A 57,671-nucleotide genomic window follows, 5' to 3' on the forward strand; every position below is an offset into this window, starting at 1 on the left:
GTCTGATTCGCACTGCCACTCCCATTGGCCACGGTTATATTACTCAGCGTCGGCGAGGTACCGTTCGGCGAATTTCCCCCGCCACTGGCAACACTCACCACCACTGTGCCCGAAGCCGGATTCCCCTCGCTGTCAACCGCACCGGTCACCGACAACGCAAATGGCACACCCGCCACCTGGCTCAACCCCGCACTCAGGCTAAAGTTGGCTATTGCCCCCGCATTCACCTGAATCGCCCCAGACTGCTGCGATACCCCCGCCGCCGCATCCGTCACCGTCACCGTCTGCGCCCCCGCAGTCCGCAGCACAAAGCCCGTCCCCGCAAAACTGTGTACGCCCGCATCCCCCAGCGTGAAAGTGTAGCGACTGCTCGGCGTGTACGGAAGTATGGCATTGGCATCAGTCGAGGTGAAATAAACCTGGCCAGTGTAATTCGTCTTCAAATTGCCGTAAAGATCATAGGCCGCCACCGTCACGTTGTTGGCACCAAAACTACTCCCGGCAGTCACCGCCGACGGGTACCCCGTGAGCGTGAATGAACCCAGCGCCCCCGGCAACACCGTGATCGTCCCCGTGCTGCGAACGACCATGCCTACTGCCCCCTGAAGCTCTGTCCCCACCGCCCTCACCAGGGTCTGATTCGCACTGCCGCTCCCATTGGCCACCGTTATATTACTCAACGTCGGCAAGGTACCGTTCGGCGAACTCCCCCCACCACTGGCAACACTCACCACCACCGTGCCCGAAGCCGGATTCCCCTCGCTGTCAACCGCACCGGTCACCGACAACGCAAATGGCACGCCCGCCACCTGGCTCAACCCCGCACTCAAGGTAAAGCTGGCGATGGGCCCCGCATTCACCTGGATCGCCCCAGATTGCTGCGACACCCCCGCCGTCACATCCGTCACCGTCACCGTCTGCGCACCGGCTGTGCGAAGTACAAAGTCGGAGCCGCTGAAAGTTTTCTGGCCACCGGTAAACCCTCCCCCGCCAGCGGGCAACCCCGCGCGGGGATCACTGCTCGACCAGGTGACTGTGCCGGCATAGTTCGTGACCGTGTTGTTGAATGCATCCTTCGCCGTAACGGTCACGGAACTAGGGAAGGAGGAACCGGCGGTGACGGCCGAAGGGACCCCAGAAACAACGAAATGATGCAACGCTCCTGAGATCACCTGGAAGGGTGAAGAGGTACTGGGACCATCAATTGTAATGCCGGAGCCATCCCTGGTCTCCAGGGTCAAAGTGTAGCTTCCCGGGGTCGTGGCGTTCGTCACCAGCGCCACACTGATCCGGGCGCTTGCATAGCCCATTATGACTGAACCGGTGCCGTCGCGCGTTACGGTGACGGTACGCGTAGCCGGTACTGTGGTCACCTGGAACCCGCCGTCAACAGACCCATTTGGTGAAGCCGCCATGACGACCCCGGCAACGGAAAAGCCTGCCGGGAAGGTGATCACAATCCGTCCGTCTTTTGGTAACGTCCCCGGAAACCCAAAGTCCAGCTGGCAAATGGTGGCGGTGCCCGCGGAGGAATCCATCAATGTTACTTTGAGAGGAGAAATGGTGCCCGCCACTCCGACCGGGGCAAACCCGACGAAGATCCCACCGAGCAAGAGTAAAACAAGGATTTTTGCTCTCTGGGTTGTCATAATTGTCGCACTCTGTCCGTCCTCAGCGTATCACCCTGGTGGTATCGTTCGTCACAGGCACGAGCACAAGGTGGGACGCGTGTTTCCCGCGCGGAAAGATGCGCACCGTGGCCATGGCTCCGGCTGGCATCGCCTTCGGGGCGCCCACCGCCGCTACCTTGAGGTCAACTGCAACGCCCGGTTCAACCGTAGGTCCCCGCCCTGAACGAACGATACGCACGGTGTCCGTTGAGACATGCACCGCGAACCCGCCCTTGATGACGTCCGAAGAAGCAAGTTGCACCCTCGAGACGTCGAACGGGCGTGGCAGGACCAGCTCAAGCGCCGCCTCAGGCAGCAAGGTGTCTGGCGTCACAAAGCGCAGTTCATATACGCACATGCCCCCTGGACGCCCTGAGACAAGCGCGAGGCTCTCTCGACTCTGCGCTTGAACTGCGCCAAACCCACAAATCAGGAGCACTCCGCAATAGAGCAGGGACTTCCAGCGCATTCTATGGTCCTCGATAGTGAAAATGTCTCAATTCGGCACAGAAAAAGAGCCTGTACACCTCTAACCAGTGGCTCCTGCAACGTCTTTTTTTCAGTGCAAAGAGCATACCACAAACCCCTGGTCTTTCAGCGGGCGGTAAAGGTTTGTGGCCGTCTTGCCAATGCTCCTGCGCCGCCGAGGCTCTTGTCCGGACCTGGACCGCGCTGCAGGAGTAACTGATGGCCAGTTTTCGGCTACGCGACCCAGCGGAAATCAGACAGCGATTACTTAAGGAGCGTGCGCAAGAGGATGAGAAGTCCGCGCCCGTCGTTTTCCACCAGGCGCAGATTCCGCTTGGCGGTCTGAAAGCGTGGGTTGATGCGCAGTGCCTTCTTGAACTCCGCCGCGGCGCGCAGCAACAGATTGCGCCCTTGAATCAGATAGGCCACTCCCAAGCTGTTGTGAAGATCTGCGTATCCTTCGTGCTGCGCAGTGAGGCGTTCAAGCTCACCTACCAATTCGTCAACTGCAGCTACCTCCTCGCCGCTACTTTCCGTGATCAACCTCAGCAGGAGCTCCTGTTCTCTGACCGTGGGCGAATCGACTGTCCTGCCCATACCTGCCAGACGCATGAACTCCAGGGCCTGCGGGAATGCGCCTCGCTGCAAGGCGTGGAGAGCTTCGGTGAGCCGTTCTGAATCGCCGCCGTGATAGCGCAAAGCCTGGCGCAGGTGACCGGCCACCTCGTCGAGCTTGGCCGGGGAGGGCACCTCCTTCCGTTTGATCATCTTCTGCAACAGAGCAAGCGCGAGCTCGAGATGCGCCCGGCCAAACTTGTTGTTGAGAACAATCGCTTGGCGCAAGTGAGCGAGAGCATCCTCCACTCTCCCCAGCTCCAGATAGGCCCGGCCCAGGGCCGTGTGTACATCGGCGTAATGCGGGCCCAACGCCAGACTTGCGCGGTAGCACTCCACCGCCTTGGAGTAACGGCGCTGCGCAAGGTAGACGTCCCCCAGATTCTTGTGGTAATCAGGCTCGTTCTGCTCCAGCGCGATGGCCTGCTCGAACTGCTGGCGCGCCTCTTCGTAGAACCCCCGTCGCAGCAATGCCAACCCCAGGCGATTATGGGACGGCGCATGGCCAAGCTTGTGCAGGCGCTCGTGCAGGAGGAAGAGCTGCTGGATGCGCTCGCTGGCCTCCTGGTGCAGGCCTGCGACCTCCGCCTGCAGTTCTTCGAGCGTCAGGGTGGTCGCTTTCCGGCGAACCAGGCGCTCTACCAATCGCCCGTCTTCGAACACAGAGGCCGTCAACTCCCCCGTGTCCGGCTGGAAATTGGTCTGCACGTGAAAGCGGCGGCCATTGGCGACCACGTCGCTGTTTAGGCCCACGGATTGCACTGGCCCTCCCGCCAGTCTCATGCCCCTCTCGATGGATGGGTGCGAGTGCGGGGAGAAAATCACGTGAGAGGTGTCAGGTACTCCTCAGACAGCATGCGTGGGTCAGGACATTAGGCTGATGATGCACACCACGTCCACGATGTCGTCGACGCTACAGCCACGCGACAGATCGTTCGCTGGCTTTGCCAGGCCCTGGATCACTGGGCCTACTGCGCGCGCCTTCCCCAGTCGCTCGACCAGCTTGTAGGCGATGTTGCCGGCATTGAGGTCCGGGAAGATCAGCACGTTTGCCTTTCCTGCCACCGGGCTGTCGGGCGCTTTTCGCTTGCCGATCGCCTCCACCAAGGCTGCATCCGCCTGGAGCTCTCCGTCGAGCTGGAGATTGGGCGCCTTGCTCCGCGCGATCGCCACTGCCTGGCGCACTTTGTCTACCATCTCGTGCTGGGCGCTCCCCTTGGTGGAAAATGAAAGCATGGCCACTATCGGCTCTTCGCCGGTCAGGGCGCGGTGCGTGGCAGCAGAGGCAATGGCGATGTCGGCCAGCTGCTCGGGTGTAGGCGCCGGCACCACCGCGCAGTCCGCAAAGGTCAGCACACGCCCGTCTGGAGGGATGACCATTTCAAAGCAGCTCGAGACAATAGAGATCCCAGGGGCGGTGCCAATGCAATGAAGGGCTGCCCGCAGCACGTCTCCCGTGGTGTTCACCGAGCCAGCCACGCTGCCATCGGCCAACCCTTCCCGCACCATCATTGCGCCAAAAAACAGGGGGTTCTTCACGATCTCCAAGGCTTGCTCTGCCGTCACCCCCTTGTGTTTGCGGAGCTCAAAATAGGTTTGGGCAAACGCTTGCAAACGCTCGCTGCGCGACGGATCGATAACCTGGACGCCGTCCAGGTTCACCTGCAGCTCCTTTGCCTTGGCCAGAATGCGCTCTTGGTTGCCCAACAGAATCGCCTTGGCCAACTGATCGCGATGCAGAATCTGCGCCGCCTGAATGACGCGCGGCTCCTCCCCTTCAGGGAGTACAATGGTCCGAATCCGCCGGTGTGCCTTTGCTCTGATCTCTGCAATCAGGTCCATGGGTCCTAAACCGCTCCTGTAGTTTGGTGTTCACAAATCCAGGCACGAATGCGGAGACGTCACCTCCGCACCGAGCCACCTCTTTGACGATCGAAGAGTTAAGATAGGTGTACTTCTCATTGGGCATCAGAAACACGGTGACAATCTCGCGCGCCAGGCGGCGGTTCATCAGGGCCATCTGGAACTCGTACTCAAAATCTGACACTGCCCGGAGCCCACGGATGATGGCCTGTGCTCCTCTGCGCCGCGCATACTCCACCAGCAGCCCGCCAAAACTGTCCACCTCCACATTTGCCAAGTGTTGCGTAGCGGTCACGATCATTTGCCTTCTCTCTTCCACAGAAAAGAGGGGCGTCTTCTGCATATTGTGCGCGATTGCCACGATGACGTGGTCGAAGAGCCCGGCGGCGCGTTCGATTATGTCCACATGGCCGTTGGTAATGGGGTCAAACGTCCCTGGATAGATCACCGTCTTCATGGTCCTCCCTGGGCAGCGTGAACCAGGAAACTGACGTAGTCCCAAACGTCTTGCTCTTCGTCAACCGTAGTTGACCTATGCGGGACGGCAGCACAGTGCCAGTTCGGTACTCCAATACTACCAGTCCCGCGGGGGCGAGGACCCTGTTGTGGGCGACGAGCGCCAACAGCGCCTGGTACCCCACGAAGTCGTAGGGGGGATCGGCAAAGATGATGTCGAACGGCTCTGGGCCTTGCCATCTGCGCAGATAGCTCAGGGCTTCGGCGCACAAAGCCTCGGCGTCCTGCTGGGTGAGGCCTAGTGCCCGCAGGTTCTGTTCCAGGGCCATGAGGACCCGCCGGGAGCGTTCGACAAAGACGGCCTTGGAAGCACCTCTGCTGAGGGCTTCGATTCCCAAGGCACCGGTCCCGGCAAACAAGTCCAGCACTCGCGCCCCCTGCACGGTGGGGCCGAGCACATCAAAGATGGTGGTTCTGACCCGGCCAGAGGTGGGGCGCACACCCTGTCCGCGCACCGTCCGCAGGAGGCGACCCCGAAAACGACCTGCTACCACACGCACGAGGGCTCTCGCATGCCAAAAAAAGGTGCCCTGCCTTCCTCGCGAGCCGGCTGGCGACCACGAAGCCGCACGGGCACCGTCACAGTAGGCGGAATGGCGCCGAGTGCTGCCTGCCCCCGCGCACCCGCCTGCTCTTGGCTACGACGACTCCAAAAGGTCAAAATGCACCACCATGCGCACGGCTTTTTCCTTTTGTCCGGGCGCGAGTGGCGTGATCACCAACTTGGTCACCTGCAGGGCCACACCTGCATCGTTCAATTGATGCAAGAACTCCTGAGCTGCAGCCAGGCGTCCCTCCAGCATTAGCTGGAAAGGCGTGTGATACGTTTCATCAAGTTTAGTGCGTTGCTCCTGAGCGAGTCGAATCAAGCGCAGACCCACGGAGTCCGCCGTGGCACGAACCAATTGGCCAAGGGCTTCGGAGGAGAGGGGCTTAAGCCCAAACAGTTGTCCCGACCCCTCCGGCGCTTCAATACTCCCCACTACCAGGGCACGGGCGCCCCGTTGCCGGACCGTGGTTCTCTCTGCCACGGTGCCCTTCAGCCCGTCCGCGAAACCTTGCACCTCCGCCGGCGCCCCCCCCTCCAGTTCAAGATAGAACATACCGCTCGTATAGGAGAAAGACCTAAATGTCGCCTCTTGAGGCAGGCTCGTCAGAAGGTTCTCGATGCGCTGTGGCAAGGTGACCGCGGCAAGCTCGGATGATGGGCGCGCGAGGGTGGTATCAGGCACCTCGGCAGGGGGGGGCACCGGCGCCGGGCGACGGCCAAAGGGTCGCCAGACCAGGAAGATCACGGCTGCCGTCACCGCCACAATAAGGAACAGAAGGACCCAGGGCGCCCGGGGACGACGTTTCTCGATCTCCTCGAACTCGTGCTGGCCCTCGGATGTTTCTGTCCACTGGGGCGAGCTCCCCGCTGTGTCGCCGCCGGGTTCCTCGAAACGATAGGGTTCGTAATCACCGCCCGAGCGACCCGACTCTGGGGCTTCCTCTTCCCCCAAAAGGTTGATGTCGACCATGGTCGATTCCTCCCTTTAACCGCGTGACCGCGGCACACTCCGGAGCGCTGCCCCAATGGCCGCGACAAGACTAGCTCCGGAAAAGGGTGCTTCGGTACCACCGAGAGCTGGTGCTAGCTGCAAACGTTTAATAGGATCGATGACATTCACAGGCACCGCACACTGCGGCCGCAGCTTGGCAACAAACGCCACTGGCACAGGCGCCCCATACACCAACAACCGATCGATTTGGCCATTTCCGCTGCGCCTGCGCAGCTCCTCCCACAGCTCACGCGCACGGGTGTCATCCCAGGTGCCCGGGTCGGACTCACCGCCACTGGGCAGCGGGGCCTCGCACATGTCGTACAGTTCTCCTCGGCGCAGCACCATCAGTGTAGCCCCAAAGGGGGAGAGCCGAAGAAGACCGGTGGCGTTGGCTTGGACTAACTGGTGGTTGTAGACGGCCGCCCGCAGGCCAGCAAAAAGATCCAAATCGACTGCGGCCAAACGGACCCCTGCTTCCTGTGCCACTTGCTTTAGAAGCTCAATAATGGGCTTGCGAATGGCCACCAGAACTAACCTATCATGTGCCTCGTCGACCACGGGGACGCAAGAGGAATCCACTACATACTCATTCCCTCTGGCGACGAGCAGCTGCTCGACTTCCCATCGTACGTGTTCAGCAAGCTCGTCTTTTCCCAAGCCTCGGTCAACGGGCAGGCATTTGATAAATGCCAGGCGGTCATTGATAGCCACCGCTGCCCGGGTCGGTTTTCCCTCCGAACGGAGCACCGCTTGGAGCGCCGCCACCAGAGCATCCTTGGCGCCTCCATCACGCAGTGTGGACAGCTCTATCGATGAGGCCAGGGATACCCTGTCCATTGCCGTGATCAGGGGCGGCTCCTCCTGGGGCCGCATTTCTACTGTAGTGAGCTCACTGCCGGCAATGGATATCCCCACGAAGACGTCGTCTGGTGCGTTCAACTTTCTCCCCAGCGCATGAGTGAGCCGCTTACCTCTTGGAGGCCCAATTCCGTTCCCCGCCCTCGATACGCCCGTGGTTCTCGATGCGTAATCCGCCGATACGGAAGCGCAAAAAGTCCTTTTTGACCTTTTCGATGTATTGCGAGTCGATAGGACAGCTAATGTTCACCGACTTGACCACTGCGGTATCGATCACAGCAACGCGGATAGATTCCAGACTGGTGGGACAGAGTGCGAAGGTTGCCAAAGTGGCCGAGGCCACCGAGTCGCTTATGGCCAAGAGGCGCGGGCTGTGCTCCAGGACCTGTAGTACCCAGCGTTGCGGCTGTTCCAGGTCCAAATGTTCTGTGGCCACAAACCACAGGATGTTAACGATGTCGCGGTTATTCACCAGCGGAGCGCCCTTGCTCACCACCTCTGCCACCGCGATCGGCACGCGCAAAGTGTCCACCAATGCGCTGTCGGGCACCACGTACCACTTGCCGATCATAGCCTCTAACGGCAGCTTGGAATATCGCTGCTGGAGGCGCTCCAGCGAGAGAAAGTCCACCAGCTCTCGATCCTGTGGCAGTTTGGCCACTGCGGCCTTTACGGCGCTGACTAACTCTTCCTTCGGGCCCAGATCGCGAATGGCGTTAATAGCATCGACCGCCAGCAGGGAGTCGATAGTTTTGTACTCCTGCAAGCGCCCACCGGTGGGATCGCCCTTGACAAACTCAATGAGCTTGGGGATGCTATCGGTGTAGGTGTTGAAGGCGCTTATGTACAACAACTCCGCCCGGAGTAGATGTTCCATCCGCTGGCGACAGAGCGCGGTATTCTGCTCCTCCTCCTTCCAGAGCTTTTTCGGGTAGAGAAGAGTGCCCACCAGCCCTGCGATCAGGACGACGATGAGCAGTTGGTACAGTATAGAGCCTCTCGCCTTTTCCTCGGCCATTGTTCCTCCGCCAATAATTGGGTACGTTACCACTCTAGTCGATTGTCAGATAAGGTCGAATTCTCGCCAGGGTCTTTTCCCCAATGCCCTTTACTTTCCTTAGGTCTTCCACGCGCTTGAACGGTCCGTGCTGCTCTCTGTACGCCACAATCCTGCCCGCGAGGACTGGCCCCACGTGGGGGAGGCGCTGCAACTCCGTCGCCGTCGCGAGGTTAATGTTTACCCGTCCCGGCCGCGGCCGGGTAATGACGTCTGTTGGCGCCCGATGCGTGTCGGGATGGAAAGGAGCCTGGACGCCATAGTCATGCAGCTCGCTCGCCCGCGCGACAAACTCGCGACGCAACGAGTCTTTATAAGCCAACGCCTCCGAGGCATCCCAGCGTTCTCCGTGCTGGCGCTTGTAAAGGTCCACCCCCGCGCCCACGGCAAGAGCGACAAGCAGAAAGAGCAGCATTCGCCGCTCCTGCTTGGAGAGGACAATCGACCCCATGTCATCGAAACGCCTTCTTCACCTTCTCCCGGAACTCGGGCGAATCCACAGGTGGCCTTAGGTTCTCCGATTCCTTCAATGCAGCCAGGAGCTCTCGCTCGCGTGTGTTGAGCTTTGTGGGCGTCCAGACGACGATGCGCACCAGCTGGTCCCCGCGGCCATGACCGTGAAGATGTGGGATACCCTTTCCCCGCATCCGCAGAATCTTGCCTGACTGAGTCCCCGGGTCGATCTGCAGCTGGACCCTGCCGTTGAGCGTGGGCACTTCCACTTCGTCCCCCAAGGCGGCCTGCACAAAGCTGATGGGCAAGTGATAAAGGATGTCGTCGCCGTGGCGCTCGAAATAGCGATGTTCGTTCTCCTCGATGATCACGATGAGATCCCCTGGAGGACCGCCCAAGGGACCGGCGTTTCCCTCGTGGCGCAACGTGAGGTAGTTGCCCGTGGCCACGCCTGCGGGCACCTGGACCTCGATCGTCTGCTCCGCCTGCACCCTGCCGCTCCCGTTGCACTCAGGACAGGGACGGGTAATGACCTCCCCCCGGCCTTCGCACCGGGAACACGTGGTGATATTGAGGAAAGACCCAAAGATGGAGCGAGTCGCCTGGCGCACCTGCCCTGTGCCGTGACACAGCGGGCACGTGGTAGGCGGTGAGTCAGGGTGCGCCCCGCTGCCACCACAGCCTTTACATCGCACCAGCCGCTTGAGCTTCAGCTTCTTCGTCACCCCAGTGGCGATTTCCTCCAGATCGAGCCGCAACCTGATCTGGAGGTCGGATCCGCGCTCCGGCCCGCGTTGCCTTCCCTCACCCATGCCGAAGAGGTCCGCAAACCCGCCGAACCCCGCCGACATGAATACACGGAGGGCATCACTCAAATCGAAGCCAAAGCCGCCAAACCCTTCGTACCCAGCCTTGACCCCCTCGTGGCCATAAAGGTCATAGCGTCGCCTCTTCTCGGGGTCGCGCAGAACCTCGTACGCCTCTGCCGCCTCTTTGAAGCGCTCCTCCGCCTCCTTATCTCCTGGGTTCCGATCGGGGTGATACTTCATCGCCATGCGGCGATACGCCTTCTTGATTTCCTCCTCAGTGGCGTCCCGAGGAACTTCCAGGATTTCATAATAGTCGCGTTTCTCCATCTGCCGCACTGCCGTTTCCGGCGGTCGTTGTGGCGCTCAGGCCTCGATAAGGTGCTACTTGCTCACTACCACCTTGGCAGGGCGCAAGATGCGCCCCTGGAACTCGTATCCGCGCTGGTGTTCCACCACCACCGTATTGGCAGGCGCGCCCTCGCTTTCTGTTTGCATCAACGCCTCATGGCGCTCCGGGTCAAACGGTTGGCCCAGGGCCTGAATGGCGACCAACCCTCGTTCTTCGAGTACGCGAAGCATCTTTCCCCAAATCAGGCGCACCCCTTCCCGGAATTGCTCAAAGGAAGCCGCGGCAGGCTCTTGCTGCACGGCACGCTCCAGGTCATCGAGGATGGGAAGCAACGCCCGGACCAACTCTGCATTGGCATTGACCACCACCTCCGCCAACTCCCGTTGCACCCTCTTCTTGTAGTTGTCAAGCTCGGCGGCTTTGCGGAGAAACCGGTCATTGCACTCGGCCAGCTGCTGCTTCAGACTTTCTACCTCCGCCCGCAGCGCCTTCACCGAAGCCCGCGCCACGCGCCGCGGCGCTGCCTCAGCTTGCTTTTCCTGAGCTATCCCACTCCCGCCTTCGGTAAGACGCGTCTCCTCTGCCATCTTTTGAATCTATCGCTGAACCACGGTTCGCCGCAATCAGATCACCTGGCGCTCGCGAATTAGCTCGCGCAAGACCTGCGCCATATAGTCCACCAATGCGATCACCTTGGCATACTGCATCCGCGTCGGGCCAATGACGCCCAACGTCCCGGTCACGTCCCCGAGGTTGTAGGTGGCCGTAATCAGGCTGCAGGTGCGCATGAGCTCTTCGCGGTTTTCCTCCCCGATGATAATCGACACACCTTCTTTCTTGCCCTGCTCGTTTAGCACCTGGATGAGCACATGCTTCTGGTCAAGCAGCTGCAAAATCTTGCTCATCTGCTCATGATTGATAAACTCGGGCTGAGAAAGGATGTTGCCCGTGCCGCTCACATAGAAGTGAGCCCCTCCTTCCACATCAAAGACCGACTCGGCCGAGCCTACTATCAGACGCACTAACTCCGGGGAGCCTGACGAGATATCGCTCATCCGCTTGTCAATGGACCGCTTGATCTCTAGCAGACTCAGCCCATGGAGGCGCTCGTTCAGGACACGCGCCGTCTCCTCGAGCCGCTCCCTGGAGAGGTTACTGCTGATCTCCATGAGGATGGTCTTGACTAACCCGGACTTGACCCGGATTATGACCAGGATGCGCTTGTCTGCAATCTCCACTAGGTCGAGCCGGTCAAAAATCCCCTGGTAAAAGCGGGGGGCCAGCACCACGCCCAACAATTTGGAAATGTGGCCGAGAACGCGCGAAGAGCTCTCCAGAATCTGCTCCACGTCCGCCGAGGGTGTGGACAGCTTCCTCAGAATGTCCTCCCGCTCCTGAGGCGTGAGGTCATCCACTTGCATCAGGGTATCGACGTAGTAGCGATAGCCCCTATCCGTGGGCACGCGCCCGGCCGACGTGTGCGGATGAGTGATCAGGCCCTTCTCCTCGAGGTCCGCCATGACGTTGCGAATAGTGGCCGCGCTCACATCCATGCCGCACTGCTTGGCCACATAGCGGGACCCCACGGGCCTGGCGTTCTGGATGAAGCTCCGCACCACGTAGCGAAACACCTGTTCTTCTCGCGGTGTCAATTCAGTCATGGCAAACCAGTTCGAATAATAAAACCCCACTTCAACCTCTGCTTGTCATTGTAATATATGAATCTCCTGTCCCATTGTCAAGCAAAAAGAGGAAGCGTCAATACTTCACCAGTCGTCGCACCGCCACCAAGCTCCCCAACCACCCTAAGGCCATCCCTGCACACCACAGAGCAAGGTAGAAGACGTGCGGCAGAACTATAAGGCGCGGGGCCTCCAGTGCGACCACTCGAGCCAGCAGCCAGACTGCGAGCGCAGCCAGGGCGCCGCCTGCCCCACCCTGCAGGATTCCTTCCACCAAGAAGGGCCTACGGATAAAACTTGGCGTCGCCCCCACCAGTTTCATGATCTCAATGTTTTGCTCTTTTGCGTGGATAATCAGCCTGATGGTGTTGAAAATAACAAGGATCGCGCCACATGCCAACCCCACACCCACTACCACGTCGATGGTCATTGCCAGCTTAAGGTAGCGGTCCAGGAGCTGGAATAGCTCGGCGCGATAGACCACTTCGCTCACCCCCTTCAGCCCTCGCAGCTGCGCAGCCACCGCCTCTGCCAACGCGGTGCCCCGACCCTGCGGGGCCAGTGCAACTCGGAATGAGGCTGGAAGCGGGTTTTCGCCCAGCATCTCCAACACTTCAGGGCCGAATTCGTCCTGGATAGCCTTGACAGCTGCCTCTTTGGACACGTACTCCACCAGACCAACACCAGGGATAGCCTTGATCTGCTGCTCCAGGGCTGCAGTGGCCGAGGGGGAGAGCGTCTCATCCAAAAAAACCTCGAAGGTCATACGCCGCTGGATCTGGGCCGCCAAACGACTCAGATTGAGGCTGACGGCCATGAAAACTCCCAACAGTGTCAGTGCCAGGGCCACCGTCGACACCGAAAGGAGACTGGATAGCGGGGCGCGCCGAAACCCTTCGATCCCCTCACGAATGCTGTAGAGGAGCCCCCTCACAATGTCCTCCCTCCTTCGATACGCACAACGCGCTTGCCTGCTCTCTCCACCAAGGCGTAGTTGTGGGTGGCCATGAGCACCGCCGTGCCCTTCAGATTGATCTTCTCCAGAAGCCAGAGCACTTCTTGCGCGGTGTCTGGGTCCAGATTGCCGGTTGGCTCATCGGCGAGGATGGCCAGGGGCTCGTTGACCAGGGCGCGGGCGATCGCCACGCGCTGCTGCTCACCCCCGGAAAGCTCGTGAGGCATGCGGTTGCGTTTGTGGCTCAACCCCACCTCGGCCAGCGCACGCAGCACGCGGCGCTTGATTTCTTTTCTCCCTGCCCCTGTGACTCGGAGGGCAAAGGCAACGTTGTCAAAGACATTGCGATCCGGCAGGAGGCGAAAATCCTGAAACACAATGCCGAGCAAGCGCCGCAGATAAGGGAGGTCCCGGCGCCGCATATGCAGAGAATCGAACTTGTCCACCATCACCACCCCCTCTTGCGGTCGCTCCTCCATGTAAATGAGCTTCAACACCGTGCTCTTGCCGGCGCCACTAGGCCCCACCAAGAAGACAAACTCCCCATTGTGCACGTCCAGGTTCACGCACTCTACGCCTCCCCCCTCCGGATAAACCATACGCACGTTTCGCAGATGGATCATCCCCGTTCCTCTCTAAGTGACTAGGCAGACCCGCGCCGGCGCAGCACAAAGTGCACTCGTTCGCACTGCTCACTGCCCGGTTTGAGAGAAAAGTCGCAGTGGCTCGCCTCCACAAAGAAAGGGCTCGCCTCCACCATGGCCTCCACTTCCCGCAGCGAGTAGATGCGCTGCCTATGAGTCTCCCTGAACACCACACCAGGGGCGCTGGCAAGTTCGATGTCGAACTGGTTGATCTGCAATTGAATAGCATCCACGTAACGGCTTTTTCGCGTGTAAGTAAAGCCGGGGCCACTCTCCCGCTCACGGTAGTGGCGAAAGTTGCGCCGCGAGTTGAGCGCGGTGCATACATCAAACACCAGCACGCCGGATTCCTCCAGGCAGTCGGCGGTGCCCTGCAACATGAGTGCCCAGTCTTCGGGGCAGAGAAGGTAGTTCATGCTGTCGTACACGCACACTGCCGCGGGGAAGCGCCGGAGCGTCGCAATGTGGCACATGTCGGCGACCCACATGGGCACCGATACGCCACGTTGGCGAAACTTGGCCGCAGCCTGACGCAACATCTGAGGGCTCAGATCGCAAAGCACTGGCGCCCAACCCAACCGCCGCAAGTGCCAACTCAAGGAACCACTCCCTGCCGCCATCTCCAGCAGGGGACCGCGGGGAATACGGGCTCGGGTGAGGAGCAGATCGATGTGCTCGGCCCATAGGTGATAGTCCACGTGACGCATCACGTAGTCGTATATTTCGGCCAGGCGCGCGTATGGCACTGTCTCACGCCTTGGCACCGACCAGGGCAGCTGCAACCTCTACAGCCTCCTTCATTACCCCGCGTAGCCCCCTTTCGCTGGGCCGTTCCTCCACTCCGATCAGCAGCAAAGCGCCTGGGACGGGCTCCGCAACGCTCAGGTAGGTACATCCCGGCACAGGTGAGAGGGCCACTGCCGAATCCAGCCGCAGCCATTCGGCGAGGAGAGAGGCAAGGTGTGTGTAGCTAAACCCTGCGGCGCGAACGGCGTCCATATCCACAGGCGCTACCACCACTCCGTCGGCCCATCGATAGAGCAACATTTGCAGCGCGGCGTCGAGGTCCTCCACAATACGCTCTCCAGCTCGACTAGCCTTGCCAGCGGCCCGCGGCAAGAGGGGGTGCTTCAGACGATCGATCACCTCCACCGAACCAGGCACATCCTCTCCGGGTTCGTCCAGCGCTATGCGCCGAAGCTGAACCCGTATGCCCGCCTGTCGCGCCGCCGCCGTGAGCGCACCAAAATCGCCTGCAAGGAGCACGCGGCACACCCTTGCGACGTCGCGGTCTGCAGCCACCTGCAAGGCGGCTAGTCCATTGCCACCACGCGGGTCACCAACTGCCACCACTATTCGGGGGCGATTCTTCTCAGCTGCCACTGTCGCGCCCCCTCCTACAGTGCCTCTTTCCGGCAAAGTGGTTCCACCCCGCCACCGGGAGAGCCTGGAGGTGGCCGTCCGCAAGGTATAACTTGACGCCCTGATGCGCCGGCAGGATTTCTCCTACCGCGGTCAGAGCAAGCCCGAATCGTTCCTCAAACCTTGGGAGTATCCGTTCAACTTCTTCCTTCCGCGCGGTGAAAAGGAGCTCAAAGTCCTCTCCTCCACCCAGCGCATAGTCGCGTGCGTCATGTCCCATTGCCGCCGCTACCCTGCGTGCCTCGGGGGACACGGGGATTGCTTCCTCCACTATCACGGCCCCCACGCCACCGAGACGAGAAAGGTGCCGCACCTCCGACGCCAATCCGTCGCTGACATCGATCATGCTGCTCAGGTTCACGTGCTCGCGCAGGAAGATTGCTTCCTCCACTCGCGGCATCGGCTGGAGGTGCCTTTGCACCACTGAGGGGAACTCCTGCTTCGCAAAACGTGTAGGGGTGGAAAGCACCATCAGTCCCGCGTGTGACTGGCCAAGGTAGCCGGTCACAAAGAGCGCATCCCCCACGCGCGCGCCCGCCCGCCTGACCAGCCTGTTCGCCGGCGCCTTCCCAATCACGGTGATGCTTAAGAACATCCCGCGGGGCGAAGTGGTGGTGTCGCCCCCGACGATTCCCACCCCATAACGCCCTGCGAGGTCGACCATCCCCCGATACATATCCTCTACGGCCTCGACGCTCATCGATGGTGGCAACGCGACGGAGACGACGGCAAATTGTGGCTCGGCAGCCATGGCGGCCATGTCGCTGAGATTTGCGGCCATGCTCCGCCAGCCGAGCTGGTATGGCGAGAAGTAGTCCCAGAGAAAATGCACGCCCTCCACCAGCGCATCAGTGGTGACCACCTCCAACTCCCCCTCAGGGGCGCGGAAAGCAGCCGCATCGTCGTCGATGCCCACCACCACGTCGGCGCGGGGCTCACCGCAAATGGCCTTGAGGCGCGCAATGAGGCCAAATTCGCCTATTTCGCTGATGCGCACGCCCCGCCTCAACCTGCTAGGATTCTCACCCACACCTGCCTGGTCCGCGGGCCATCAAACTCGCAGAAAAAAAGCGACTGCCAGGTGCCCAGAGCCAGGCGCCCTCCCTGCACCATGACGGTAACCGATGAGCCCACCAAGGTCGCCTTGATGTGCGCCGCGGCGTTGCCCTCCAAGTGATGGTAATTGTCCGCCAGCGGGATTACTTTGTCCAGCTCCGCCACAATATCGCGGCGCACATCAGGGTCCGCGTTCTCATTGATGGTGACCCCTGCCGTGGTGTGCGGCACAAACACCACGCAAATACCGTCGCGCACCCCACTTGCCGTCACCGCCCCCTGAACCTGAGCGTCAATGTTCACGAGCTCGCAGCGCGTGCTCGTGCGCAAAGAGAACCGGTGCATCTCCGCCATCAGGTCTTCCTCTTCCGTTGCTTTGCTGCAGGAAACAGAATGTTATTGAGAATCAGCCTGTAGCCAGGTGAATTCTTGTGGAGAGCCAATTGTGTGGGAGGGTCGCCCACCAGATGCTGGTAGTCCTCCGGATCGTGCCCCCCAAGAAACGTAAAGGTGCCCCGGCCCACGTTGCCGTGGATGTATTTCACCTGCTCCGTCCCTTCGGCCTCGGCCAGGATGGTCACCGACTTCTTGACCAGGCTCCTCTTGAAGCCCGTGGTCTGCCCCATGAAGCCCTTGACGATGGAGACGTGGTTTTGCGTGAGCATGCAAGGAACGGGGTCATACTTGGCGGAAAAGTCAAACAGGGTGAAGTAGTCACTCTCCGCGCTGCGCAACAGCGGGGCATAGCTGGGCGGAATGTCGATATCTGAGTACTCGTAGATGAGAGGATTGGGTTCCACGCGAAACCCCTCAAACGCCACGCACTGCGTGTAATCGAGGCGCTCTTGACAATCCTGCGCGGGCGGATCCCCGTCAAACACGGCGTCGACGATGTCCGTGTATTGGGCGGCTAAGGCAATGTCATATGTGTCCGTGGCCGAGCACATGGCGAACACGAACCCCCCGCGCAGCATGTAGTCCTTTATGGCCAGAGCCACTGCCCGCTTCAGCTCGGAGACTTTGGCAAAACCCAGCTTCTGCGCCATCTCGCGGTTGAGCGCCACCTCTTCCTGATACCAGGGTGCATTGCGATAATTGGCATAGAACTTTCCGAACTGGCCGGTGAAGTCTTCGTGGTGCAAGTGCAGCCAGTCATACTTCTCCAAATCCCCGCGCAAGATCTCGGCGTCCCAGACTACCGTGAAAGGCACCTCGGCGTATTCCAGGGCCAGCATCACCGCGTCGTCCCACATCGTCTCTTTGGGAGGAGCGTAAATGGCAATGGCAGGGGCCTTTTCCAGCAGCACCACCTCCATGTTCTCCTGCTCGATGGTGCTATAGACTGCGCTCACTGCAGCCGCGTCCAGATGCACGAAGCTGACCCCCCGTACCCGCAGCTCTCGTTCGATGAGGGGCTCTTCTGCCATGAGGAACGAACCGCCCCTGTAGTTGAGCAGCCACTCCACGTCGATTCCCTGTTCGAGCGTCCAGTAGGCCACGCCGTACGCCTTGAGGTGGTCAGTCTGCGTGAGGTCCATAGGGACGAGAATCCGCTGCGCCAGAGCGTCTGAGACCAGACCGCCCGCAAGGAGAATCGCCGCGCACAAAGCCACGATACCGAGTGCGGCCCCTCCGAACACGGGATGGGGCTGGGTCTCCCCTCCCGGAAAGAGACCTGAATTAGCGTGGGGTGTAGCTCTCATCATGTTGACCGATACAATGCGCCTCGCTCGCGAGGATGTCACCGCGGCGGCTTTTCTAGGTCGATGCCCTTGAGAAAGTCCTCGATCTCCTGAAGGGCGCGCGCCTCCATCTCCGCAGCGTTACCTCCGGCCTCATACTTGACGCGGAATGAGATGGCATTGAGCTTCTTGTCCACGTCCACGCCCCAGTTGATGTTGTAATCCAAAACGCCCAATGCGTGCACCCTCTCTAAGGCTTCCTCCGCTTTGATGTGCTTGAGGTAAAAGGTCCTTACCATACGCCCACCTTTCTCATTTATCCCTTGTTGCCCTGCGCTGAGCGTCCAGCGCACGAAGTCGTTTTCGCACCTCTTCCAAATAGACGCTAGAGGGAAATTTCACCAGCAGCTCCTCATAGACCTTGGCTGCGGACTGCGCGTCGGCCAAATGAGATTCGAGAAGTTCCCCCTTCCGTTTCAAAGCAAGCTCGCGCAGTCGACTTTCCGGAAAGCTCTCGTACAGTCGCTGATATACCTGAGCTGCCTCCTGGTAGCGGCCCTCCGCGACATAGACGCTGGCCATCTGCAGTAGCGCCTGATCCGCAATGGCGGGCGGGGGTTGCCGGTTCACAAGCTCCTTCAGCACCTCCAACGCGCGGTGGGTCTGCCACTGGCGCTGGAGCAGAGTTGCCTGAGCCAAAACGGCCAGTTCATCAGGGTGGTCCCCATGCTCGTTGATCAGGAGGAGAAGCTCCAAGGCATCGTTCACCATCTTGCCAGGGGCATCGCCCGAACCCCTCGGCGATGAACAGAGCCTGCCTAAGACCGCAACTGCGCTGTCCAGCTTACCGCTGAGGAAGGAAAGCTCGCCTATTTTGAACAGCGCTGCTTCGGTAGACGCGTCGCCTCGCGCCTGAGCATGGCGGTAGGCCTCATCGGCGCCAGCCAGATCGCCCGCAGCCACTTTCGCATCGCCCATAAGGAGCAATGCACGGGCCTGATCGCTGCCCGAACCACACTCGCTGAGCACCCGGTTGACCGTCTGCACGCACCCCTTGGGATCGTGGAACACATTGAGGTAGATGGCCCCCACCTCCAGAAGCGCTGCACACCCCTCCCGTGAACGTCGAAAACGCTCTGCCAGGGACAAGAAGCCACCAATTGCCTCGTGATACCGCCCCTGCTCTTTGAGCAATATCGCACGCTGGAACTCGGCCCGAAGCGCCAAAGGGGTGCCCGGATACCGGGTAAGGATAAGAGAATAGCCCTGCTCGGCCGCCTCATACGCCCCTTCCTGGCGAGCCGTTTCGGCAAAGCCAAACAGCTCGCCACCCAGCGTGCCACGGTTACGTTCTGCCTCCGCTACCAACCGGTCGATTTCCGCATAGTTCTGGAACGCCAGGGTCCATTGTCTGCTTGCCACGTACAGAGAGCCCAGAATGCGCCGCAGCGCAAGTTTGTAAGGAGAGGTGGTCAGCTCCCGCTCAATCGCCCCAGCAATCTCACCGGCGGATTCAGGGCTTAGGTACGAGCCCACCCGTGCCTGCACCACACTCCACTGCTGGGGGTTATCCTGCAGGAAAAGAAGGTTCTCCCTGGTCGCCTCCCGGAAGTTAAGGCGGGCTGCATAAAGGTCGGCAAGTTGCAGGGCAAAGAGGGTGGGTCTGCCCATTTCCTTCCGCGCCTGCTGGTACACAGCAACCGCCTCCTCCAGCAACCCGTTCTCCCTGAGGCTTGTGGCCACCATTTCGTAAACGTTCAGGTTGCGAGGGTTCGTCTGTAGAAGGCGATGCCACTGAGCGAATGCCTCTCGCTCCTGCCCCTTGCGATAGAGGAGGTCAGCCCAATCCACCTGCGCCTGGAGGTCCCCGGTGGTCATGCGGCGCTTGATCACCGCCTCCAATTCATCCAGCTTCCCAATGCGGATCAGGTTTCGGCGCAGCCCTTGATACAGCACAATGTGCTGGGGAGACCTGGCGTACATCGAGGCAAACACTTGCGCCGCCCGCTCGAACTGTCCAATGGCCTCATAGTCATAGGCCAGGCGCAGGCTATCTGGTAGCTGCGACGCAGCGCAGGTCAAGGCGCAGACGGCGAGCAATCCTAGTGTGCATGCGCCGCGAACACTCATGGCTTCTCCTGCCGGGCCAATGCCTCGAAGTAAAGGCGGATGAGCTCAAGATAGTCTGGGGTGTAGCCTTCTTTCTTGGCGCGGAGAAGGTCCTCGGCCAGACTCCTCTGGGGGGCGCCCAGGTCGGGCGGCAAAGGCCCGGGACTGGGGCGCACCACGTTTTTCCCGGCTTGGGCCTGGCGCTTGGGGCTCAGGTCCCGTTCCCGGACCGAGCGCTGGCTATCGAGCAATCGGGACAAGATGCGTCGTTGGCGGTCCAGGGTGCGCTGGTCGATGCGATGAGAGGATAGGTCTTTGGCTACTTCCTCCATGTCTTTCGCCACCTGGTCGAGGCGGCCCAAGATCTCAGAGCGCCCGCCCATTTCGCGTTGCAGCTGCTCCAGCGATTTGCGCAGGGCTTCTTGCTGCGCGGCCAATCGCGCCATAGCTGCCTGCTGCTCCAAGCTGTACTGGCCACCAAGGCCAAGTTCCATGGTTTGCTGATTGATCCCCTCCTGGGCGCCAGCCATGTTCTGAAGGCGTTGCAGAAAGGTGTCGAATCCCAGGGCCGAGCTTGCCGAGCGCACATCCTCCATACTGCGCATGACTTCTCGGACGGCCTGGTTGAGAGCACTCATCGCCGCGGCCTGTGCGCTGGTGGCGCTGCCCAGGTTTCGTTGTTCCAAAGCGGCTACGGCACGCACCATGTTATCGTGGGCCCGGCCCACCGCCGCACCCATTTGTGGGGAGACGTAGAAAGTTCGCTTTGCCAGGCTGTAGAGCTGCGCCGCAACTCGCTCCAACGCGGTGCGCATGTCGTTCTGTGCCTCCGCCATTTCTGGAACGCGCGGACTGTCGGACCGGCTTTGTTCGGAAGCGTCAAGCAGCTGCTCTTGGCGGTGGGAAAGCTGCACAAGGTCGTGCGAAGTCTTCTGCAACGCTTTCAACACCTCTTGACGCTGGCTATCGGTCAGGGCCTTCTGGGCTGTTTGCAGCGTTGATGCCACCTGCTGCAACACGGTAGCGGCGTTGCGCGCGCCCGCCTGTGCACCAGACATCTTTTGCTGCTGGAGCATAGTGCTGAGCGCCTCCATCTGCGACGCTACACCGGCCGAGTCCATGATGGCGGCCGCGCGGTCCACCTCCGCATGCGGCATGTCAGCAAATTCGCGCATCGCACCCGATAGGTCGCGCACGTGCTGGCTCAGGGCCTCGGCCTCTTGAGCCAGACGCCGCTCCTGTTCGGCCAGCTGCGCTCCCTGTGCCCCGGGCTCCGACGCCTTCTCTGCCACCTCCATCTGCCGCTGCGCCAGCTCCTGTGCCCGGCGCACTGCCTCGTCCAGCTTTTGCTCGATCTGGAGCCGCTTAAGCAGGGCAATGGTGCGCTCCAGTGATTTTAGGAAATCCTCTTGTGTGAGGCTGAACTTCTCCACCGCCTGACGCAGCTGATTGGGGTCGATCTCCCGGAGGGCACGCTGCAACTCCTCCATGGCGCGACGCATCTCCGGCGTGGCGACCTCCTCGAACAGTCGCTGCAACTCCTGGTACTTCTTGAGCGTCTCCAGCGTCACCAGGTCATTGCGCTCCATGCGCTCCACCATGTCGCCGAGGCGTTTACTGAGCTCGCGTATCTCCTCTTCCAGTCGCCGGCGCGCCTCAAGCGCCTCTTCGACCTGCTTCCGCTCGCCCCAGTCCAGGTCGGGATCCCTTCTCAGCTGCTGGCCGAGCCTGTCAAGGCGCTCCTTCAGCTCCTTGCTCTGCTCGTATGCGCTCTCCAGCTGCTGTGCGGCTTCCTCCTGCGCGTGGGCCACCTCTTGATAGATCTCATAGATCGAAGGAAACCGGACGCGATACTCCGGGCTCCGCGCGGACTTGGGACCGGAGACAGAATCGTTGTCCCTTGCCTCTGCCGAGTAGACGACAACGTCCTCCGGAATCAGATTCAGCTCGGACAGATCCCAGACGTAATCAACACGCACTTTGTCCGCACCACTGGGGAGCGGCAGTGGAGCCGAACCCTTGCCGATTTCCTGCGCGTCGCTTCCCCGCAGAACACGATAGGTGAGCATCAGTTGGGAGATGCCAAAGTCGTCTTCCGCCTCCACAAGAAGAGGCAAGACCATGTCCTCCCCAATATCCACATCCATCCCCGGTATGGGCACGCGCACAAAGGGCGCGCGGTCCGGGAGCACGGTGACCCTGTACTCGATCGGGTTTTCGTTCTCTCTGCCCGCATAGTCTACCAGCTCCAAGTGGTAGGAGGTCTCTTCATGGACCACCAACTCCCCTTCTAGCGTCAAGCCGGTAACCCGCATGGGAATAGCCCTAGCCCCCTTTATTGCAATCGCAGCTTTCTTAAGGGGCTTGTTGGCAGCAGCCCAGAGGGTAACTGTGGAGCCCTTGAGAGCAAACACGTCGCCCACGTTTTCGTCCAGGAACTGGGTGGGTAACCCGGCATAGGCGGGTGGACGCACCGACACCCTTAGTGCGCGTACGAGGGGCAATTCGATAACTGCGATGCGATACTCAGGGGACTTGAGTCCGGCCGCCAGCACGCGGTAAAACAGCGTGTCCCTGAGCGCCTTGAATTCGTAGGCGAACTCCTCTGGGTTCAGCTGGGCCATGGGTCTTCTACTTGCAGCTGACGACCCCTCCCCCCGGTATTCAATGGTGGCCTGGCTGACTTTACGCCCGCTGACTCTTACGCTCACTGCCAAGTCCTGGCCGCGGACCACCTCCGCATTCCCCGGCGACACGGCAAGAGTGGACGCGGGCCCGACCACATAGGCTGTACGCGGGTGGACAAGGCGATCCGCTGCTCCGCCCAGCGGCTGATGAAACAGGGCAAAGAGCAGCAGGACCAGCCCCGCCATGATCCCTGCGCGCCGTGCCCTCCGTCGCGCCGGCCTCCAGTCCAGTTTGGCGGCAAATCGCTCGCCATCAAGGGCCCGCGCCACCTGGCGCAGGGCCTCGCCCATGAGCTCCGTGGAGTAGCGCTCTGGGTTATCTGAGCGCTTGCCAAACACTGCCAGTGCGTGTGCCAGCCTGTCTCCCACATCCGGGTAGTGGGCGCCCACTTGGCGTGCCACAGCGAGGTCATCGGGGTGGCTACGCCGAAGGAGCAGATCGACCAGCCTCCACAACACAAGCACGCCTAAGCCCAATGCCAGCGCCCCTCCCAGAACAAGCGTCAGCGCCAGTCGTACGTAGCCAGGGAGAGGCCAAAGCGCCTCCAAAGTCGCGACAAAAAGCACTGCCGGTGCGGCCAATCCCACCCATAGCCCCGCGCCGCACACCAAAGCCTGGCGTTTCTTCTGCTGGCGGTAGTCGCGCAGGCGCTCGCGCAGCGAGGCGTATGTCCGTTCCAGATCGGGCATATGCTTCAGTGCGTTAACGCGTAGATCATGATGTTGGTGCCCATTTGCAGGGCCTCAAGCCGCTTCTCGGGAGGGTCCCCGTGCACCTCTGGGTCGACCCAGCCGTCGGAGATGTTGGTTTCATACGTATAGAAGACTACCATCCGCCCTTCGTGGAACAGAGCAAACCCTTGCGGCGGCTTGCTATCGTGCTCGTGAATCTTAGGCAGCCCCTGGGGAAAGTCAAAGTGAATGTGGTAGATCTCATGGCTAAACGGCAGCTCCACAAAGCGCTTGTCTGGGAAGACCTTGGCCATCTCTGCGCGGAAGTAGCTGTCCATGCCATAGTCGTCATCCGCATAAAGAAATCCCCCGTGCGTAAGATAGGTCCGCAGGCGCTCCACCTCTTGCGGGGAGAAAGAAATCCGGCCATGGCCAGTGAGAAAAAGCACCGGGTACGAGAAAAGCTTCTCGTCCATGATGCTGACCACCACCTGGTCCTTGGCCACGGCCACGGGGGTTTGTTCCCCGATAAACTTGAGGAGGTTCGGAATAGCAGAGGGATCGTTATACCAGTCCCCCCCACCGGCGTAGCGCAGGCGGGCCACGGTGAACACCTCGCCTTGGGCCATTGCCGCGTTTTCGAGGCAGCCCACTCCCAGGCAGACTAGTAGGGGACAGATCCCTATCAGGCCTCGCCGTGCCACCCCCAGGTAGTTACGCCCACGCTGCGCTGGGGAACACATTCGCTTCCTTTGCCTCATGCCACTTTGGCGAAAAAGAGAGCATTCACGACCAGCCGAGTCAACCCGCGCCACAAAAGACGGAACGTAGGGTCGTCGGCAAACAGAATCACTCTCCCCTTACCCAAGCTTTCCTCAATTAGATAACCTGTTCCAGCTATCTTCTTCTGGTTCTTCTCCGAAATGAAGCCGGCGAAACGCAAATTGTCCGCGTAGATGCCTACGTTGTTTCCCTGGCCACTGAGCTCGTAGGCATCGGTCCCCGTCTTGAGAGTGAACATCTGCCGCTTCGTCCCATAGCCCAGGGGGTGGGAGGTGTCGATGAGGGTCCGGAGAATAGCCCCCGGCACCATGCTTAGGGGTCGCTCCTTTTCCTTCTGTTCGAGAGTCAACCGCATGCGGCGCACCTCTTCGGGGTCTTCCTGTTGTTCGCCCTCCTTTTCGCGTGGTTTCTTGTCCTTCTTCACCCTCACAGAACAGAGGCGAGCGTATTCCTGGGTGGCGAATGTGGCCCCACCACCAATGCCGATGAAGGTCCCCCCATCGCGCACCCAACGACGGAGTCGCTCCACTGCTGCACTGTCGAGACGGCTGCGGTATCCACGGCCTCCGCCAAAGTCGTCGGGAAAGATGAGCACATCGTACTTTTGCAGATCGGCGCTCCCCAGCCGCTCGCAGGGCAGTGGCGTGAACCGGATCCCCAGATGTTGATCAAGGAGAAACCAGAGCGCACCATAGGAGCTCGCACTCACCGGGCTTCCGGTCACCATCGCCACTCGCGGCAGTGCAAGGGCGACGAGGTCGTCCGATCCCAGATCAACTCCCTCCTCACTCAATCCGGTGTTCGCTGCGTAGAAAGTGAGGCCGTGATCTCGCGCGAGGGCTGCGACCACTTCGTGGAGCGTCGAATCGGGGTGGGTGACAAGCCGATTGGCCACAGGAATCACCAGGGTGCCACGCTCGAAGCGCCGGCCTCCAAGCACAAACGGCTTGGCGCTCACGCGCACTCGCCACTTGTGGCGCAAAAGCTCATAAAGGGCGCGCGCTGCACGCTCGTCCTCCCAGGGCAATAGATAAGCATACCGCGCTTGCCCACCCTGAATCTGGCCCACCACCTCCGGACGCTCCCGAAGCCTTTCCATGCCACAGGCAAGTGGTGACTTGGTCCAGAACGTCTTCAGATTGTACACCACCGGCAGACACCACGCTGTGATGTCGTAGAAGAACGTATCGGCAAGCACCGGGTCCACCTCGAACAGCGCCGTTAACAGCCGCTGAGCCGGCTGGGCCACCGGGACCACAAACGACTGAGCGGGCAGCTGCAACTTCTGCGTGCCCCCCTCGTAAGATTCCGCCCTTGCCACCTCAACTGGTTCGGTGGTGCGCCAAACCTCGATACCTTGGCGGAGCAGCAGGTCCACAAAGTCCGCCTGCCTGTTGGCATCTGCGTCCGGGGGGAAGAGGTAATAGCGCACGTCTCGGGCACGTCCTTGTTCCAGGCTTTGCCGCCATGCTTCCACGTAATCCAATAGGATTTCCTTGCGATGGGCCCGTGCCGTCTCTAGAGAGGTCATCGCGGCCACAAAGTGGTGCCAAGCGCGCTCGGTGAGCGTCAGCACGGTCCCGTCGTCCCGCGTGACAGCGAGCCCTGCGCCACCTCCACCTCCCTGCTCAAAGGTCATGCCCAAGGCCCCGTTCAAGGAAGGCCACGAGTCGCCAAACCCGGGGTAGAACAGATCAAATCCCTCTGCAGTGAAGTAACCCCAACCATGCTGGTCAAACGCCCTTGCATTGTGCTCGCCAAACACCTGGGCCCACTTGAGCAGACTGCGAGGAATGTTAGTGTTGATGGGACTGCGCGCCGGGAAAAAGAAGTAGCTGCTATTGTAGCCCATCTCGTGAAAGTCCATATGCACCTGCGGCATCCACTGCCGAAACAGAGCCACCCGTTGCCGAGTTTCGCGCTGTGTCAGCCATGCCCAGTCGCGGTTCAGGTCAAAATAGTAGTGGTTTGACCTTCCGCCCGGCCAAGGCTCGTGGTGTTCGGCCGCTTCCGGGTCTGGATTGGGCTGGCAACCGGCCGTGCGGTGATAGAATGAGACGTACCTTTCCCGGCCGTCGGGATTGAGGACTGGGTCCAGGATGACCACCAGGTCCTGCAGAATGCCTGTGGTCCGTTCATCTGTGCCGGCAGCAAGCTGGTAGGCCACTTGCAGCGCCGCCTCGGTACCACTGGCCTCGTTGCCATGCACGTTGAAGCTCAACCAGATCACCCCTGGCCAAGAATTCAGCATGCGGGAAAGGGCTGCAGAAGAAGGGAGCCTCCGGGGGTCGGCCAGGCGCTGCTGCCGCACCTGAAGGCTGTCCCACTCCGCAAGGTGCTCAGGTGAGGAGATGACCGCCACCAGGAGTGGTCGCCCTTCGTAGCTTGTTCCGTAGCGCACCAGACGCACGCGATCGGAAGTGCCAGCCAACGTCTCCATGTAGCGCACAACTAGATGGTGAGGAGTGAACTGCCCGCCTATCTGGTAGCCTAGAATGGCTTCGGGTTTGGGCACCTGGGAGTCGTAGCAAGAGCTCTCCGCCCAAAAGAACGGTGCCAGCTGCTGGGCCCACAGACTTCCCACGGCTAGCAGGATTGCCGCTGAGACGATCGCTCTCGTTTGCTGCCTCCACATGCCTCCCTCGCCTGTTCTTTGTCTCGCTATAAAGAAACAAAAAGTTGACCTAATAGTCAAGCCTTTTCCTTACATGAAAAAAGGCCGACCCGTGCTGGACCGGTCGGCCTCCAGCGGGTGCCCAGGGGCTCAAAGTCCCTTCACTTCCACGAACATCTCGGCGCGCAACTCCTCCACCCACTTCTCGAACTCCCTCTGCTTCTTGTCATTGAGGGCCATTTGTTCGATGGTGTCCCAATCATCTGCCAAGGTCAGCTGACGAGGCTGGCGGCGTTCCAGCAGTTTCAAGATGTGGAATCCGTACTTGGTGCGAAATGGGTCGGTGATGCCCCCTGGCTCCACCCCGCGTAGGGCAGTCACAAACTCGGGTGCGGTCTCCCGCAACTGATCTATCTCGAACCACCCCAGATGTCCGCCCTGGGGGGCGGTACTCTCATCATCGGAAGACTCCTTGGCAAGCGATGCAAAATCTACCCCCTCCTGGAGTTTCCCATACAGGGCTTTGATGCGCTCGGCGGCGGCAATTTCATCCTCCTTGGTGGCCCGGAGGGCTACCAAGATATGCCGGACCCTCACCTTTTCGCCGCGCCGTTCGAGGAGCTCAATGAGATGAAGGCCAAACTCCGTCTGCACCACGTCCGAGCGCTGGCCGGGCTCCAAGGAGAAGGCCACTTCCTCGAACTCACGCACAAAGTCGCCGCGCTGCATAAAGCCCAGGTCCCCCCCGCGCGATGCCGAGCCCGGATCGTCGGAGCTCTGCCGCGCCACTTCGGCAAAGTCCTCACCCGCCGACAACCGTCGCTTTATCTCCTCCATCCGTTCGGTCGCAGCCTTGCGGGCCTGTTCCCCAGGCTGCACCTCCACCAAGATGTGGCTGATATCCACGGCCTCTTTGATGCCCGGCAGGCTGTCTTTGTGGGTCGCGTAGAACTGTTCTACCTCGCGACGGCTCACACGCACATTAGCAAATTTGCTTTCGCGCAGCTGCTGGAGCGTGAGGTTCTTGCGGATTTCCTCTTCGTACTGGCGGCGGACCTTCCTCATGGGCATGCCGAAATACTCTTCCACCTTCTCCTCAGAGCCCAGCTGTTGCAGCACGGTTTGCATCTGCTGCTCCAGGTAGGATTCTACACGCTTGGCATCCGCCACCACGGTATCCAGTTCAGCCTTTTTCAGCAAGATGTGCTGGGTCACCAAACTCTCCAGGGTGCGCCGTTGCAACTCCTTGAAGCGCTCTGGCTCGCGGCTCGGGTCGATGCGAAGCTGCATGGCGAGGAAGAACGCCCCCTGCGTGACCTCGGACTCCAGAATGGGCTTGTCGTCCACCACGGCAACCACTCGGTCCAGCACCTCTTGGCACAGGAGCACGTGTGTCGCCATCAAAGCGATGAAAACGGCCCGATAGATCCTCAACATCTGTTACTTCCTTTCTAATTGTCGCCGCGCCGGCTCGGGCAAAGAAGCGCCGCGGGTGGAATCAGGCACGAGTTGGGCCAAAAGGTCATAGTCCACATACACCGGCTGTCGCGCGCGAAGGCGACTCAGCAACTGGCGCTGCATGCCGCGGGTCTTCTCCACCGCGACGCGCTCACGCACCAGGTCGCGCACATCAGCAAAGTCGCGCGCACTGCCAGCAGGTTTGGTGTCAACCACCTTGAGCACGTAGTAACCTGCCTCCGTCTTTATCGGGGAGAGAACACGCCCGAGCGGGGCGCGGGGGAGCTGCTGCGCTACTTCCGGCGGCATCTGGGTCCGCCGCACGTATCCGGTCGAGCCCCCTTGTACCGCAGTGGCTGCTTGCGACCTCTCTTGGGCGAGCCGTTCGAAGCTTTCTCCGTTTAGGATGCGCATGCGCAGCTCGGTGGCCTCCTGCCACGTGGGCACCAAAATTTCTTGGAGCAGATACTCCTCCTCGGTGCGGCAGAAGGCGTCGCGGTTCTTTTCGAAATAGGCTTGGAGCTCCTCCTCGGCGATGCTCACGCTGTCCATAGCCTCCTGCTCCAGAATTGCCGCGGCCAGCACCTCCCGACGGGAGTTTGCTAGTTGGCGTCTCACCTTAGGATCGTGCGCTAAGCCGCGCCGCTGCGCCTCCTGCGCCAAGAGCTCGGTGTTGATCCAGCGCTGCACATACGAGCGCACCTGTGCCTCCGAAATGCCCAGGCGCGGGTTGTCCGGAAAAGCAGCCTTCAAATCCGCAAGCCGGAGCACCGAGCCACCTACCCGCGCCACCACGCGCTGATCGCCTGGCTCTCCTCCCCCACACCCCAGGCTTATGAAGCCCAGAACTGCCCCAATCAGGACCAGGGCACCAACAAGCAGCGCCAGGCGCTCGCGAACCCTCCTCACGACCTACTCCTCAAAAAGGTTGGCAAAAGCCTTCTTCATCGCCTCGTCGTAGATTGTCACCCGAAAGCGCTTGCGCAGTCCCTCGAGCCATTCGTTTTTCAATCGCTCCTCCTCTTGCCGCCGCAAGTCACGCTGCACGTCGTAAAGGGCCTGTTCATAGGTCTTGAAGGATTCTTCCTCGCGGTCCAGCACCTTGATGATGGAGAACTTGGGACCCATGGGGATGATGTCGGAGACTTGCCCTACGGCCATCTCTAACGCCGTCTTCCCCACATTGCCGTACTGGCGCGCCGAAATGTAGCCTAACACTCCGTCCTGGTTGCGTACGGAGGTGCGTTCTGTGTACTGCCGAGCAAGCCGTGAAAAGCTTTCGCCCGCACGAATGCGCCGCAAGAGCTGCTCCGCCTGTTTGCGATCGGAAAGGAAGATCTCCTGCACCTTAGCACGCGCCGGGTTCTTGTAGGCATCACGATGCGCCTCGAAGTAGGCTCTGTAGGAATCCTCCGTCAGGTTCATCCGCTTCCGTACCATGTCGTCTGTGATGCGCTGCAGCATGGACCGTTCCAGCAGCTGCTGTCTGGTGCGCTTCATCTCCGGCGTCGAGTGGAACTTCTCCCGACGAGCCTCCCTGATCGCCAATTGGCGCCAGAGGAGGCGCGAGGTCCAGTCTTTCACCACCTCCACTGCGGTCAGGCGCGGCTGCCGCCGCACCGGGTAGCGCCGGAGCATATTCACTATGTCCCCCACCGTCACACTTCCTCCCACATACCGGGCCAGGGCGATGGTGTGGTCAGCCTGCGTCAAGACGTGGAATTGGTCGCGCTCCACGTCCTGGTCCACCGGCGAGGCCGTGGTCGTGTCCGACCTCCCTTGCGCAAGCTTAGCCACAAGTGCGGCCATGGCCGTGGAGTCGTATTGCACCTTGTACCGCCGCTCCAGCTCCTCCGCGAAACGGTAATACTCCTTCTCCAGCTGCGCCTGTTTCGTCTTCAGTAACTGGTCCTTGATGCGGTCCTTAGCCTGTTCATATTCGCCAAGCCCGGAGACTTGCTTGCCCTCAACACGGAGGATGTGGTACCCGCGCTGAGTACGGATCGGCGTGGAGAGCTCTCCCTCCTTCAACGAAAAAGCCGCCTGGAAGAAGGCGTCGTCATAGCCCCCCTCGCCCCAGCGGATGAAACCCAAGTCGCCACCCTTGGTGCTGCTCATGTGGTCTTGGGAATAGTTCTTTGCGACGTCGAAGAAGCTCTCGCCCTTCAGGATCCGGTCCCGCAGTTCCCAGGCGCGCTTGCGCACTTCCGCCTCCGTGTGCTCGTCCGCATCGCGCGGCACCACCAGGAGAAGATGACGAACTCTGAGCTGCACACTGCTCTTCCGCCAATAGTCCTGCATCTCCGCTTCAGTCACCAACCGGTCCACCACTTTCTTTTCGACGTAGGAGGAGAACAGCCGCTGCTCCATCTCTCGCTCCACCGGTTGCACTACCTCCGGAAGGCGGTCATAATGCCGGGAGTAGGCGTCGGCGATCTTTAGCGTGCGCTCCACCATACTCATGAGGTGGTCTTTACGCTCCTTGAACGTCGTGGTTTTTATGAAGTTAGGAGTTCGGTTCTTGGAGAAGTCCTGTTCGAACTCGGAAAGCCTAATGACCCGATTTCCCACGCGTGCCACAATTGGGTCTTGAGTGCGCTGACATGCACTAATAACCAACGCAGAAACAGTAAGTAACAACGCTAACTTTCTGGCCATCTCTCGCTCCCTTCTTGACCGCTGCCGCTGAATAGCCTCTTTCAAATATAGGAACTCAGAGCAAACTTTCCAAGAACTCTTTCGCTGCGGAGATACCTCCTTTTCCTGGGAGTTCGACGCGGAGCGCCAGCTCTTTCTTGCGTTGTACGAAGGTGAACGGGGTCCCCACCCGAGCACTCACTCTGGAGGCCAACTCCTTGAACCCTTCCTTGTCCGTGAGCAGAGACTTATCGAAGGTTATGTCCAGCGCACGCGCGTCTACTTTAACCTCCCTCATCCGCAAGAGGTTTCCCAAGATTCTGCAGGTCGCCACATCCACCAGGTTCCGAGCCGGTTCTGGCAACGGTCCAAATCGATCCTCGAGCTCCTCGGCAACATCCTGGACTGCTTCTACGGTCTCAGCGAGGACGAGGCGGCGGTAGATCGCCACCCGTTCGGAGCTTTGTCCCACATAATCCTCCGGCAGAAAGGCCTGTCCGCTGAAACGCACTTGGGCCACGGCTGTGCTTGGCGGGGTGGTCGCCTGCTCAGGGGTTCTGTGCTCCGCCCTTACTTCACGCACCGCTTCCTCTAAGACGCGGCAGAACACATCGTACCCCAACGCGTCTAGGAATCCGCTCTGCTCGGCGCCGAACAGGCTGCCAGCGCCGCGGACCTCCAGGTCTTTTAAGGCTATCTGGTAGCCGGAACCAAGCTCGGTGATCTCCTCAATGGCCTGCAGGCGTTTGATGGCTTCCTTGCTCAGGCGACTCACATTCGGCACCAGGAAGTAGGCATAGGCCTGCTGAGCGGAACGCCCCACTCGCCCCCGCAGCTGGTAGAGCTGTGCCAATCCGAACCGATCGGCGCGATGCACGATGAGGGTGTTCACATTGGGCATGTCCAGCCCCGCTTGAATGATCATGGTGGAGACCAGGCAGTCGTAGCGGCGCTCGATGAAGTGATTCATGACCCTCTCCAGAGCCGCGGCGGGCATCTGGCCGTGAGCAACGACAAAAGTCGCCTCCGGTACAATGCGTCGCAGCAGGGCCGCCATACCCTCGATCGACTGCACGCGGTTGTGCACGAAGAAAACCTGCCCGCCTCGGCCGAGTTCACGCAGTATCGCCTGACGGATCAGCTCCTTGCTGAATTGCACCACCTCGGTCCTAATGGGGAGGCGATCGCGGGGTGGCGTGTTAATGCGGGACATGTCCGTAATGCCCACTAAGGCCATGTGGAGTGTTCGCGGAATGGGCGTGGCTGTCAGTGTGAGCACATCCACATTGGTACGAAGCGCCTTAAGGCGCTCCTTGTGCATCACGCCGAAACGCTGCTCCTCGTCAATGATGAGCAGACCCAGATCCTTGAAGGCGACGTCACGGGAGAGCAGACGATGGGTGCCGATGATGATGTCGATCCGACCAGCCTTGAGGTCAGCAAGGATGCGCTGTTGCTGGCTTCTTGACAGGAAACGGGACAGCATCTCCACCCGCACGGGAAAGGGTGCTAGGCGCTCGCGGAAAGTAGCCAGATGTTGGCTGGCAAGAAGGGTAGTGGGCACCAACACGGCCACTTGCTTGCCGTCGTTGGCGGCCTTAAAAGCCGCGCGCACCGCGACCTCAGTTTTGCCAAAGCCCACGTCCCCGCACACGAGCCGATCCATGGGCCGCGGTGCCTCCATGTCTTTTTTGACCTCAAGGGTGGCCTGGAGCTGGTCCGGAGTCTCGTCGTAGACGAAGGATGCCTCAAGTTCGTGCTGCCACAGGCTGTCGGGCGAGAAAGCAAAACCTTGGGCCTGCCGCCGTTCGGCATAAAGCCGTATGAGCTCAGCCGAGACGTCCTTGAGCCGGCGTTTGGCCCGTGCCTTTAGGCGCTCCCACTCTCCTGTGCCCAGGCGATTGATGCGGGGCACCACTCCCTCGCGCGGCGTGTACTTGCTGACGCGGTCCATTCGCTCAAGGGGTACGTAGACCTTGTCTCCATCCAGGTACCCTATCTCGATGCACTCTCGTTCGCTTTCATCGAGCCTGATCTTGCGCAGGCCGTGGTAGACACCAATCCCAAAGTCCACGTGCACGACATAGTCGCCCGGCCTAAGCGCGTGGAGCTGGCGGAAAGTGAACCCCTCGCGCGGCCGCGGCTGCGGATGGGGTACGCGTGGACGATTGTGAAACTCGTGGTGGGTCAAGAGACAGAGTCCAGCTTCCCAAAGGACAAATCCCTTTTGCAGCGCTCCTTGCCTCACTTGTACCCCCGCCACGCCTTCTTCCTCCAGGAGGGTGGCCACGCGCTCGGCCTGCGCACCGCCGTCACAGAGGAAGTAGGCCACAGGGTCAAGAGGAGAGTACAGAGAGGCACGCAGGGCAAAGCGAGCAAGGAACTCCTTCAGCCGCTCGTATCTGCCTCCCATAGGCTGAGCGGGCTCCGCATGCAGCGCAATCCCCCCCTCGGCGGCGCCTCCTTCGGGAAAATACAATACCGGGCCTGAGGCAAGAGGTGGCACAGATGCCTTCTGCCCTGGGTGTTCCTCTGTGTCCGGGGCTGAGGCAGCAGCTGGCAATGTGGTTCCTTCATAGACCACGAGGTCACCATGTTGCACAAAAGCGCGAAGGTCAACTGTGGAAAGTCCACCTGGACTCCCATCTCTTTCGTCCAAAACGGGGAACTGGGGGAACACTGTCAGCTCGTGAACGGGCGCCACCGATCGTTGAGTCTCAGGGTCGAATTCGCGCATTGACTCGACGGTGTTGCCAAAAAACTCCACCCGTACGGGGCGAAGGCGGGAATAGGGGAAAATATCCACGATACCCCCGCGCACGCTCACTTCCCCTGCCCTATCCACCATCTCCTCGCGGGAGAAGCCGAGGTCTACGAGGGTGGCAATCAGAGAGTCAAAGTCGTATTCCTGTCCTTGACGCAGGACGATGCGGCGGCTGTCTATCCAGGTAGGGGGAAGGAGCCGACATTCCAATCCTCGCACGGAGGTGACCACCACCCCGGGGTAGGAGCCCCGCAGGAGCTCCACGGCTCGCACCTGAGCGCTGAGGCGGGTAAGGCTTTGCAGCCGAAATGCGACCGGGGTATCGCTGGGCTCCATGAAGCGAGCTACGCGCTCGGGTCCGAGGAGGGTGGCAAAATCGTCGCGCGCCAGCTCGGCCTCAACAGGGTCGCTTGTGACGTACAGGGCGCGACGCTGCCGTTCGTTGACCCAGGCGGCCACCAACACGCGACGCAGAGAACCAGGGGCAACCACCGTCACCGGAGTGGATGCGGTGTCCAGCCCCCGCCAGGCCTCGGCCACTCGCGCAGACAGACGGAGGCGCCCATGAATGCTTTCTAACAGGTCCGGCACGGTTTGCGCATGCACCCTCAGTCCTTCTCCAAGGCCTGGCGCACAAAGCCACCGGCGCGTTGCAGGCGCCGCCGTGCTTCCTCGGCATCCACACCGGCGAGGATCATCACTAATGCGGTCTTGACATGGCCCCCAGCCTTCTCCAGCACCGCCTCCGCCTCCTCATAGCTCACGCCGGTGACAATCATGACGGTGCGCTTGGAACGCTCCTCCAATTTGCGGGAGGTCATCTGGAGGTCCACCATCATGTTGCCGTACACCTTGCCGAGACGGATCATGGCGGTGGTGGTGATCATATTCAGCACCAGCTTGGTGGCGGTCCCCGCCTTCATGCGTGTCGAGCCCATCACTACCTCGGGCCCCACTACCGGACAGATGGCCACGTCGACGGGAAAGTTCAGCTCCTCGCGGGGCGTGCAGGTCACGTAAAGAGTCTTGCCGCCGATTTCGCGCGCCTTTTCGATGGCCCCGAGGACGTAAGGCGTCCTGCGACTGGCCGCGATGCCGCATGCCACATCCTTGGGGGTGAAGCCCCGGCGCACCAGGTCTTCGCCACCTCGTTCTCGCCGATCTTCGGCCCCTTCCTGCGCGCGCACCAAGGCCTTGTACCCCCCTGCGATGATGCCCTGCACCATCTCCGGTGGGGCACCGAAGGTGGGTGGTATTTCGGAGGCATCCAGCACTCCCAAACGGCCGCTCGTGCCAGCGCCAATGTAGAACAGGCGCCCGCCTGCACGAAAGGCCTGCACCACGATCTCCACGGCCTGGGCGATGTAGGGAATTTCCTTCTCCACCGCCAGCGGCACCTTCTTGTCCTCGGCGTTGATGAGGCGGAGAATCTCCTCCACCGACTTGGAGTCGATATCCATGGTGGCAGGATTGCGCGCCTCGGTGATGAGGTTCTGGATCTCAGCGAACACGTTGTCGTCTGGTCTTCGTCTCACGTCCTGGCACCTCGATGAATGGTCACAAGCACCCTCGCCGTACTCGGGTCCACCAGACACGCTGGCGGCGTCTCCACGCGCACCACGGTGGCAGTGTCAACCTCTCCGAGCTGGCGCAGCTCGCGCGAGAGGTCGCCGCCCTTGAGGGCAAGGAGCTCGCCCTCCTGAGCAAGAAGGGGCGCGGCCCACAGCCAGAGTTTCGGTAGAGGAGCTACGGCCCGCGCCGCCACCAACTGGAATCGCCCCTGCCATTGATGATGCGTGGCCAAGTATTCTGCCCGCGCACAAAGCACTTCTATGTCTCCCAACCCCAAGTGCTCGACAGCCTCCTGCAGAAAAAGCGCCTTACGCCGATGGGCTTCGAGCAACACCGCGTGCAGGTCCGGGCGCAGGATCTTTAGCGGGATCCCCGGGAGTCCCGCTCCGCTGCCCATGTCCAGGACCCACGCGCCGGGGCGTATGGCGCGATTGGCCGCAAAAGCCAGTGATTCGCCCACATGGCGGCGCACGAAGACAGGTTCATCGCCGCGCGCGATCAGATTGAGGCGGCGATTCCATGAAAAGACCAGCCGCGCATAGGCGGCAAGAAGCTCCGCCTGCGCTTGGCTCAGAGGGATGTGAAGCTCGCCCAGGCAACGGGTCAGGGCCGCAAGCTGCTCCTCCCACCCCCGCTCCGGCCGCCCCTCCGGGGATTGTTTCACGTGGAACACCCTTCGTGGCTCCTTGCCAAGCGGGCCAGGTGGACCATCAGCACCGCGATGTCCCCTTGCCGCACGCCCGGAATGCGTGAAGCCTGGCCCAAGGATACCGGCCGGACGGCCTGCAACTTCTCTCGCGCTTCCGCCGAAAGGCCCACCAGTTTCTCATACTCAAACTCTGCCGGAATACGCAGCCCTTCCAAGCGCTGGAACCGCTCCATTTGTTCTCGCTGCCGGGTGACAAACCCCTCGTATTTCACCTCAATTTCCACCTGGCGGGCCACGGCGCGCCAGAACGGGTCCCCCTGCTGCTCCACGAGCTCGTGGCGCGCCAAGCCGCGCAAGTCGGCAATGCGGACCTCGGGTCGTCGCAAAAGCTCCTTCAGCGACACCGCTCCGCGCACGGGTGGCAACCCTCGAGCCTCCAGCCAGGCGTTCAACTCGGTCATTGCCGGCCTGGTCGCCTCCAGGAAGCGCATCCCCTCCTCGATGGCACGCTGCTTCGCGCGCGTCCGGCGCAGAATCTCCTCCGGCAGCAAACGCAGCCGCTCGCTGTGGTGCAAAAGGCGGAGGTCCGCATTGTCCTGGCGCAACACCAAGCGATGTTCCACCAGCGAAGTGAACATCCGATACGGCTCCTCAGGCCCCTTTGTGACCAGGTCATCGATGAGGACGCCAATGTAGGCCTCCGCGCGCGTGGGGACGAAAGGCTCCTCGCCCCGCGCCAGCAGCACCGCATTGATCCCGGCCACCAAACCCTGCGCGGCCGCCTCCTCGTAGCCCGATGTACCGTTGATCTGACCGGCAAGGAAGAGCCCGCGCCAAGCCTTACTCTCCAGAGTGGGGTGCAGCTGCGTGGCAGGCACATAGTCGTATTCGATCGCGTAGCCATACCTGGTCACTTCCACGCGCTCCAGCCCCGGCACCGAGCGCAGAGCTTCTTGCTGGACCTCTTCGGGCAAGCTGGTGGAAAACCCATTGACGTAGTACTCGCTGGTCAGACGCCCCTCGGGTTCAAGGAAGATCTGGTGCCGCGGCTTGTCTGAAAAGCGAACAATCTTTGTCTCGATCGACGGACAGTAGCGTGGCCCCACACCCACAATCCTGCCCGTGTAGAGCGGCGAACGATCCAACCCAGCCCGCAGGAGCTCGTGGGTCCTCTCGGTGGTCCACGCTAAGAAACATGGCATCTGTTCAACTTCAAGACGGTCGTGGCGGTAGGAGAACGGCTCCGGCTCGTCGTCCCCGCGCTGCACCGTGAGGCTCTGCCAATCTACCGTACGACCATCAACGCGTGGCGGGGTACCCGTCTTCAGCCGCCCCAGGCGAAACCCCATAGCGCGCAGCTGTTCACTCAGAGCAGTGCTGGCAAACTCCCCTGACCGTCCTGCCGGGAAGGACGACAGGCCGATGTGGATAAGACCGTTGAGAAAAGTGCCCGGGGCCAACACGACTGCACGTGTCCTGACCTTCCCGCCTGGGAAAAGACGCACACCTTGCACCGCACCTTGGCCAACCTCAAGCCCTACCACCTCGGCCTGAAGCAGCCGTACACCCTCCTGCTGCTCAAGGGCCCGCTTCATGAGAAGAGAGTACTGCTGCCGGTCCTCCTGCGCGCGCGGCGACCACACCGCCGGCCCCTTTGACCGGTTTAACATGCGGAACTGTATGCCAGCCAAGTCCGCGGTGACCCCCATCTGTCCACCTAACGCGTCGATCTCGCGGACCAGCTGCCCCTTGGCCAGCCCGCCGATGGCCGGGTTGCAGGACATCTGCGCCACGGTCGTGAGGTTCATGGTCACTAAGAGGGTCCGCGCCCCCATCCTCGCCGCAGCAAGGGCAGCCTCACAACCGGCGTGCCCCGCCCCGACCACGACGACCTCATAGTGCTCGCCATCACTCACCGCTGTACCCCGTGCCCTGTTTCACGTGGAACACCCCCTCACTTGCCAATGCAGAAACGCGCAAAAATCTCCGCCAAAACATCCTCATCGGTGATCGCCCCCACGATGGTGCCCAGCGCCTCGCTTGCCTCCCGCACGTCTACGGCCACAAATTCCGCCGACAGCCCCTCCTCCAAGGAGGCCAGGGACCGATCAATCGCCACCACTGCTCGCTGTAAGGCTTGCTGATGGCGCAAGTTGGTCACCACCACGCTGTCCGCGCCCGCAATCGCCTCGCCCAGGAGCGTTTGCGCCACCACCTCCCGCAGGCGTTCCATCCCCACGCCCACCTTTGCTGAGACTTCCACAGGAGCCAAATTGTATCCGAATGTCCTTAGCTGGTCCACATCCCACGCTTTGGGCACATCGATCTTGTTGACGACGCACATGGCAGGGCGTTGGCCTTCCCCAGGGGACCCATACCGTTGCAATAGCCGCTCATCCTCTCCGCTCAGCGGCTCACTCCTGTCCAGCACCAGCATGATGAGGTCGGCCCGCCCCACTTCCCGTTCTGTGCGACGGGCTGCCTCCTGCTCAATGGATGAGTCGAGCTTTCCAAACCCGGCAGTGTCCACGAGCGTCACGGGTATGCCGCCGATATCCACCACTGCCTCCAAGGTGTCACGTGTTGTGCCCGGCAGTTCGCTCACAATGGCGCGATCGCACCTCAGCAATGCGTTCAGCAGGCTTGACTTCCCCACGTTGGTGCGCCCAACTAACACCACTCGGGCGCCTTCCCGCAACAGATGCCCTTCGGCGAAGCTTGCGAGCAATTTGCTTGCTCCATCTCTGGCCTGGCGCAACAGCGCCGCTACCTTCTCCCTTTCAAAGGCTGGCACGTCGTCATCCGCAAAATCAATGTCCAATTCCAGAAGGGAGCGCACCTCGGTGAGAAGAGCTTGAACGTTGGTAATTTCTTCCGATAGTTTTCCCTGGAGCTGCCCCATTGCACATTGCCGCGCCCGCTCGGTACGCGCCTGAATAAGATCGCACACCGCCTCCGCCTGCGCCAGATCGATGCGCCCGTGGATGAAGGCTCGTTTCGTGAACTCCCCCGGCTCTGCCAAACGCGCGCCGCGGTCGCAAAACAGCTGTACCATCTCCCGCACAATGAGAGGGCTCCCATGGCAGGTTACTTCCACCACGTCCTCTCCCGTGTAAGAGTGAGGCCCACGGTGTACTGCCACCATAACCTCGTCAATCGTGACTTCCGTCCCCGCCTTTTCAGCAACAATGCGCCCGTAGGCCTGGAGGTGACTCGGCTGTTCGCGCAGTGGAACCCTCCCCGCGAACACACCGTCCACCACGCGCACCGCCTCTTTCCCACTCAATCGCACCATGGCGATGGCCCCTACACCCCAAGGCGTGGATAAGGCCACGATAGTGTCGTCATTGTTCTGCGTGGCAAGCACATCCACCTCATAGAAAAAGCCCCACCAACGTACGCCAGCAGGGCCTTTCAGGCATAGAATCCTTCAGCCGCTCTCGCTGCTCTACCTCCGCCTCGGGCGCTTGAGGAATGGCTTCTTCTCGGCGACCTCTTTCTTTGCCACGAGGAGGCGGTCTGTCACGACCTTCTGTTGAATTATGCTCAACACATTGAAAAGCATGTAGTAAAGGTTTAGCCCAGACGGGAAGGAGTTGAACAACAATGTGAAAAAGATAGGCATGAAATAAACCATCATCTTCTGCTTGGGGTCCTTTACGCTCATCTTCTGCTGGATGAGCATCGTGACGCCCATTACCAAGGGGAGGATGTTTACAAGATTGCCGTACAAAGGAAGACTGAATGGGAGTACCGCCACGGTATCTGGGTTGGCCAGGTCTTTTATCCAAAACACGAAGCCTTGGCCGCGGAAAGAGATGGTATTGCGAAACACCACAAAGAGCGCGTAAAGCAAGGGCATCTGCAACAGAAGGGGGAGGCAACCTCCCATCGGGTTCACCCCCGCCTCCTTGTACAATTTCATCGTCTCCTCATTGAGGCGCTGCGGGTCCTTCCCGTACTTCTCCCGCAATGCGACAAGCCGCGGTTGCAGCTCTTGCATCTTGTGCATCGACTTAAGAGAGCTGTGTGTGAGGGGGTAAAGCACCACCTTCACCAAGAGCGAAAAAACGACAATGACCCAACCATAGTTTGGGATGACCCTATGGAGCGTCTTCAAACACCACAACACTGCCTTGGAGAATGGCTGGATAACCTTCCACCCCAGGCTCATCATTCGCTCTAGGCCCACCCCCGGACCCCGCACCGTGCTGTAATCCAAGGGCCCGAGGAAGACCAAGAAGCGATCTTCCCGCACCGGCTCGTTGAGAAAGCTCATGTCCAGCCCAAAGGCGTAGGACTTCCACAGGCGATCCACCTCCCGCAGGCGGTGTCGGTCCCAGATGGCAAACGAGCGGGGTGGTGGCTGCCGCCTCCCCTGGTACCACATCCCCACGCCCCGCTGGCTGGTGGGAATGATGGCCGCGGCAAAGTACTTGGTGCGCGCCCCCACCCAATGCACTACACCGTCCATCGCACCCGATTTCGCTGGGCCGCGACCGATGTCGAACTTCTCCAAGTTGCCGGCAAAGAGCGCATACACCTTGGCCTCTTGGAAATCGTCGAGAGGTTTAGCCTCAGTGGGTGCAAGCCCGCTCCTCCAGCCCACCGTGTAGCGCCTCTGTGCGATGGTATTCTGGAAGTTCTCCAAACGAATGTCCAGCCCAAAGTAGTAGCTGTCCCCCCTAAACATATACCGTTTCACAATCTGCCGGCCTTCCCCGAGGTCGCCGATGAATGTCACCGAGCCACTATCTCCTGCTCCGAGGCTTAGGGCGTTCACGTCACTCCGAAAGAGCAGTAGCCCGGTGTCCACCGAGTCACGCGCCGTGGTAAAGCCCAGCGCCAGGTTACCTGCTGAGTCGCCGGCGAGCATCTGAACAAAATTGCTATCCGGGTCCTTGAAGTGTTTCATCTGGCAAGCAGTGAGGACTGCCCCTCGAGTGTTGAAGGAGAGGCGGAACAGCGGCGTCTCTACCACAACTTCCTCGCCCTCCACGCGCTGAGCTGCGGCTGCAATGGTGGCCGGCGGAACTGTCGGCGCCGCTTCGCTCCTCTCTTCTACCGGTGGAGGAGTGAGGACTGAGTCCACCTCGGCGGGCGCTTGCCTTTGACTATTTCTGATCTGCTCCTGCCAGTACTGCTGTGGGAAGAAGGTCTTCTTGTAGAAAGGGGTGTTTACCAAGATAAGCATGAGGATAATAAGCAACACCCCAATCACGGTATTCTTGTCCATCTTTACGCTCACTTTATGTTCCTGCGATCTCAAGCCCTGCCATTCTCACGGCACCGGGTCGTACCCCCCAGGGCAAAGCGGGTGGCAACGGAGCAGGCGCCGCAGCCCCAGATAGAGTCCTCTGGCGGCACCGTAGCGCAGCAGCGCCTCCTCAGCGTATCGCGAACAGCTAGGTTCGAACCGGCAATTGCTTCCAAGGACGGGTGACAGGACCGCACGATAGAGGCGAATAAGGACAAGGAATAAACGAACAATCATTGTGTCCCCATGCTACGAACCGTGCCAAGCTGGTTGCAAAACTCCTGAACCAGATGGTCAAACGGCACCACAGCCACATCTGGGTGCCCGACGCACACGATTTGCACCCCCTCGGGAATCTCCTCCGCGCATCGTCGCACCACCTCACGCAAGCGTCGCTTCGCCCTATTCCGCTGTACTGCCGTTCTGACCTTCCGCGACACAGTAATTCCGACCGCACGTGTCGGCGCCCGCCTCCAAAAAAGCGTCAGTAGGGGCCCTTGCAGTTTTTCACCCGACACGATCACCTCAGAGAAGGCGGCGCCCCTCAGAACGGGTACTTGATTCCTCGACATCCCTGAGGACCACCGCTATCCCCTGTCGCTTACCGTCAAGCTGTATCTCCCCTTCGCGCGACGGCGTCGCAGTACCTCTCTTCCAGTCTTGCTTTTCATGCGCGCTCGAAAACCATGAGTGCGCAGTCTCCTCCTGTTACTTGGTTGGTATGTCCGCTTCATTGCTCCTCCGATCCAAGGTTCTCATTGCAGTTCAAGTTGTAATTATAGCAATTATTTTATTATAGGTCAAGCACTTTTCTTGCTCCGGGGAACACCAATCCAGTCATTGCCATTGTTTGCTTTTCTTACCTACCACCCTGCCAAGAACGCCCTGGAGCGAAAAATTTCTGTTGACAATTTCGCTTGCTTTACTACATTAGCCCGTGGCCGAGGCTGTGTGTCGTATGGATAACTTGTGGATAACGTATGGCTGGAGGGCCGCAGCACTTAGAGGCAGTCTTCAGAAATGCGTGAGTCTCGAGTGAGTTATCCACATGTACGACACTTAGTGGCGAGATAAGCTATTTATAACTAATACCTTGTGTGTTGTTGGGGCGTGTTAATAACTTATGAATGGTGTCTGTGGAGCACAATGTAACGCTAATTTCTTCCCCGTGAACAACGCCAGAGGATTTGTGGGTGATGTTGATAACTCTTTCACCCGAGTTTAGTTACTGGGAGTCGGCATGGAGCGGACTGCAGCAGAGGTTTGGACCGAGTGTCTGTCATTGATTCAGGACAGGGTAAACCCTCAGAGTTTTACGACGTGGTTTAGGCCAATCGAGGCCGTGAAGCTGGAGGGACGACAACTGACTATTCAGGTGCCCAGTCAGTTCTTTTATGAATGGATCGATCAGCATTACCGCTCGGTGATTGAGGATGCTCTCTCGGAGTGTCTGGGGGACGGAGCGGGAATAAGATACGCAGTGGTCGTTAGTGACAAGATTGACCCCTTTCAAGCGCCCCAGGCGCGCCCCGCGCCGAGAGCTACTTCCACAAATGGTCTTCTCAGCGAGCAATACACGTTCGCTAACTTTGTGGAAGGATCCAGTAACCAATTTGCCAAAGCAGCTGCAATGGCCGTTTCTGAATCTCCAGGGAGCACCGCTTTCAACCCATTGGTGATCTACGGCGGCGCGGGCCTTGGGAAAACTCACCTAATTCAGGCTATTGGTAACCACGCCATTTCCATCGGTAGCGTGCGACGTGTGTGTTACGTGTCCAGCGAAAAGTTCACCCTAGAGTTTATCAACTCCATACAGCAGAACAAGACCACTGAGTTCAGCGCCAACTATCGCAATGTGGACCTCCTCCTGGTGGACGATATCCAGTTTTTTTCCAATAAGGAGCGCACACTGGAGGAGTTCTTTCACACTTTCAATGCGCTCTACCATGCCGGGAAGCAGATTGTGCTTACCTGTGACAGGCCTCCCCGAGAACTCCACGGAATGGAGCAACGCCTTATTTCCCGTTTTCACTGGGGCCTCACGGTAGACATCCAGATTCCTGACTACGAGACGCGGCTAGCTATCCTTCACAAGAAGGCTGACCAAAATGGCCTCGAGCTCCCCGAGGAAATATTTGAGTTCATCGCTACGCACGTGACAATGAATATCCGTGAATTGGAAGGGTCCCTCATTAAGCTTTTGGCGTACTCGTCCCTCACGAAAACGGAGATTACTTTAGAAACGGCAAAGCGCGTCCTGCGCGACATATGCGCGCCTAAGAAGGTTAATACCACCGTGGAGGAAGTGCAGCGGATTGTTGCTCGGTACTTCGGCATACCGGAGGATATGATGAGAGCAAAATCAAGGAAGAAAGAAATTGCTCTCGCACGCCAGGTAGCCATGTACTTAGCAAAGATGCACACCAACAACTCTCTGAAAACAATTGGGCTTCACTTTGGTGGGAGGGACCACAGCACGGTGATTCACGCCCTTAACCTCGTGGAGACCCTCCGTGCGAAGGACGACGCATTCAGGCAGAAAATAGACGATCTTGCCCAGAAAATCAGGCTTTCCATCGCCTAAATGTCGCAGGTATCAACACCCTCTGTGAAGATCTCCTGCAAAAGGTGTGACGTGGCAGAATATTTGTCTTTGGTTTTCAAAGTCTTTTTCCCTACCTCTTCCTTACCTGTTTTTTTCCACAGCCTTTCCACAGTCGATGTTTATCATCAAACGTAGCTAACGCCAGGCTTTTCAACCCCTCCTCGTCGGAGGGTTGACTTATTCACCAGTAAACAGTTGTTACTATTTCTTTCAATAAATTTCTTCTTGAAAACAAGCTAAATATTACTTACCTTTGGCAAAGGCAATAAGAAAGGAAGTAAAACAGCGGAGGACATTATGGAAATTGCAGTCAGCAGGTCAGAGCTCTACAAGGGACTGCAAAAGGTACTTCCTGCTGTACCCGCAAAGACCACGTTGCCCATACTGACAAACATCCTCTTTCGGGCGGAGGGGGATTCCGTTAAACTTACCGGTACAGATTTGGAAATATCCGTAACTACTTCCATTCCGGCAGAGGTGGTCGAAGGGGGCTCGGTGGCGGTGTCGGCCCGCACACTCGGGGATATTGTGCGTGAACTCCCCGACGTCGGACTGCATGTTGCTTGTGACGAACGGCAGCGAATGACCATCACTACGGACCGGGGCACGTATACCCTTCTTGGACAACAAGCAGAAGATTTTCCTAGCGTCACAGGAGAAGAGTACGAAAACTCATTTCAAATTGCCGCTTCAGTTTTTGCTAGACTGATTGAAAAGAGCGTATTTGCGGTTTCTTCTGACGTGCAAAGGCGGGTGTTAACAGGGGTTTGTTTTGAGGTTTATCCTGATGAGCTACGATTGGTTGCTACTGATGGTCACCGCTTGTCCAAGGTTGTGTACAAGCAGCAAAACCTATCCTCGGGTGAAAGAATTAGTGTAATTGTGCCGCCGCGCGCGCTCCTTGCCGCATCTAAAGCTATTGGGGAAGGTGTAACCTACTTTCAAATAAAGGTTGCTCCGGACCAGATTATGTTTTCGTCGGACGCAACTGAAGTTTACGCAAAGCTTATCGAAGGGCAATACCCTAACTATGAAAAGGTAATTCCCTCGGACAATGACAAGATACTAATCGTTGATAAGGAAGAAATGACTGCCGCGTTACGTCGGGTGGCTATCTTTTCTAGTTCCACGACCCGTCAAGTCCGATTGGAGATGGATCAAAACAACCTTACTGTCAGCTCCGAGGACGTCGAGGTGGGTGGTGAGGGGCGTGAAGTCCTCTCCGTGGAGTATGAAGGACAGCCGCTGCGGATAGGGTACAACGCTAGTTATCTGCTTGAGATTCTGCGCCATATAGAGACCAACGTCGCGCGCTTTGAGCTTCGTGATCCAATGAGCGCCGCTGTTATCCGACCCAGTGTGCAGAGGGAGGATGAGGATTTTCTCGCCTTAGTGATGCCTATCCGGCTGACGGAAGAATGAGAGTCCGTGTGCTAGAAAAACCGGGCAATGTGGCTAAAGTGTGTGCGGTTGGAAAACTTTTGTAACTATGAGAGTGCCGAATTCGAGTTAGGTCCCGGGGTCAACATTTTTTGGGGTGAGAATGCACAGGGGAAGAGCAACCTAATTGACGGTATCTACTATCTTTGCTTCTTTCGCGGGGTTAGAGGCCTCCCAGATGATGGTGTGGTGCGGTTTGGGATGGATGGGTTTTCGGTGTGGGGGGCTTTTTCCTTTCGTTCAGGCATTGTCCGGGAGAGCCGTATTGTTTACGATGTGCATCGTGGAAAAATTGGTCTAGTTGACCGGAAACGCATTGAGCGGCGGTCAGAGCTCATTGGCCGTTTTCCCACTGTTGCAATGTCATGCGACGACTATAGATTGACCAAGGGTGGGCCCGCGGAGCGGCGGCGCTTCATGGACGTTTTACTGTGTCAGGTGAGTAGGCGGTACTTGGAAGATGTCAAGCGGTACACCGCGGTGCTTAAGCAGCGAAACTCTCTCCTCAGGGGGGCACTAGGAGGTGGTTGTGACACTCATCTTGGCACGTGGACAGAGCAGCTTGTGGAGTACGGTTGCAGGGTGATGGAGGCGCGGGCACAGCTCCTTGTCCGGCTAAAGAAGTGGATAGGCGACTACTTTGCAAGGATTACGGAAACGAATAGCGCAGTTGACATTGACTATCTTCCAAGCGTTCACGCCCAAGAGGGTAGCTCGCTGCGGCAGACATTTTTAGAGCGGCTGCAGCGCCTGGCGGCCAGAGAAAAGAAGCTGGGAGTTACGTTGCTTGGCCCCCACCGCGATGATATGGCACTTATCATTCATGGCCGCGATTTCCGGCAGTACGGTTCGCGTGGCGACCACAAGGCAATGCTCATTGCGCTCCGGCTGGCCGAACATGCCCTTCTCCAGGAAGTGACGGGGGAATCTCCCATCTTGCTCATGGACGACCTCCTTGTGGATTTGGACGAAACGCGGGCGGCGAGGTTGGGGGCCCTACTCCCTCCTCAGGCCCAAGTCATCATTACCTCCACAGACAAAGAGGCGTGGAGACGAGTCGGTTTGAGCAGCGGCTCCTTTCGCCAGTACCGCGTTCAGGGCGGCACGGTAACGGAGGTAGTCTAAGCGGTATGCGACACCCTTCCTCTCTCAGTGCAATCTTACAGGAACTCCTTCATAACCTGGGGCTCGAGCGGCGAGTGGCCGAGCAGGCGGCGATCCGACTGTGGCCGAAAGCGGTCGGAGAGCACATCGCGGCCGTGACTACGCCGGTGCGCGTGCGGGACGGAGTCCTGTTTGTGAAAGTCAAGAGCAGTGTGTGGCGCCAGGAACTTCTATTTCAGAGGCGCCATATTCTTGCCAACATAAATAAGATCGTAGGAGACGGGGTCATTCGCGCCATTCATTTCGAATAGGAAGCTGCAGCGGAGGAGTGGGAGACGGTGGCGGAGAGCACAATAACTGATAGCGAACGATACGATGCAAGCCAGATTCAGGTGCTGCGCGGTCTGGAGGCGGTGCGCCGGCGACCAGCTATGTACATTGGGGACGTCTCGGTACGCGGGTTGCACCACCTCATCTACGAGGTTGTGGATAACAGCGTGGATGAGGCCCTCGCTGGGTACTGCACGCAGATTGACGTCACCCTGAACAAGGACGGCAGCGTGACGGTTGAGGATGATGGTCGGGGCATACCGGTAGATACTCATCCCACCCAGGGCAAGTCGGCGCTGGAGGTCGTGATGACGATGCTCCACGCCGGTGGCAAATTTGACCGCAAGGTCTACAAGGTCTCCGGCGGGTTGCATGGCGTGGGGGTTTCGGTGGTTAACGCGCTCTCGGAATGGTGCGAAGTGGAGGTGCGCCGGGACGGACGAGTGTACGTGCAGCGCTACGAGCGGGGCGTGGCCGTCACACCTGTTCGGGTGAAGGGGAGAAGAAAAGGCACAGGGACCAAGACCACCTTTCTCCCGGATCGGGAAATATTCCGTAAGCGAAATTTTAGCTTTGAAATAGTTGCGGAGCGCCTCCGCGAGCTGGCCTTCCTGAACAAGGACCTCAAACTCACGCTCACCGACGAGCGCACCGGGCGCAAGGAGGTTTTCCGCTACAAAGGCGGACTTGTCGCGTTCGTCGAGTACCTGGATCAGTCTCGAGACCCGATCCACCCTAAGCCGATCTACATTTGCGACCAGAAGAATGGAGTCCCCATTGAGGCGGCCATTCAGTACAATACTTCCTACATGGAGAACATCTACACCTATGTAAACAACATCCACACCACAGAGGGTGGAACTCATCTGGTGGGGTTCAAGACCGCCCTCACACGCACATTGAACAACTATGCCAGTAGGCACAACCTCCTCAAGAATCTGGAGAACAGTCTAAGCGGGGAGGATGTTAGAGAAGGGTTGACTGCCGTCTTAAGCATCAAAGTGCTGGAGCCGCAGTTTGAGGGGCAGACAAAAACGAGACTCGGCAATAGCGAGGTGCGGGGACTGGTGGAGTCAGCCGTGGGTGAGGCCCTGAGCGAATACCTCGAGGCCAATCCCAGTGTGGCGCGGAAAATCATTGAAAAGTGTGTGAGCGCGGCAAGGTCACGGGAAGCCGCGCGCAAGGCGAAGGAGCTCACCAGACGAAAGACGGCGCTGGAGGGGGGGACGCTACCAGGCAAGTTAGCGGACTGCTCCAGCCGCGACCCCGCAGAATGTGAGCTCTTCCTGGTGGAGGGAGATTCCGCCGGTGGCTCAGCCAAACAGGGGCGTGATAGGCGCTTTCAGGCTATCCTCCCGCTCAAGGGAAAAATCCTCAATGTGGAAAAGGCGCGCATCGACAAAATCCTGGCTAACGAGGAGATCAAGACCATCGTCTCGGCCATTGGAGCTGGTATTGGTAGTGACGAGGTTGACCCGGCAAAGAGCCGCTACGGGAAGGTCATTATCATGACCGATGCAGATGTGGACGGGGCCCATATCAGAACGCTATTGCTTACTTTTTTCTTCCGCTACCTGCGCCCCCTCATCGAACATGGCATGCTGTACATCGCACAGCCGCCATTGTATCGTGTGGCCAAAGGCAAGCAAGAGCAGTACGTGTATGAAGAAGAGGATCTGGACAAAGTGTTGGACAGCTTAGGGCGCGAGGGGGTAGAGGTGCAGCGGTATAAGGGCTTAGGAGAGATGAGCCCGCAGCAGCTCTGGAGTACGACCATGAATCCAGCGTCGCGCACCTTGCTGCAGGTGACCATCGAAGAAGCCTATGACGCGGACCGCATCTTCTCGGTGCTGATGGGCGACAAAGTGGAGCCGCGGCGGAAGTTCATCGAAGAGAATGCGCGCTATGTGCGGAATCTGGACGTGTAGGGAGTGGTGAGAGGCAAACGTGACGGGGCCTATGGAGAGCGTGCAACAGGAAAGAATCTACCCCATATTCATCGAAGAGGAGATGAAGGACTCGTACATCGACTACTCCATGTCGGTGATCGTGTCCAGAGCGCTGCCGGATGTGCGCGACGGCCTGAAGCCGGTGCACCGCCGCGTGCTTTTCGGCATGCGTGAGTTGAATCTTGGTCCCACCGCTCCCTACAAGAAGAGCGCGCGCATCGTAGGAGAGGTTTTGGGCAAGTACCATCCGCACGGTGACGCGGCGGTCTATGAGACGCTGGTGCGGATGGCCCAAGACTTTTCTCTGCGTTACCCATTGGTGGACGGCCAGGGCAATTTTGGCTCCATCGATGGCGATGCCCCAGCTGCCATGCGCTACACCGAAGCGCGGCTGGCCCCCATCGCCGAGGAAGTCCTGAGAGACCTGGACAAGGACACGGTTGATTTTGTCCCCAACTTTGACGAATCCCTCAAGGAGCCCACAGTCCTTCCTTCCCTTCTGCCGAATCTCCTCGTCAACGGCGCCGCAGGTATCGCTGTGGGGATGGCCACCAATATTCCTCCGCACAACCTGCGCGAGGTTGTCGATGCGCTTCTCTACGTGGTTGATCACCCTGCAGCTTCCGCGCAGGAGTTGATGCAGTTTATTCAGGGCCCGGATTTCCCCACTGGGGCTATCATTGTGGGTGTGGACGGCATAGCCGAGGCCTACACCACGGGACGTGGGCGCATCGTTGTCAGGGCCAGAGCTGCCGTGGAGGCACAGCGTGGCGGACGGGAGTGCATTGTCATCACGGAGATTCCTTACCAGGTCAACAAGACATCCCTAATCGAGGGCATCGCTGACTTGGTGCGAAGCAGGAAGCTGGAGGGTATCAGCGACATCCGCGACGAATCTGACAGGGAAGGGCTACGGATTGTGCTGGAGCTGCGGCGAGAGGCCCCTGCCAAACAGATTTTGGAATATCTTTACCGTCACACCCAGCTGCAAACCACCTTTGGTGTAATCATGCTGGCCCTGGTGGACGGGGTTCCGCGCATCTTGGACCTGCGCCAACTGTTGCAGCACTTCCTCGACTTCCGCCACCAGGTCGTCGTGCGGCGGACGAAATTCGAGCTGGACAAGGCGGAGAAGCGGGCGCATGTATTAGAAGGCCTTAAGGTTGCTCTGGATAATCTCGACGCCGTGATCACCTTGATCCGACGCTCGCGCGATCCGGAGACCGCCAAAGCGGGCTTGATGCGGCAGTTTAGGCTCAGCGAGGTCCAGGCGCAAGCGATCTTGGACATGCGCTTGCAGCGCCTCACTAGCCTGGAGCGCAAGAAGATCGAAGAGGAATACCGGGATGTTCTGAAAAAGATCGCTTACCTCAAGGGGCTCCTCGCCAGCAAGGCACGGCGTATGCAGCTCATCAAGGAGGAGCTGGTGGAGCTGAGGGACAAGTATGCAGATCCGCGCCGCACGGAGATCATCCCCAGCCCAGAGGAATTTTCCATCGATGAGATGATAGCCGACGAGTCCATGGTGGTCGTGTGTACCCACCGTGGTTTTGTAAAACGCATTCCTCTCTCCAGCTTTCGGCGAGAGATGGCGGCATCATGGCCGGATATTATTCCCGACGGAGCCGATGATGCTCCGCAGGAGTTCATTGTCGCCAGCATCCGGGGACAGCTGCTCTGCTTCACCAGCCTCGGGCGATGTTATGCCCTCAGGGTGATGGATGTGCCACAGGGCGGCAAAGTGGCGCAGGGCAAGCTTCTGCGCCACCTGCTTGGTCTCGCCAAGGAGGAGGTTGTGGTCTCTTGTCTGGCAATGGATTCGGAGCAAAGCAAAACGGTGATCTTGGTGTCCGCTTTAGGGCAGGTCAAGCGGGTACCGCTTTCTGTCCTTGCCAGCCAACGACGCACAGGAGTCGCTGCGATGAGCCTGCGAGAAGGGGATGCGTTGCAAGCGGCGCACCTGTCCGATGGGCGGGAACACGTGATCCTTGTCACGGCGGAGGGTCGGGTGTTGCGTTTCACGGGGCAGGGGCTGCGGGAGATGGGGCGTGCCGCAGCCGGCGTGCGAGGTATTACACTTTCGACGGCAGATCGTGTAGTGACCAGCCACCTTCTGACCGGCGAAGGGACACTGTGCCTAGTGACAGCCATGGGGTACGGCAAGCTCTTGAAGACAAACGATATTAGACCCATGAACCGGGCAGGAAAGGGAGTAGTGGGGCTGAAGACCTCGGGTAGAGTGGGCTTGCTGGTTGCAGCCGGGCTTGTCCGCGACCAGGGTGATTTGGTGGTAGTCTTAGGCGATCAGAACACAGTGGTTGTGCGTAGTGCTCGGGATTTACGATCTCATGGGCGCCTGATCGAGCTAAAGCCGAAGGAGTGCGTCCGAGGGGTGTCGGTGCTGACAATTCCTCATGGAGTGGCCTGATCGGAGAGCCGTGTGGGCTCGGCGCTGAAGGCGGAGGAAGAGCGTGGACCCTGGACTGTGGCAGAAAGAGAAGGAGTTGGTCTCTGAACTCTTGGTCCGGCGCATCGTGGGTCAGGAGGAAAGAGAGAGCTTTACCTACGACGAGCTCCTACGCAAGCCTCTTCCCGATTTCTTGCGCATGCACATCAAGAGTCAAGCACGGCGCTTTCTGCGGGAAGAGAAGCCCATGTCCTGGAACTCCTCCACGCGGTACAAGTTCGACGATCCGGAGATACGGGAAGCTGTCGAGCGTCTCCTGGGCCTATTGCTGCTGAAGACGCGGTTCAGTAGTACAGAGATCAAGCGCTGGATAGAGCTGGGGGTAAGCTTCCAGGTGGACATGCTGGTCCGCCCCAGAGAGGCGCTGGTGGGACTCTTCTACCGCCGCCAGCAGGTGCGGCGCAAAGACGAAGTGGTGCACACGCTGCAACAGCTGGCCGATGGTCGCCCTTACCTGACCACTCTCACCCAGCTTATCAGTACAGGCCCAGAAGAAGTAGACGCCGCCATGTTTGAGGTGGTGGCGAGGCAGGCAGAGGAACAGACGTACGGTACAAAGCCGCTGAGCTCTTTCATGGGGGACGTGAGCAAGCTGATGAGCTTCTTCCAGTTTGCAGGCCACACCAATGGCGAAGTGCTGCGCACCGAGCAGTTGCTGAGCATGCTGCATGCCCGCAACCTTTCGGACATCGCCGGGGCCGTCCGGGAGCTGGCAGCCGCGAGGGGCACCACGCATTGGACCTTAGAGCAGATTGAAACAACCCTTGAACGGCAGCTTCTGCTGCGTGGCCTGTGCGAGGAAGACAACGGGGGGGAGGATAAGGCCTGCACACTTCGTGAGGGAGACGGTGACGGCCAGCGTGGTCCGCGGCAGGAACAACTCCTCCAGGAAGCTATCTACGACATACGCACCGCCATGGGCGGAGTGAGCCTCCTGGAGAACCTTTTCGCGCCACCAGCTCCGGTCAGACCCAAGCGGGAGGTGACGCCGCGGCGCATTACTGCCCCCCGTTTGACTTTCGCCGGCGTGGACGAAGACGAGACACCGAGGGTCATTCACAGAAGTGACATCGAACGCCAGCCACCTGGACCCTATCCCTCGCTGCGCAGCCTTATCGGCAACAAAGAACGCAAGATGTTCATCAAGAAACTCTTTGATAATGACCGAGGTGCCTACCATGCCTTTATCGACAAGCTCGAGGGTATCGAGCGATGGAAGGAGGCCAAGGCCATCATCGATCAGGAGTTGGCCAGGCGCCAGATTAGCCCATTTTGCCGGGAGGCGGCTCGTCTGGGGGACCTGGTGTTCAGTCGCTACTTCGCCAAAAGGCCGTAGTTGCGAAAGAGTTAGCAAACCAGGGAGTGAGCCATGAAAACGATAACGACGGCGCGCAAGATTGCCTTCGTGCTGGTGGTGAGCGCGGCTCTCGGGGTAATCGGCATACTCGCCAGCGCACCCAGGACCGACCAGGGAAGCACCAAGGGGCGGGTCTCCTATGTGGACGGGATGGCCAAACGGCGGGGGCCGCAGTCGGAAGATTGGGAGACCGCCTACCAGAACACCGCGGTTGTCGACGGGGACAAGGTGCGTACTTTCCGGCAATCGCGGGCCGAGCTGGAGCTGACCGAACTGGACTTGATCCGCATGGCCCCGCAGACTACCATCGACATTTTGCAGCTGTATGAGGAGAAGAAGGCGCAGAAGCGGGCGGTCGCCATTGCCGTGCAAGAGGGGGACATCTGGGCAAGCGTGGAAGGGAATGTGGGGGAGGTGGACTTTAAGATCAAGACGCCTAAAGCAGCGGCGGCCATTACCGGGACCACCGTGCGCGTAGGGGTGGCGAGCGACTCCTCGACCGAGCTGCGCGTGTACACGGGACAAGTGAGCGTCACGAACGCGCCAGAGCGCACCGACTTGAAGCCTCAGTTCATCCTGCCGCCGCAAGAGGTGCCGGGACCCTACGAGATCCCTGGCCCGCGTGAGGTGTCGCTTGAGGAGTGGTTCTACATTGTCAAGAGCATGCAGAAAATCAAAATAGACAAGCAAGGGCGCGTGGTGGAGGCCGGCTCGTTCAGCACCAAGGACCCGGAAGAGCAGAGCGAGTGGGTGCGCTGGAACCTGCGTCGTGACCGCCAGCGCCAGCCAGAGCCACGAAGGTAAGGAGAAGGCTCTTTCCCATTCAGGTTGAATCCTCGTCGAGTTGCCGCCACAAGAAGAAACCGAAGAGGGATAGTGCGCGGCCCCAGCCGCGGTTGTTTCGTGCCTAGTGTCCGTTCTTTGGAAAGGGGGGGCGGAAGATAGGCCGGGGAGGGGGCCCTCGTTCAGAAGTCTAGCCCTGCTGACAAGTAGTACGCCATTCTGCCATCGCTCGTTCGCCCGTATCCGACGGACAGCGGGCCCACCAATGATCGCGCCTTTAGGCACACACCAAAAGAGTGGACAAAATCCGTGAGTTTGACGTCGAGAGTCAGGCGCCAGACCGCCCCCACGCGATAGGAGACAGCTATGTAGCAAGGGATTGGTCGACGCCAGGGGAGGGCGATTCGATACTCCATGCCGGCCACGATCATGTGGCGTCCGACGGCTTCCTCTTGCCGTAACCCAGGGAAGGACTCTTCGCCGCCCAGGCGAAACTGCTCTGAGAACGGAGTGCTGTTGTCACTGCTTCCCCAACGCAAGCAAGGGTGGATGGTATGGCCAGGGGAAAACGTGTGCCAGGTATCGAGGGATGAGTACACTCGGGAGAAGGATACAGGCGACCCAGCCAATGACCCTGCGCCGTATTCATAGAAAAAGACTTGCTGCTTGCCGCCTGATGGGAAGGGGAGCTGGTCGCGGGTGTCCACAACGCTTCGCAGCGCCAGACTGCGGAAGCTGAGGACGCCCGTCTGGTACAGCCGCCCCCGCAAGGCAGCCATCGAGGACCGCTCGATGCGAGCCTCGAGGGAGAGTGTCCCGAGTCGTTCCAGCTGTTGGCCGATGCTTGCCAACGCCGCAAATGTGGTCTGCCGATATTCTCCCACCTGGTGGTGGCCGGCGTACACATTGCGTTCCTTCTGATGGTAGAGCAGGTCCAGGGTTAGGGTCGTGTAGCTGGCGCCGAGGCGGTCCAGGCGGTTCGCGAGCCGCACTCCCCGGTCTCGTTGTCCAGCAGTGCCGAATACAGAGGCTGTTGCGCCTATGCCCAAGACGTTCTGCTCAGCCAACTCCACACCAGCTCGCCAGCCGCGGTCCCTGTCGAAATGGCTGGTCATGCGCAACACGCGAAATGGTCGCTCTTTCACCCTCACCAGCAAGGAATAACCCCCTTTACCGCTGCGTGCAGTGGCAAAGCTCACAGTCTCAAAAAAGCCCGTTCCGTAAATGTTGGCCATAGCCTGCTTCACCTTCCCGAGGTTGAATGGCTCCCCTGGGGTGAGGCCCACTTCACGAAGCACGACATGGTCCCTGGTGCGGGCATTGCCTTGAACGAGCAGCTCATCGATGTGCCCCTCGTCAATGGCAATGGTGACCAGTCCGGTGGTGGAGTCGCAGCTCACGCCGGTGACGCGCGCCAGCGAGTAACCCCGACGTCGGTACGCAGCCAGCAGGCGGCGAAGGTCCCGTCCCGCACGATAATGATTGATGGGTAATCCCGGACGTGATTCCACCTCCGCCAGCAAGACAGAGTCAGAAAGGACTTTGTTGCCAGTGAACTGGATTTGCTGCAGCAGGGGATGGGGGCGAAGGTGGAAGGCGAGCAGATGGCGTCCTCCGACCGTGTCTATTTCTGCCCACACATCGGCGAAAAAGCCGGTTTCGTAGACGCGACGCAACGCAGCCCCCACGTCTACGGGGCCAGGCACCTGGGGGAGCGGAGGGAGGACTCCCGTCAACGCAGGCCAGGAAGGCGTCAGAATGAGGGTGTCAAGCCACATTGTGGTGGGAGCCTCACTGGTGGGTGGGGTGAGCTCGCCCAACCTTTGCCGGATCGAGGCTATTTGCTCCTCGGCGCGCATGCGACCAATGCCGCGCAACTCCATCAGATTGGCAAAATCGGTGGAGGTGCGGGCTACGTCCGCCAGGGAGATTACCACGTCTGCTTCGGCTAACATTTGCCGATTCCGCTCCACCTGCATGATGCTGGTCACTTGGTCGGCCACTTCCCACGGCAAACTCATTTGGTGAGGCTCACGCAGGGGAGAGGTGGTGTCCACAGCGATGACCAGCTCCGCACCCGCGTGGCGCGCATCTCGCACTGGGATGTTATCGACTAGACCACCATCAGCAAGCAGTGCGGTGCCAGTTTCCACAGGGGTGAACAGCAAAGGGACAGCAATTGAGGCGCGCATGGCTTCGGTGAGGTGGCCGCTGGTGAGCACCACCTTCTCACCGGATACAAGATCGGTCGTGACGATGCGCAGGGGCACGCGGAGGGAGTCGAAATTGGATACGTGGCCCCACGGGGCCGCCATGCACAGCTCAGAGAGTATCTCAGTGAGCTGCTGGCCGCGTGTTACCGCCTGGGGGAGGTACGGCTTTAGCCCTTTCAACCGGATCTCTACCAGATGGCGGGCGCGTTCCTCCTTCTGGCCCACAAACATGGTGCTGCGCGGAGGCGCATCCTGAAGGATGGTGCGCCAGTCGATCGAGGCGATGGCGTCCCACAGCTCCTCCGGGGTGTAGCCTGCTGCGTACAGGCCGCCCACCACGCTGCCGATGCTGGTACCCACCACCAGGTCTATGGGCACCCCTTCTTGCTCCAGCACCTCAAGCACACCAATCTGCGCCAGGCCCCGAAGCCCGCCGCCGCTGAGCACAAGGCCCACCTTTGGGCGTTGCAAGCTATGGTAAGGCACGAAGGAGGCAGGCGGCGCCACCCGCGCCCCATACTGCAGATGGACGGTGACGGCGCACAGGGCGTGTTTGGGCGGCACAACGAAAAGTGGGGCCCATATCCCCGCACAGAGGAATATGGCCCAACAGCGGCGCAGTGGCACCTTGCACCTCCAGCATCGACGTGGCGTTGTACCGCCTGGACAGGGTACCCAGGGGCCCCTCACGCCTTCTGCTCGTGCGCTTTGAGGGTCTTCTCGATCTTGGCCCAGGTGTCGCGTAAGGTTACGGTGCGGTTGAAAACCAGTCTGTCTGCGGTGGTGTCGGGGTCCACGCAGAAGTAGCCCTGACGCTCAAATTGGCAACGGAAGCCAGGTTTGACGCCTGCCAGGCTGGGCTCCACATAGCAGGAGGGGAGTACCTCCAACGAGTTGGGATTTAGGAAACTTTTCCAGTCTGTCCCCTCGGGTACATCGCTGGGGTTAGGCACGGTGAACAGGTGGTCATAGAGACGCACCTCAGCTGGGAGGGCGTGAGCAGCCGATACCCAGTGGATGGTGGCCTTGACCTTGCGGCCATCCGGGGAGTCACCGCCGCGCGTGGCTGGGTCGTAGGTGCAGTGCACCTCAACCACCTTGCCGGAGGAGTCCTTCACCACATCCACGCACTTGACAAAGTAAGCGTAGCGCAGCCGCACCTCGCGTCCAGGGGCCAGACGGTAGTACTTAGGCGGAGGCTCCTCCCGGAAGTCGTCCTGCTCAATGTACAGGACGCGGGAAAACGGGACCTTGCGCGTGCCCATGCTGAGGTCTTCGGGATTGTTGATAGCCTCAAGCTCTTCCACTTGGCCTTCTGGATAGTTGAGGATGATCAATTTCAGGGGCCGCAACACGGCCATGAAGCGTGGGGCGCGGCGATTGAGGTCTTCGCGCACACAGTGCTCGAGCAGGGCGATATCCACCGTACTTTCGCGCTTGGCCACACCGATGCGCTCAGCAAATGTCCTGATGGACTCCGGCGTGTAACCGCGTCGCCGTAACCCAGAGATGGTGGGCATGCGCGGGTCATCCCAGCCTCGCACATATCCTCCTTGCACCAGCTCCAACAGCTTGCGCTTGCTCATCACCGTGTAGGTGAGATTCAAGCGGGCAAATTCGATTTGTTGTGGGTGATAGATGCCCAGCTGGTCGAGAAACCAGTCGTACAGCGGCCTATGATCCTCAAACTCCAGGGTACAGATAGAATGGGTGATTCCTTCTATCGAGTCCTCCAGCCCGTGCGCCCAATCATACGTGGGGTAGATGCACCACTTGTCGCCAGTGCGATGGTGGCGTGCGTGCAGGATGCGATACATGACCGGGTCGCGCATGTTGAGGTTGGGCGAGGCCATGTCGATCTTTGCGCGCAGGACCCGAGCGCCGTCCGGAAACTCGCCGGCGCGCATTCGGCGGAACAGGTCAAGATTCTCCTCCACGGAGCGGTCACGATAAGGACTGTTCTTGCCCGGTTCGGTGAGGGTGCCGCGATATTCGCGAATCTCGTCTGCGCTCAGGTCACAGACGTAGGCCTTGCCCGCCTTGATGAGCTGTTCGGCCCATTCGTACATTTGCTCAAAGTAATCGGAGGCGAAGTAAAGGCGGTCCTCCCAATCAAACCCCAGCCAGCGCACATCTTCGATGATGGACTGGACGTACTCTTCCTCTTCTTTGGTGGGGTTGGTGTCGTCAAACCGCAAATTGCACTTGCCCCCGAACTCCTCGGCCAGACCGAAGTTCAAGCAGATGGCCTTGGCATGGCCGATGTGGAGGTAGCCATTAGGTTCCGGCGGGAAACGGGTATGCACCCTGCCGCCAAAGCGATTGTTCTTGAGATCCTCCTCAATGATGGCGCGGATAAAGTTTGGGCTCCGCGCAGGTGCAGGGCCACCACCCTTCTGCGGACCATTCTCATCGTGTTCTTCTGCCATGCGTACCGTCCTCCTGAGCACATTGCTGCCCGGTAGCGACCGTGCTCCGGGCGCATTGGTTGACATAAATGTATCAAATCGCCGTTTGAAAGTCAAGGTGGAAAGCCACGGGTGGCAATAGTGGCCGCCGCTCATTTTCCTTGAATATC

At 59.7% G+C, this 57,671-nt stretch carries 47 protein-coding genes; 8 read left to right on the forward strand and 39 right to left on the reverse strand.

Going from position 1 to position 57,671, the window contains the following annotated elements; all coding sequences use genetic code 11:
- The 37 genes from ONB25_05365 to rpmH all read right to left on the reverse strand — a co-directional run.
- Positions 1 to 1,649, reverse strand: a 1,649-nt coding sequence (locus ONB25_05365) for a hypothetical protein (GenBank protein MDZ7392322.1), incomplete at its 3' end; no start/stop codon positions are given.
- Positions 1,650 to 1,671: 22 nt separating this feature from the next.
- Positions 1,672 to 2,139 (reverse strand): hypothetical protein, encoded by a 468-nt coding sequence (locus ONB25_05370; GenBank protein MDZ7392323.1) that lies wholly within the window; start codon positions 2,137 to 2,139, stop codon positions 1,672 to 1,674.
- 263 nt (positions 2,140 to 2,402) lie between these two features.
- Positions 2,403 to 3,536 (reverse strand): tetratricopeptide repeat protein, encoded by a 1,134-nt coding sequence (locus ONB25_05375; protein ID MDZ7392324.1) that lies wholly within the window; start codon positions 3,534 to 3,536, stop codon positions 2,403 to 2,405.
- A gap of 81 nt (positions 3,537 to 3,617) precedes the next feature.
- Positions 3,618 to 4,595 carry a phosphate acetyltransferase gene (gene pta, locus ONB25_05380; GenBank protein MDZ7392325.1) on the reverse strand — a complete coding sequence of 326 codons (978 nt, stop codon included), beginning with the start codon at positions 4,593 to 4,595 and terminating at the stop codon, positions 3,618 to 3,620.
- Positions 4,531 to 5,073 carry a pantetheine-phosphate adenylyltransferase gene (gene coaD / locus ONB25_05385; protein ID MDZ7392326.1) on the reverse strand — a complete coding sequence of 181 codons (543 nt, stop codon included), beginning with the start codon at positions 5,071 to 5,073 and terminating at the stop codon, positions 4,531 to 4,533. Before coaD ends, pta begins: the two co-directional genes overlap by 65 nt.
- Positions 5,042 to 5,632 carry a 16S rRNA (guanine(966)-N(2))-methyltransferase RsmD gene (gene rsmD / locus ONB25_05390; GenBank protein MDZ7392327.1) on the reverse strand — a complete coding sequence of 197 codons (591 nt, stop codon included), beginning with the start codon at positions 5,630 to 5,632 and terminating at the stop codon, positions 5,042 to 5,044. Before rsmD ends, coaD begins: the two co-directional genes overlap by 32 nt.
- A gap of 138 nt (positions 5,633 to 5,770) precedes the next feature.
- Positions 5,771 to 6,652, reverse strand: a complete 882-nt coding sequence (locus tag ONB25_05395) for a hypothetical protein (protein ID MDZ7392328.1) — start codon at positions 6,650 to 6,652, stop codon at positions 5,771 to 5,773.
- Between the two features lie 15 nt (positions 6,653 to 6,667).
- Positions 6,668 to 7,615: a pilus assembly protein PilM gene (pilM, locus tag ONB25_05400; protein ID MDZ7392329.1), complete on the reverse strand. Its 948-nt coding sequence runs from the start codon at positions 7,613 to 7,615 to the stop codon at positions 6,668 to 6,670.
- 28 nt (positions 7,616 to 7,643) lie between these two features.
- On the reverse strand, positions 7,644 to 8,552 hold the full coding sequence (locus ONB25_05405; protein ID MDZ7392330.1) for a hypothetical protein: 909 nt from the start codon (positions 8,550 to 8,552) through the stop codon (positions 7,644 to 7,646).
- Between the two features lie 34 nt (positions 8,553 to 8,586).
- The gene (locus ONB25_05410) at positions 8,587 to 9,042 is read right to left on the reverse strand and encodes a helix-hairpin-helix domain-containing protein (protein ID MDZ7392331.1); all 456 of its coding nucleotides are present in this window, start codon (positions 9,040 to 9,042) and stop codon (positions 8,587 to 8,589) included.
- A gap of 1 nt (position 9,043) precedes the next feature.
- Positions 9,044 to 10,180: a molecular chaperone DnaJ gene (gene dnaJ, locus ONB25_05415; protein MDZ7392332.1), complete on the reverse strand. Its 1,137-nt coding sequence runs from the start codon at positions 10,178 to 10,180 to the stop codon at positions 9,044 to 9,046.
- Positions 10,181 to 10,234: 54 nt separating this feature from the next.
- On the reverse strand, positions 10,235 to 10,789 hold the full coding sequence (grpE, locus tag ONB25_05420) for a nucleotide exchange factor GrpE (GenBank protein ID MDZ7392333.1): 555 nt from the start codon (positions 10,787 to 10,789) through the stop codon (positions 10,235 to 10,237).
- A gap of 36 nt (positions 10,790 to 10,825) precedes the next feature.
- Positions 10,826 to 11,863, reverse strand: a complete 1,038-nt coding sequence (gene hrcA, locus ONB25_05425; protein ID MDZ7392334.1) for a heat-inducible transcriptional repressor HrcA — start codon at positions 11,861 to 11,863, stop codon at positions 10,826 to 10,828.
- A 97-nt stretch (positions 11,864 to 11,960) separates the two neighbouring features.
- On the reverse strand, positions 11,961 to 12,818 hold the full coding sequence (locus tag ONB25_05430; protein ID MDZ7392335.1) for an ABC transporter permease: 858 nt from the start codon (positions 12,816 to 12,818) through the stop codon (positions 11,961 to 11,963).
- Positions 12,815 to 13,462 (reverse strand): cell division ATP-binding protein FtsE, encoded by a 648-nt coding sequence (gene ftsE / locus ONB25_05435; protein ID MDZ7392336.1) that lies wholly within the window; start codon positions 13,460 to 13,462, stop codon positions 12,815 to 12,817. The genes ONB25_05430 and ftsE overlap by 4 nt, the downstream gene beginning before the upstream one ends.
- A gap of 20 nt (positions 13,463 to 13,482) precedes the next feature.
- On the reverse strand, positions 13,483 to 14,265 hold the full coding sequence (locus ONB25_05440; protein ID MDZ7392337.1) for a class I SAM-dependent methyltransferase: 783 nt from the start codon (positions 14,263 to 14,265) through the stop codon (positions 13,483 to 13,485).
- A complete protein-coding gene (locus tag ONB25_05445) occupies positions 14,234 to 14,866 on the reverse strand; it encodes a 4-hydroxythreonine-4-phosphate dehydrogenase PdxA (GenBank protein ID MDZ7392338.1) in 633 nt (210 codons plus the stop codon). Before ONB25_05445 ends, ONB25_05440 begins: the two co-directional genes overlap by 32 nt.
- Entirely contained in the window at positions 14,856 to 15,902 is a 1,047-nt protein-coding gene (thiL, locus tag ONB25_05450; protein ID MDZ7392339.1) for a thiamine-phosphate kinase, read from the reverse strand. Before thiL ends, ONB25_05445 begins: the two co-directional genes overlap by 11 nt.
- A gap of 8 nt (positions 15,903 to 15,910) precedes the next feature.
- Entirely contained in the window at positions 15,911 to 16,306 is a 396-nt protein-coding gene (locus ONB25_05455; protein MDZ7392340.1) for a secondary thiamine-phosphate synthase enzyme YjbQ, read from the reverse strand.
- A gap of 8 nt (positions 16,307 to 16,314) precedes the next feature.
- On the reverse strand, positions 16,315 to 17,499 hold the full coding sequence (locus ONB25_05460; GenBank protein ID MDZ7392341.1) for an asparagine synthetase B: 1,185 nt from the start codon (positions 17,497 to 17,499) through the stop codon (positions 16,315 to 16,317).
- Positions 17,500 to 17,702: 203 nt separating this feature from the next.
- On the reverse strand, positions 17,703 to 17,942 hold the full coding sequence (locus ONB25_05465; protein MDZ7392342.1) for a hypothetical protein: 240 nt from the start codon (positions 17,940 to 17,942) through the stop codon (positions 17,703 to 17,705).
- A 13-nt stretch (positions 17,943 to 17,955) separates the two neighbouring features.
- Positions 17,956 to 19,773, reverse strand: coding sequence for a tetratricopeptide repeat protein (locus ONB25_05470; GenBank protein ID MDZ7392343.1), 1,818 nt, complete (start codon positions 19,771 to 19,773; stop codon positions 17,956 to 17,958).
- Positions 19,770 to 23,129, reverse strand: a complete 3,360-nt coding sequence (locus ONB25_05475) for a hypothetical protein (protein ID MDZ7392344.1) — start codon at positions 23,127 to 23,129, stop codon at positions 19,770 to 19,772. Before ONB25_05475 ends, ONB25_05470 begins: the two co-directional genes overlap by 4 nt.
- Positions 23,130 to 23,134: 5 nt before the next feature.
- Complete coding sequence (locus tag ONB25_05480; GenBank protein MDZ7392345.1) at positions 23,135 to 23,740, reverse strand: DUF4159 domain-containing protein; 606 nt, start codon at positions 23,738 to 23,740, stop codon at positions 23,135 to 23,137.
- A 128-nt stretch (positions 23,741 to 23,868) separates the two neighbouring features.
- Complete coding sequence (locus ONB25_05485) at positions 23,869 to 26,529, reverse strand: M14 family metallopeptidase (GenBank protein MDZ7392346.1); 2,661 nt, start codon at positions 26,527 to 26,529, stop codon at positions 23,869 to 23,871.
- A 129-nt stretch (positions 26,530 to 26,658) separates the two neighbouring features.
- Complete coding sequence (locus ONB25_05490) at positions 26,659 to 27,945, reverse strand: peptidylprolyl isomerase (protein MDZ7392347.1); 1,287 nt, start codon at positions 27,943 to 27,945, stop codon at positions 26,659 to 26,661.
- A 3-nt stretch (positions 27,946 to 27,948) separates the two neighbouring features.
- Positions 27,949 to 28,875, reverse strand: coding sequence for a peptidyl-prolyl cis-trans isomerase (locus tag ONB25_05495; GenBank protein ID MDZ7392348.1), 927 nt, complete (start codon positions 28,873 to 28,875; stop codon positions 27,949 to 27,951).
- Between the two features lie 3 nt (positions 28,876 to 28,878).
- Positions 28,879 to 30,624: a peptidylprolyl isomerase gene (locus ONB25_05500; GenBank protein ID MDZ7392349.1), complete on the reverse strand. Its 1,746-nt coding sequence runs from the start codon at positions 30,622 to 30,624 to the stop codon at positions 28,879 to 28,881.
- 55 nt (positions 30,625 to 30,679) lie between these two features.
- Complete coding sequence (gene mfd, locus ONB25_05505) at positions 30,680 to 33,973, reverse strand: transcription-repair coupling factor (protein ID MDZ7392350.1); 3,294 nt, start codon at positions 33,971 to 33,973, stop codon at positions 30,680 to 30,682.
- Between the two features lie 2 nt (positions 33,974 to 33,975).
- Positions 33,976 to 34,902, reverse strand: coding sequence for an N-acetylmuramic acid 6-phosphate etherase (gene murQ / locus ONB25_05510; GenBank protein ID MDZ7392351.1), 927 nt, complete (start codon positions 34,900 to 34,902; stop codon positions 33,976 to 33,978).
- On the reverse strand, positions 34,899 to 35,612 hold the full coding sequence (gene rsmG, locus ONB25_05515) for a 16S rRNA (guanine(527)-N(7))-methyltransferase RsmG (GenBank protein MDZ7392352.1): 714 nt from the start codon (positions 35,610 to 35,612) through the stop codon (positions 34,899 to 34,901). Before rsmG ends, murQ begins: the two co-directional genes overlap by 4 nt.
- Positions 35,600 to 37,504 (reverse strand): tRNA uridine-5-carboxymethylaminomethyl(34) synthesis enzyme MnmG, encoded by a 1,905-nt coding sequence (gene mnmG, locus ONB25_05520; GenBank protein MDZ7392353.1) that lies wholly within the window; start codon positions 37,502 to 37,504, stop codon positions 35,600 to 35,602. The genes rsmG and mnmG overlap by 13 nt, the downstream gene beginning before the upstream one ends.
- Positions 37,505 to 37,542: 38 nt before the next feature.
- Positions 37,543 to 38,955 carry a tRNA uridine-5-carboxymethylaminomethyl(34) synthesis GTPase MnmE gene (gene mnmE, locus ONB25_05525; protein MDZ7392354.1) on the reverse strand — a complete coding sequence of 471 codons (1,413 nt, stop codon included), beginning with the start codon at positions 38,953 to 38,955 and terminating at the stop codon, positions 37,543 to 37,545.
- An 81-nt stretch (positions 38,956 to 39,036) separates the two neighbouring features.
- Positions 39,037 to 40,836, reverse strand: a complete 1,800-nt coding sequence (yidC, locus tag ONB25_05530) for a membrane protein insertase YidC (GenBank protein MDZ7392355.1) — start codon at positions 40,834 to 40,836, stop codon at positions 39,037 to 39,039.
- 33 nt (positions 40,837 to 40,869) lie between these two features.
- The gene (gene yidD / locus ONB25_05535) at positions 40,870 to 41,082 is read right to left on the reverse strand and encodes a membrane protein insertion efficiency factor YidD (GenBank protein MDZ7392356.1); all 213 of its coding nucleotides are present in this window, start codon (positions 41,080 to 41,082) and stop codon (positions 40,870 to 40,872) included.
- Positions 41,079 to 41,417, reverse strand: coding sequence for a ribonuclease P protein component (gene rnpA / locus ONB25_05540; GenBank protein MDZ7392357.1), 339 nt, complete (start codon positions 41,415 to 41,417; stop codon positions 41,079 to 41,081). The genes yidD and rnpA overlap by 4 nt, the downstream gene beginning before the upstream one ends.
- 15 nt (positions 41,418 to 41,432) lie before the next feature.
- A complete protein-coding gene (gene rpmH / locus ONB25_05545) occupies positions 41,433 to 41,579 on the reverse strand; it encodes a 50S ribosomal protein L34 (protein ID MDZ7392358.1) in 147 nt (48 codons plus the stop codon).
- A 506-nt stretch (positions 41,580 to 42,085) separates the two neighbouring features.
- Between rpmH and dnaA the strand changes: the two genes are divergently transcribed.
- The 8 genes from dnaA to ONB25_05585 all read left to right on the forward strand — a co-directional run bounded on the left by dnaA (position 42,086) and on the right by ONB25_05585 (position 52,901).
- On the forward strand, positions 42,086 to 43,429 hold the full coding sequence (dnaA, locus tag ONB25_05550; protein MDZ7392359.1) for a chromosomal replication initiator protein DnaA: 1,344 nt from the start codon (positions 42,086 to 42,088) through the stop codon (positions 43,427 to 43,429).
- Between the two features lie 318 nt (positions 43,430 to 43,747).
- Positions 43,748 to 44,872, forward strand: coding sequence for a DNA polymerase III subunit beta (gene dnaN / locus ONB25_05555; GenBank protein MDZ7392360.1), 1,125 nt, complete (start codon positions 43,748 to 43,750; stop codon positions 44,870 to 44,872).
- Positions 44,873 to 44,899: 27 nt separating this feature from the next.
- Positions 44,900 to 46,015, forward strand: a complete 1,116-nt coding sequence (gene recF, locus ONB25_05560) for a DNA replication and repair protein RecF (GenBank protein MDZ7392361.1) — start codon at positions 44,900 to 44,902, stop codon at positions 46,013 to 46,015.
- A gap of 5 nt (positions 46,016 to 46,020) precedes the next feature.
- Positions 46,021 to 46,305 (forward strand): DUF721 domain-containing protein, encoded by a 285-nt coding sequence (locus ONB25_05565; protein MDZ7392362.1) that lies wholly within the window; start codon positions 46,021 to 46,023, stop codon positions 46,303 to 46,305.
- A gap of 27 nt (positions 46,306 to 46,332) precedes the next feature.
- Positions 46,333 to 48,252 carry a DNA topoisomerase (ATP-hydrolyzing) subunit B gene (gene gyrB / locus ONB25_05570; protein ID MDZ7392363.1) on the forward strand — a complete coding sequence of 640 codons (1,920 nt, stop codon included), beginning with the start codon at positions 46,333 to 46,335 and terminating at the stop codon, positions 48,250 to 48,252.
- Positions 48,253 to 48,292: 40 nt separating this feature from the next.
- Positions 48,293 to 50,701 carry a DNA gyrase subunit A gene (gyrA, locus tag ONB25_05575; protein MDZ7392364.1) on the forward strand — a complete coding sequence of 803 codons (2,409 nt, stop codon included), beginning with the start codon at positions 48,293 to 48,295 and terminating at the stop codon, positions 50,699 to 50,701.
- Positions 50,702 to 50,744: 43 nt separating this feature from the next.
- Positions 50,745 to 52,076: a hypothetical protein gene (locus ONB25_05580; protein ID MDZ7392365.1), complete on the forward strand. Its 1,332-nt coding sequence runs from the start codon at positions 50,745 to 50,747 to the stop codon at positions 52,074 to 52,076.
- A 33-nt stretch (positions 52,077 to 52,109) separates the two neighbouring features.
- Positions 52,110 to 52,901, forward strand: a complete 792-nt coding sequence (locus ONB25_05585) for a FecR family protein (protein ID MDZ7392366.1) — start codon at positions 52,110 to 52,112, stop codon at positions 52,899 to 52,901.
- A 161-nt stretch (positions 52,902 to 53,062) separates the two neighbouring features.
- On the opposite strand, the gene ONB25_05590 is transcribed toward ONB25_05585, so the two are convergent.
- Together ONB25_05590 and ONB25_05595 are read right to left on the reverse strand one after the other, a co-directional pair.
- Complete coding sequence (locus ONB25_05590; GenBank protein MDZ7392367.1) at positions 53,063 to 55,720, reverse strand: patatin-like phospholipase family protein; 2,658 nt, start codon at positions 55,718 to 55,720, stop codon at positions 53,063 to 53,065.
- 59 nt (positions 55,721 to 55,779) lie between these two features.
- Positions 55,780 to 57,522, reverse strand: a complete 1,743-nt coding sequence (locus ONB25_05595) for a glutamine--tRNA ligase/YqeY domain fusion protein (GenBank protein MDZ7392368.1) — start codon at positions 57,520 to 57,522, stop codon at positions 55,780 to 55,782.
- Between the last annotated feature and the right edge of the window lie 149 nt (positions 57,523 to 57,671).

It is taken from the genome of candidate division KSB1 bacterium, assembly GCA_034506335.1.
Classification (GTDB): Bacteria; Zhuqueibacterota; Zhuqueibacteria; order JANLFK01; family Oleimicrobiaceae; genus Oleimicrobium.

What these genes read in the sequence shown, in the direction of transcription:
- ONB25_05460 (MDZ7392341.1), bottom strand. Translation starts at nt 17,499, where the DNA reads ATGGACCTCACGCAGACTGACCACCTCAAGGCGTACGGCGTGGCCTAC.
- grpE (MDZ7392333.1), bottom strand. Translation starts at nt 10,789, where the DNA reads ATGGCAGAGGAGACGCGTCTTACCGAAGGCGGGAGTGGGATAGCTCAG.
- ONB25_05465 (MDZ7392342.1), bottom strand. Translation starts at nt 17,942, where the DNA reads ATGGTAAGGACCTTTTACCTCAAGCACATCAAAGCGGAGGAAGCCTTA.
- ONB25_05500 (MDZ7392349.1), bottom strand. Translation starts at nt 30,624, where the DNA reads ATGGCCAGAAAGTTAGCGTTGTTACTTACTGTTTCTGCGTTGGTTATT.
- ONB25_05405 (MDZ7392330.1), bottom strand. Translation starts at nt 8,552, where the DNA reads ATGGCCGAGGAAAAGGCGAGAGGCTCTATACTGTACCAACTGCTCATC.
- dnaN (MDZ7392360.1), top strand. Translation starts at nt 43,748, where the DNA reads ATGGAAATTGCAGTCAGCAGGTCAGAGCTCTACAAGGGACTGCAAAAG.
- ftsE (MDZ7392336.1), bottom strand. Translation starts at nt 13,462, where the DNA reads ATGATCCATCTGCGAAACGTGCGTATGGTTTATCCGGAGGGGGGAGGC.
- ONB25_05455 (MDZ7392340.1), bottom strand. Translation starts at nt 16,306, where the DNA reads ATGCACCGGTTCTCTTTGCGCACGAGCACGCGCTGCGAGCTCGTGAAC.
- pta (MDZ7392325.1), bottom strand. Translation starts at nt 4,595, where the DNA reads ATGGACCTGATTGCAGAGATCAGAGCAAAGGCACACCGGCGGATTCGG.
- ONB25_05370 (MDZ7392323.1), bottom strand. Translation starts at nt 2,139, where the DNA reads ATGCGCTGGAAGTCCCTGCTCTATTGCGGAGTGCTCCTGATTTGTGGG.
- ONB25_05395 (MDZ7392328.1), bottom strand. Translation starts at nt 6,652, where the DNA reads ATGGTCGACATCAACCTTTTGGGGGAAGAGGAAGCCCCAGAGTCGGGT.
- ONB25_05565 (MDZ7392362.1), top strand. Translation starts at nt 46,021, where the DNA reads ATGCGACACCCTTCCTCTCTCAGTGCAATCTTACAGGAACTCCTTCAT.
- ONB25_05480 (MDZ7392345.1), bottom strand. Translation starts at nt 23,740, where the DNA reads ATGGCCCAAGGCGAGGTGTTCACCGTGGCCCGCCTGCGCTACGCCGGT.
- ONB25_05470 (MDZ7392343.1), bottom strand. Translation starts at nt 19,773, where the DNA reads ATGAGTGTTCGCGGCGCATGCACACTAGGATTGCTCGCCGTCTGCGCC.
- ONB25_05585 (MDZ7392366.1), top strand. Translation starts at nt 52,110, where the DNA reads ATGAAAACGATAACGACGGCGCGCAAGATTGCCTTCGTGCTGGTGGTG.
- rpmH (MDZ7392358.1), bottom strand. Translation starts at nt 41,579, where the DNA reads ATGAAGCGGACATACCAACCAAGTAACAGGAGGAGACTGCGCACTCAT.
- ONB25_05595 (MDZ7392368.1), bottom strand. Translation starts at nt 57,522, where the DNA reads ATGGCAGAAGAACACGATGAGAATGGTCCGCAGAAGGGTGGTGGCCCT.
- dnaJ (MDZ7392332.1), bottom strand. Translation starts at nt 10,180, where the DNA reads ATGGAGAAACGCGACTATTATGAAATCCTGGAAGTTCCTCGGGACGCC.
- dnaA (MDZ7392359.1), top strand. Translation starts at nt 42,086, where the DNA reads ATGGAGCGGACTGCAGCAGAGGTTTGGACCGAGTGTCTGTCATTGATT.
- recF (MDZ7392361.1), top strand. Translation starts at nt 44,900, where the DNA reads ATGTGGCTAAAGTGTGTGCGGTTGGAAAACTTTTGTAACTATGAGAGT.
- ONB25_05490 (MDZ7392347.1), bottom strand. Translation starts at nt 27,945, where the DNA reads ATGTTGAGGATCTATCGGGCCGTTTTCATCGCTTTGATGGCGACACAC.
- ONB25_05485 (MDZ7392346.1), bottom strand. Translation starts at nt 26,529, where the DNA reads ATGTGGAGGCAGCAAACGAGAGCGATCGTCTCAGCGGCAATCCTGCTA.
- coaD (MDZ7392326.1), bottom strand. Translation starts at nt 5,073, where the DNA reads ATGAAGACGGTGATCTATCCAGGGACGTTTGACCCCATTACCAACGGC.
- yidD (MDZ7392356.1), bottom strand. Translation starts at nt 41,082, where the DNA reads ATGATTGTTCGTTTATTCCTTGTCCTTATTCGCCTCTATCGTGCGGTC.
- ONB25_05375 (MDZ7392324.1), bottom strand. Translation starts at nt 3,536, where the DNA reads ATGAGACTGGCGGGAGGGCCAGTGCAATCCGTGGGCCTAAACAGCGAC.
- ONB25_05410 (MDZ7392331.1), bottom strand. Translation starts at nt 9,042, where the DNA reads ATGGGGTCGATTGTCCTCTCCAAGCAGGAGCGGCGAATGCTGCTCTTT.
- hrcA (MDZ7392334.1), bottom strand. Translation starts at nt 11,863, where the DNA reads ATGACTGAATTGACACCGCGAGAAGAACAGGTGTTTCGCTACGTGGTG.
- ONB25_05475 (MDZ7392344.1), bottom strand. Translation starts at nt 23,129, where the DNA reads ATGCCCGATCTGGAACGGACATACGCCTCGCTGCGCGAGCGCCTGCGC.
- rnpA (MDZ7392357.1), bottom strand. Translation starts at nt 41,417, where the DNA reads ATGTCGAGGAATCAAGTACCCGTTCTGAGGGGCGCCGCCTTCTCTGAG.